Genomic DNA, 43,807 nt, shown 5'->3' on the forward strand with positions numbered 1-43,807 from the left:
GGAGGGTAGCTTCCTGCAAAAATAGCTCGATGCCAGGTAAAACTTTCATCCAAGACTATCAGCTCAAGTTGCCGATCATCCGTAAGGAGTGAGTAGCGCGAGTGAGATGGAGAGAAGGCCACCCGAAAGGGTGGCTTCCTTGTGTTTGGACTTTTACAGTCTGAACCATGGCCGAATGCAGCGCTGGAGGCTCTTCCACCGTTTGAGTCGAACCATCGTGGGTCCCATGGCCATGGATGGCCTGCTCGCCCATTTGCTCCAGGTTGTTGGACTGGTGACGATGGCCCTACTTTACCCATGGTGGAAGAGGCAAATTGGGCAGGCATCACGGCGAGTTGGAGCACAATCATCATCGGGGAATGTCTTGGTCAAGGGTCAGTTGCTCCAAGCGGGTGATCACTGGATACCCATTGCTCTGACGCCCGGGGTTGCCTGGTCGGTCGCTGAAGATCACCTTGAGCCCTGCGCCATGGGCGGCCTTGAGTTCAGCTACCGAATCACTGATGAAGGTGATTCTGCTGGGCTCGGTGCCCATCTCCTTGGCAATGGTGAGATAGCTTTTTGAAGCTTGCTTCGGTCCTGTTCGTGTGTCGAACCAATGTCTGAAAAGACTACTGAGATCTCCATCTGTGGTATGCCCATAGAGTAATTTCTGGGCTTTGACTGATCCTGATGAGTACACGGCAAGCGTGAGACCGGCTTTGGACCAAGTCGATAGAGCGTGGCACACGTCTTCAAACAAGGGCGCTTTCAGTTCGCCGCTGGCATAGCCGCTCTCCCAGATCAGTCCCTGCAGTTGCTTGAGTGGGGTGAGTTTGCGGTCTTGATCCATGAGCCACTCCAGATAGTTCACCAGCTGAGGGAAGGACTCTTGATCGGCTCCGATGGCTGAAGCCTCAGGATCGCTGGCCCTGGCCCTTTCGGCTTCCTCGAGCAAGGCGCCCACAGCTGCCTCCTGACGATGGCGTTCGAGATAACCCTTGAGATGGCGCCTGGCAAAGGGGAACAGGGTCTCTGCCACGAAGCTCACCGGACAGGTGGTTCCTTCGATGTCGAGCAGCAGATGGGTGATCTGGGACATGGAGGCTTGCACAGGCGCCATGGTCAAACGCTGCGAATGGGCAGGCGGCTGAGCCCATCGAGCAAGAGCTGGCGCCAGTGTTGCTCCAGCAGGAACTCCAGGATCTCGAGGTGGCGCCGTGCACTGAACAGCCCATCCCCCCAGGCGTAGAGCCCATGGCCAGCGATCAACAGCCCTTGGGGTGCCTTCGCCAGGAGCGGGCCGGCCCGCCCACTGAGTCGCCTGAGGTCTTGGTCGTTGGCTAGGACGGGCAGCTCCACGCGCGTGTCGTGGGTGTGGAGGCCCTCGAGGCCCTTGATCATCTCCAATTGCTCAACGACAACGAACCCATCGGCCCCGTTCGCAGCGCTTTGCGTATGACCCGCTGCCAAGGTGGAGCGCGACAGCAACGTCGCGGCCTGCGAGTGAGTGTGCAGCACCGCTCCTGCAGATGTACGACGCACGATTTCAAGATGCAGAAGGGTCTCGGCGCTGGCGCGACCGTCCCCTTGGAGCACCTGTCCTTCGCCATCCACCACGATCAGGTCCCCAGGGGCCACCGAACCTTTGTCGACACCGCTGGGAGCCATCAGCAGCTGCAACGGCTCCCGCTGGAGCACGCAGCTGAAATTGCCACCGGTGCCATCGCACCAGCCCCGGCGTTGGATGGCCGCCATGGTGGCGGTCAACTCCTTGGCGAGATGGGCCGTCACGGCAGAAAAGCGCAGGGCTCCCTTCTAGCCCACCACCCCTGGCTCAGCGCTGGCAGCTGGGACACCAATGGGTGCTTCGGCCCGCCAGGCGCTCCCGCTGGATGGGGGTGCTGCAGCGGCGGCAGGGCTCACCCGTGCGCCGGTAAACCCAGGCCTGGCCGCCATAATTGCCGTTGGTGCCTGAGAGGTCGCGGAAGTCGCTGAAGGTTGTGCCACCGGCTCCGATGCTGGTCTCCAGGATCTCCACCAGGGACCGTCGCAAACGCTCCAGTTGGAGGGTCGCGACCTCCCCGGCGGGCGTGGCCGGAGCGATGCCGGCGGCGAACAGGGACTCATCGGCGTAGATGTTGCCCACACCGGCCACCAGGCTCTGATCCAGCAACGCCGCCTTGATCGAGCGCTTGCTTCCCTCCAGGCGCTGTTTGAGGTACCGCGCGTTGAACTCCGCTCCAAAGGGTTCTGGGCCCAGCCTCTTCAGTCCGGTCATCACCGCTTCGGGGGGCAAGCCGGCGGGGACCCACCACATTTCGCCAAAGCTGCGCAGGTCGACGAAGCGCAACTCGTGGCCCTGGATGTTCCAGAGACGCACGCGGGTATGCCTGCAGGGCTCGCGCGGCGTCTCCAGCCAAAGGAACTGACCGGTCATGCGCAGGTGCACACCCCAGGTCCCGGCTTGGGCACCGTCTCGCCCTAAATCCGCCAGCAGGTACTTGCCCCTGCGGCTCCACGCCCCCACCTGGCAGCCCTCCAGGGCCAGGCGAAAGATCGTTGAGTCGTTGGGCGCGGCGATGGCCCGCGCCCTGAGCACCTCCACACGATCGACGCGGAACCCCTTGAGTTGACGCTCCAGGCCGCGTCGCACGGTTTCGACTTCAGGCAGTTCAGGCAAGGAGGCTCCCCATTGGCACAGCATGAAGAAATCCCTGATCCGGCGGGCGGATCAGGGATGGGAGCGTGGGCTGTAGTTCTTACCCCGTGGGCCCTTGGAGGGCTGGCCTCAGGCCTTCACCAGCTCGCTTTCAGCGAAGTTGTTGGTGTTGATGCCGCCCTCGGAGCCGCTGTAGCCGCTGTAGTTCACCTTCTCAAAGCGAACCACCACGGGGTAGCGGATACCGGAGGTGTCGACCGAAGCGACGGTGCCGACTTCGTTGAACCAATAGGACTCAGGACGCTGGATGCGCACCTTGTCGCCGCGGGAGATGGCCATCGCTGCGTTGAGGAGGGTGTTGCTGTCCAAGGGACCATACCCCTCCTTTTCGGCCTGTAGGGCGAGGCCGTCACGAAATGTCGCTGCCCCTGGATCGCGCACCGGGCCAGGGTCGGCCTGCCATCGGGCCGGGCCCCCGTGGCACGATCGCCTCCCCTGCCGATGGCCTGTGCTGGAAGCCCCTTCCTTGATTTTGGATCTACCCGATCCGGAGCAGGACGACATCAGCACCATGGAGTTCATGGCCCGGCTGGAGGAGGCCTGGGCCGTGTGCGATCGCTTCGACCTGCAGACCGAGATCTGGCGCGGTCGGATCCTGCGGGCCGTGCGCGATCGGGAGAAGCGGGGCGGCGAGGGCCGGGGCACGGGCTTTTTGCAGTGGCTCAGGGAGCAGGAGATCAGCAAGACCCGCGCCTACGGGCTGATTCAGCTGGCCGAGTCCGCCGACAGCCTGGTGGGGGACGGTCCCCTGGAGGCGGACTGCGTCAACAACTTCTCCAAGCGGGCCTTCCTCGAGACGGCCCAAGCCGATCCAGAGGTGCAGCTCATGATCAGTGAGGCGGCCAACGACGGCCAGCAGATCACCCGCAAGCAGGTACGCCGGCTCACCGATGAGTTCACCGCCGCCACCAGTCCGCTGCTGCCGGAGGAGATCCGCCAGCGCACCCAGGAGAACCTTCTGCCCCCCCGGGCGGTCGCGCCCCTGGTGCGGGAGCTCTCCAAGCTGCCGGAAGCCCAGCAGGAGGACCTGCGCCGGGTGCTGCGGGAGGAGCCGGAGCTGGAGCGGGTCAAGGACGTCACCAACACGGCCCGCTGGCTGACCAAGGCGGCCGAGGCGGGCCTGGCGGTTCGCGCCTTTCAGCAGGGGGAGCTGGACCTGGAGAAGGCGATGCAGGAGGCCCAGCGTCTCGATGCCCTCGGGCTCCTGGCGGATGCCGTGGGCCAGGCCCAGCAGCTGGAGAGTGCGGTGCTCAAGCTCCACACCAGCTGGCGGCGCCTCGGGGGCTTGCAGGAGCGCCTCTGGGTGGAGAGCGGCAGCAGCACACCTCACCTGCGCGAGCTTCTCCAGGTCTTGGGCAGCCTGAGTGGGGCCACCTTGCGCGTGTCCCTGGGGGAGTTGGCGGGTGGCAAGCGCGTGCGGCTGCAATTGGTGGAGGAGTCGCCCGACCAGCTGGAGGCGCCGCCCCTGCCCTGAGCCCCCACGCCCCCAGATCTGGGGGCGATTAAGGTCGAGCGTCGCCAGGGATGGGGTGGTGGTGCCATCGGCCGCAGCCAGCGAAGATCCGTCGCGGACGGAACCGCTGCTGATGGAACCGCAGCGGGCGGATCCGCTGGTGGGCGCGCTCCAGACCCATTTCGGTTGGGAGGACTTCAGGCCGGGCCAGCGGTCGGTGGTGGAGGCCCTGCTCCAGGGCCGCGATTGCCTGGCGGTGTTGCCCACCGGCGGCGGCAAGTCGCTTTGCTATCAGCTGCCGGCCCTGGTGCGCCAGGGGTTGGTGCTGGTGATCTCCCCTCTGGTGGCCCTGATGGATGACCAGGTGAACCACCTGCAGCGGCACGGCATTGCCGCCGCCTGCCTGCATGGAGGCCTCGATCTGCCCGCCCGCCGTCAGCTGATCCTGCGTTTGAGGGAGCGCAAGTTGCGTGTGCTTTATCTCGCGCCTGAGCGGCTCTGGGGGGAGGCCACCCGTCAGCTCGTGGAAGAGGTTCTGGAGCAGGGGCAGCTGGTGGCCCTGGCGGTGGACGAGGCCCACTGCATCAGCGCCTGGGGCCATGATTTCCGCCCCGATTACCGTCGGCTCGGCCAGCTCAGGCGCCTGTGCCCGGGGGTGCCCCTGGTGGCCCTCAGTGCCACGGCCGCCCCGCGCGTGCGCGCCGACATCATTCGCTTGCTGGAGTTGCGCCGCCCCCTGATCCAGGTGCGCTCCGCCCGACGCCCCAACCTGACCTACGCCATGGTCAGGCGGCCCAAGGAACCTCTGCAGATGGTGATTGAGGCGGTGAGCGCTGCTCGGGGGGCGGTACTGATCTATGCGCGGACGCGCCGCTCGGTGGAACGCTGGGCCGTGCAGCTGACCGCTGCTGGGATCGAGGCCAATCCGTATCACGCCGGCATGGACCCGGAAAGCCGGCGCCTGGCGCTCAGCCATTTCCAGGAGCACCCGTCGCCCGTGCTGGTGGCCACGGTGGCCTTCGGGATGGGAGTGGACCGAGCCGATGTGGGGTTGGTGCTGCACCTGGACCTGCCGGCGACTCCGGAGGGCTATCTGCAGGAGTCGGGGCGAGCAGGGCGCGATGGATCGCCGGCCCGTTGCCTGGTGCTGTTCGATCCGGAGGATCGCGCCAGCCTGGGTTGGGCCATGAGGGCGGCGGGCCATCAGCTCAGCCCCGAGGTGCGCGAGCAGGAGCAGGTGCGCTTGGAGCTGGCCCATCGGCAGCTGCGTCGGATGGAGGCCGTGGCCGAAGGGGAAGCGTGCCGCGAGCAGGCCCTTTTGCTGGCGGTGGGAGAGCTGGTGCCCCCCTGCGGCCGCTGTGACGCCTGCCGCTCACGGCCCATGCAGCGGGACTGGACCACGCAGGTGGGCCAGGTGCTGGAGCTGCTGGAGCAGCGGGATGGCGTGGATCAAAGGGCCCTCGGCGAAACCCTCTCTGGCGAGGGCAGCTCCCCCGAGGAACGCTGGCGTTGGTTGGCCCGGCGCCTGATCCAGGAGGACCTGATCACCGAGAGTGACGACGGCGGCCAGCGGTTGTGGTTGCGACCCGCGGGCCGCCGTTACCTGCGCCAACCCTGGCCCCTGCGCTGGGCCGCCTGAGGGGGCTCAGAGGCCCTTCGCCTTGCAGAGGTCGCTCACCAGTTGCGACTCGAAGTTGGTCTGGGGGGTATCCCAGGTTTTCCAGGCCCCCGACTGGCCGGTGGCGTTGAGCTTGCGGGCGGTGCAGTTGATGGCCAGGTAGAGGGGTTGACCGTCGCCGTTGAGGCTGGGGGCCACGAAGCTTCCGCCCATCGGTTGCCAATTGGCCCAATCCACCTGCAGGGGACCGTAGGTGCGCCAGTCGGGGGTGCTGGCTTTGGCCACGGCGGCTGGTTGGGTGCTCGCGGGCCTGGGCGTGGGTGCCACTGGAGCGGGGCGGCTGGTCACCACGGGCCGGCTGGTGGCTGGGGCCACGGTGGCTGGCGCGGTCGCCGCAGGGGCAGCCGTGGCCGCTGGGGTCGCCGCCGCGGGGGCTGGTTTTGGCTTGGGAGTGACGACAGGTGCTGGTTGGGGACCGGGAGCCGACTCGGAGCTGGCCACCGTCGGGGCCGGCTTGGGCCTGGGCTTCGCGACTGGACTTGGCTTTGTCGCTGGACTGGGCTTCGACGCCACGGGAGCTGGCTTGCTGGCGGGTGCGCTGCCGCTGGAGAGCTTCAACCGGCTGCCGGCTGGGATTGCATTGGGTTCCTTGATGTTGTTCAGCGCCGTCAGCCGATCAACCGATACGCCGTAGGTCTCGGCGATCTGGGAGAGGGTTTCGCCCGGCTGCACCACGTGCTCCTTGGCCCCCTTGGTCACCGGTTTGGTCTTGGCTGCAGTCGCCGTGGATGGTTTGGCTGCTCCAGGCACCACCAGCTTGCTGCCGGCCTGCAGGTCGCTGGCTGATTGGAGTCCGTTGAGTTGCTTGAGGCGCTCCACCGAGACGCCGAAGCGGTCGGCCAGCTCTGAGAGGGTGTCCCCGGGCTTCACGGTGTAGGTGCTGCTGCCCCCGGCGCTGGAGCGGCTGGGTCCGCTGGCGCTGGCTGCTCCGGGCACCACCAGCTTGCTGCCGGCCTGCAGGTCGCTGGCTGATTGGAGTCCGTTGAGTTGCTTGAGGCGCTCCACCGAGACGCCGAAGCGGTCGGCCAGCTCTGAGAGGGTGTCCCCGGGCTTCACCGTGTAGGTGCCATGGCCTCCAGGCCTGCTGCCACTGCCCCCGCCTGTGGAGCTGCCGCCAGGCACCACTAGCTTCCTGCCCGCCTGCAGGTTGTTGGCGTCCTTGAGGCCATTGAGCTTGAGCAGCCGTTCCACCGAGACGCCGTACCGCTCGGCGATCTCAGAGAGGGTTTCACCAGGCTTGACCGTGTAGCTCCCCGCCAGAGCAGGCAAGGGGAGAAGCAGGGCCAGGGCGAGGGCAGCAAGCGCTCGGCGCATCGAGGTCGATCAGCTGGACGAACCTTAAGGAGCCCCGCCCGGGGCGCCAGGGGGCAAGGGCCATGGATTGGTTCTGTCATTCATCCCAGCAGGCGCCTCACCAGGCCCAGGCGCTCGCCATAGGGGGCATAACGCAAGGGCAAATCCAGCCAGAACGGCCTCCTCAGCACGCTGCGCCGGTGGGAGAACGCCTCGAAGCCGGCCTGGCCGTGGTAGCTGCCCATGCCGCTTTCGCCCACGCCACCAAAGGGGAGCTGGGGCACGGCCGCCTGAACGACCACATCGTTGAAGACCACGCCCCCGGAGCTGGTGCGCGCCAGGAGCCGTTCCTGGGCCTGGGGGTTGCGGCTGAACAGATACAGCGCCAGCGGCTTGGGGCGTCCGTTGACCTCCTCGATCGCGTCATCCAGAGATCCCACGGTCTGAATCGGCAGCAGGGGGCCGAACAGCTCCTCCTGCATCAGCGGATCCTCGCCGTTCCTCACCGCCAGGAGCGTGGGGGCCATGCGCCTCCCGGCGGGGTCGAGGTGGCCGCCGGCCAGCACCTGCCCCCGTTGGCGGGCCCTCTCCAGCAGGACCCTGAGCCGCTCGAACTGGTCGGTGTTGACGATCTGGGGCAGGTCGGGGGATTGGAGCGGATCGTCGCCGTATTGGCGGGCGATCTCGGCCTTCAGGTGGGCGAGGAAGGGTTCCCGGACCTTGGCTTCCACCAGCAGGTGGTCGGGGGCGACGCAGGCCTGGCCGGCGTTGAGGCCCTTGCCCCAGATCAGCCGCCGGGCACTCACCTCCAGGTCGGCATCGGCCAGCACGATCGCCGGGCTCTTGCCCCCCAGCTCCAGGGTCAGAGGGGTGAGGTGGCGCGCCGCGGCCGCCATTACCAGCCGCGCCACCCTTGCGCCTCCGGTGAAGAAGATGTGATCGAAGCGCTCCTGCAGCAGGTCCTGGGCCACATCCCCATCCCCCAGCACAACGGCCACGGTGTCCGCAGGAAAGGCGTCCTCCAGGAGCTGAGCCAGCAGGGAACCCGTGTGGGGGGCGTGCTCGGAGGGTTTGAGCACAGCGGTGTTGCCGGCCGCCAGGATGCTCACCAGCGGCTGCAGGCAGAGCTGGAAGGGGAAGTTCCACGGGCCGATGATCAGCACACAGCCCAGGGGCTCGGCCACCACGAAGGCCCGGGCCGGTTGCTGGCTGAGGGGCACGGACACCGGCCGGGGCGCCATCCAGCGGCGCAGCCTGCGGCGGGTGAGCTTGAGCTCGAAGCGCACCGCGGCGAGCTCGAAGTAGGCCTCCAGCGGCGGTTTGCCCAGATCGGCTGCCAGGGCTTCGAGGATGACCCTCTCATGCTGATCGATCAGCCGTTCCAGTCGCCCGATCTGCGTGAACCGCCAGGTGAGGGGGCGCGTGTGGCCGCCCTGAACGAGACCTCGCAGATCCTCCAGGGGAAGGTGGAGCGGCGCGTTGGCGGACATGGCGAAGGGCCCTGGAGGAGCTCAGCCTGACAAGGTCAGCGCCGGGGCGTGCTCAGGTAAGGGGTTGCCCGCCTGCGTCGAGCTCCAGGAAGCACAAGCAGCGGAACCGCAGGGCGGCAACCTGGTCGTAGAGGGGATTGAGTTTGCACATGGCTGGGATGTGCAGCACGCGACGGCCAAGCACGGTCACATCCCGCTCAAAGGGGCAGCTTCCGGGGATCAGCCTCACCAGCAGCCTTGCCACCGGCTGGCTTCGCGGCTCGAACCGATCGATCCAGCGCCGCAGGGGCGTGAGGGGATCGTGGGCCGTTAGGGCCTGGAGATGAACCATGGGCGGTGTGAGGCGCGGGCCGGGTGGCCAGGGGCCGTTGGGACGGGGGATCGCCCAAACAACCTTTCTTCACACTGCCATCGAAACGCCTGGCAGCGTGTGTTCCTCATGAACGTTTCGTCAGGTTTTCCCCATCGGCCTGTGTTGAGGGGGGAGGCCTGGGCTGGATGAACGATTCAGGGACCCTGGATTTCGGGGGGACCGGGTGATCCGTAAAAAAGCCCTTGACGAGATTTGAACTCGTGACCTCTCCCTTACCAAGGGAGTGCTCTACCACTGAGCTACAAGGGCATGTGGAAAGGTGGGCCGGGTTGGATTTGAACCAACGTAGGCAGAGCCAGCGGATTTACAGTCCGCCCCCATTAACCACTCGGGCACCGACCCGAACCACACCGCAAGAACTTACCAGCCGACCTTCCCGATGCATCTGCTGCTGCTGCATGGCCCCAACCTCAACCTGCTCGGCACCCGGGAGCCCCATCTCTACGGTCACCAGAGCCTTGCCGAGCTCGATGGCGACCTGACCCGGCGGGCCCGGGACCTGGGGGCGGAACTGGAGACCTTCCAGAGCAACCACGAGGGCGCTCTGGTGGATCGGATCCACCTGGCCCGGGGGGTGAGTGACGGCATTGTGATCAACGCCGGTGCCTACACCCACACCTCGATCGCCCTGCGGGATGCTCTGTTGGGGGTGGCGATTCCCTTCGTGGAGGTGCACCTGAGCAACACCCACGCCCGGGAGCCCTTTCGGCACCATTCCACCCTGGCCGACAAGGCCATCGGTGTGATCGCCGGGTTCGGGCCCGACAGCTACCGGCTCGGGCTCGAAGGCCTGGTGGCACGGTTGCGCGCCCAGCCATGAGTGCCCTTGCCCCAGCGCCGGAAACGGCGCGCATCCGCTGGCTGGCCCAGGCCAGTTCAGCCGCCTGGCTGGAGCAGGCCCTGGCCCATCCCGATCTGGTGCTGATCGACCACGCCCACTGCGAGCGCAAGGCGGCTGGGGTGGCCCTGCAACTGATGTTCCGCTACCCCTCCGACACCGCCCTGGCGGAGGCCCTGAGCCCCCTGGCGCGGGAGGAGCTGGAGCATTTCGAGCACGTACTGGCCCTGCTGCAGCGCCGGGGCGTGGCCCTGCGGCCCCTGGCGGCGCCTCCCTACGGCGCCGCCCTTGCGGGAAAGGTGCGGCGTCAGGAACCGGAGCGCCTGCTGGACAGCCTGCTGGTGGCGGGCCTGATCGAGGCGCGCAGCCATGAACGAATGGCCCTGCTGGCGGCCCACAGCCTGGATCCCGAGCTGGCGGATCTCTACGGCGACCTGCTGGCCAGCGAGGCCCGTCACTTTGGGCTCTATTGGGTGCTCTGTGAGCGGCGCTGGCCGCGGCCTGAGCTGGTGCGCCGGTTGGGGGAACTGGCCACATTCGAAGCGGAACGGCTGGCGAACCTGCATCCCGAGCCCCGCATGCACAGCTGAGCGCCTTAATCCAGAAGGGGGTAGCGCTCGGCGATCGAATCGCCGGTGAAGGTGGCGACCCAGCCTTCGGGGTTGTCGAAGAAACGGAGGGCACTGAAACGGGGGGCGCTGCCCATGTCGAACCAGTGGCGCGTGCCGGCGGGCACCCGCAGGAAATCCCCCTGCTCGCAGAGCACCTGAAGCACTTCAGCGCCGATGTGCAGGCAAAACAGGCCTCTGCCTTCGACAAAGAAGCGCACTTCGTCTTCACCGTGGGTGTGCTCGTCCAGGAATTTCTGGCGCAGGGCGACCCGGTCGGGATGGTCTGGTCCCAGCCGGATCGCATCCACAGTCGGGAAGCTGCCCGTGGCCTGCACGCGCTCGATCTCCCCGGCGTAGGCCTCCAGCACCGCTTCGGGGCCCGCCCCTTCCGGCAGCTCCGGCCGCAGGGGCCAGCGCTCGAAACCGATGCCCCGGTCGCTGAGCAGGCCGGTGATCTCGGCGGGATCGTTGCTCTCCTGCAGGGGGATGGCGGCCGCCTCAGCGTTGCTGACGTCGGAGTAAATAGTCAGGCGGCTCATGGGATCGGGGCGTCGGTGCGGTGGGGCTGAGCCTAGAAAGAGAGCCCTCGTTGGCCGTGTGTGTTGGAGGACAAGGGGCCTGGGGCCCCGCCGAACCCGGGGCTGACCCTGGTGGGGGTCGGGCCTGGGGACCCGGAGCTGCTCACGGTGGCGGCGGTGCGGGCGATCCGCGGGGCCGAGGTGGTGGCCTATCCCGTGGCCCGACCGGAGGCCGAGGGCATGGCGGCCCGCATCGCCGCCCCCTGGATCGCCCCTGCCCAGCGCCGCCTGCCCCTGGTTTTTCCGATGGTGGAGGAGGCCGAACCCCGCCAACGGGCCTGGCGTGCCGCCGCTGAAGCCCTGGCCTCCGAGGTGGCGGCGGGCTCCGCAGTGGTGCTGCTCTGCGAAGGCGATGTGTCGCTCTATGCCAGCGCCTCCTACGTGCTGCTGGCCCTGCGCCAGAGTCATCCGGAGCTGCCGCTGAAGCTGATTCCCGGCATCACGGCCCTGGCGGCGGCCGGGGCGGCGGGGGCCTGGCCCCTGGCCCTGCAGCAGGAGCCGCTCTGGATCCGGCCGACCCCGGAAACCCCCGGCGAACTGGGCCGGCTGCTGGAGGAAGCGGCAGGGGCGGGGGCGGTGCTGGCGTTGCTCAAGCTGGGCCAGCGCTGGCCCTGGGTGCGTCCCTTGCTGGAGGAGCGGGGGCTGCTGGCCAGCAGTCTGTTCGCCCGGCGATTGGGTTGGCCCGATCAACAGGTGTGTTCCGCGGATCAGTGGCCGGCAGAGGCGCAGCCCTACTTTTCACTGGTGCTGGTGCGCCAGGGCTGGCCCCCGGTGCTTCCCTAACCCCTGCTGAAGCGCGAACGATGACGGCGATCGACTGGTTCAGCCTCCTGCACCCGGTGCTGATCATCCTGTTCGTCTATCCCGTGGTGGGGGCGACGATCCGCCTGGGGATCCTGGCGCGGGAGCGGCGGTTGAAGATCAATCCTCTGCCTCCCAGCGTGGGGGTGGAGCATGCCGACCACGGCCGCTGGGTCACCACCGGGGTGGTGGTGGCCGTATTGGTGGCGCTGCTGTACTCCTACGCGAGCCGGTTCCTCGCCCCCTCCCCCCCGTTCGCGGGCGGCGCGCCGCGTTTCGCCCTTCTTGTGTTGGTGATCGCGGGCACCCTGGCGAGTCTGCTGGCCCTCTGGCGGGTGAAGACACCCAACCTGCGTGCCAGCTTTGCCCTGCTCACCTGGGCAGGGATTCTTGGCTTGGGAGGTCAGGGTGAGATCTGGCGCCTCTCCGACAACCCCTTGAGCGGTGCTTTCTGGAGTTCCCATTACTGGGCCGGGGTGGCGCTGGTCGGTCTGCTGCTGTTTGCGACGGCGGCGAAGCAGGAGATCTTCCGTTCCCTGCGGATGCGGCGGCTGCATGTGACGGCCGGCGTGCTTTCGGCCGTGCTGCTGGCGGTGCTGGCCATCACCGGCACGCGGGATCTGCTCGAGATTCCGCTGAGCTGGCAGAAACCGGTGATCTTTGGCTGCAACTTTGAGGCGCGCATCTGTCCGCCCCCGGCTCAGCCTCCCACCTGAGGGCTGAGCTCCTGGGCGGCATGCTCCAAGAGCCCATCCGCCTGGGCTGGATCGGGCGCTCGCATCAGGGCGTGACGCAACTGGGCGGCTCCAGGGAAGCCCTGGCAGGTCCAACCCATGTGCTTTCGGGCGATCAGCAGGCCGTGGTCGCCCTTGGCTGTCACCAAGGCATGCAAGTGTTCTTGGGCCAGGCGGAGGCGTTCGAGGGCCCCGGGGGTGGGGGGCACCGGACGGCCGCGCAGGGCGGCATCGATCTGGCCCACCAGCCAGGGGGCGCCCATCGTGCCCCGGCCCACCATCACGCCATCGGCCCCGGTCTGCTCAAGGCAGCGCAGGGCGTCATCGGGGCCGTTGATGTCGCCGTTGGCGATCACCGGGATGGTCAGAGCCGCCTTCACCCGGGTGATCGCCCCCCAATCGGCCGCACCGGAAAACCCCTGGGCCCGCGTGCGGCCGTGGAGCGTGAGCGCCTGGGCGCCGGCCCGTTCCAGAGCGCGGGCGAAGCCCACTGGATCGGCGGAATCGCCGCACCAGCCCAGGCGCGTTTTCACCGTGACGGGGATCGCCACGGCGGCGCTGACCTGCTCGACGATGCGGCAGGCCAGCGCCGGATCACGGATCAGGCCGCTGCCGCCCCCCTTGCGGGCGATCTTGCGCACCGGACAGCCCATGTTGATGTCGATCAGGAAGGCACCGGCGGCCTCGGCCCGGCGGGCCGCCTCGGCCATGGCACCGGGCCGGTGATCGAACAGCTGCACCCCAATCGGCCCCTCTTCGTCGGCCAGCTCCTCCACCTTCTGGGTGCCGAAGCCCAGCTCCAGGCTCGTGGCGTTCACCATCTCGGTGAACAGCAGCGCTCCAGGGGCCCAGCGGCGCACCAGGCCGCGGAAGATGCGGTCGCTCACCCCAGCCAGGGGCGATTGCAGCACCCGGCAGGTCAGGACCCTTGGGGTGCCCCGGCCCGGCAGCACCAGATCAGCCGCTCCTGCCCCAGCTCGGCCAAGAACCGTGGGGTCAAAGCGGGGGGACGCCGTTGGGCTCACCGAACGCGGGGCGAAACAATGGAAGGCCATTCTCCCGCTCGCCCCTGCGGCCGCCCATGGCCCCTGATCCCTACCCCCTGAGCCGAGCCCTGCTGGAGGCCGTGCTGGCCGACCGGCTCAGCGATCGTTTTGTTTGCGAACTTGTCTGGAGCCGGCTTGGCTACGTACCGGAGGGTGCCGTTTCCGGGGGGTGGCGGGCCGGAGCGGCCACCCCCGCCGACTGGGCTGAGGCTTACCCCGTGGCGCCTGAGCTGATCGCCGAGCGCCCCCCGAGCGTGCGCCTGACCCGTTCGATTCCGGCGCCCCACAAGCAATTGCTCAAGGAGCAACTGGGCTTCACCGGGTACCGCATCGGCGAGCTCTATCCCCGCCGCACGCGTCGGGCCACGGCGGTGAACTGGCTGCTGGCCCACCTGGCTGGGCTTGGGGAGCGCCTGCCGGAGCAGGGTGAGCTGCCGCCGTTGCGGGACCCCCCCGCCAGCCCTGCGACAGAAACCAGCAGCGCCCCTCTGTAGGGTCAAAGGACGCAACTGTTGTACGGATAAGTTTTCTTGGCGCTCCCTGTCGTCGCCATCATCGGGCGTCCCAACGTGGGCAAATCCACGCTGGTCAATCGGCTCTGCCGCAGCCGTGAGGCGATCGTTCATGATCAGCCGGGTGTGACGCGCGACCGCACCTACCAGCAAGGGTTCTGGGGTGATCGCACCTTCCGGGTTGTGGACACCGGTGGGCTGGTGTTCGATGACGACAGCGAATTTCTGCCGGAGATCCGCGAGCAGGCCAACCTCGCCCTGACCGAGGCCACGGTGGCTGTGGTGATTGTCGATGGCCAGCAGGGCCTGACTGCCGCCGACCAGACGATCGCTGAATGGCTGCGGGGGAGGGAGTGCCCGGTGCTGCTGGCGGTGAACAAGTGCGAGTCACCGGATGCGGGCCTGGCCATGGCCGCTGACTTCTGGGCCCTGGGGCTCGGGGAACCCCATCCGATCTCTGCCATCCACGGCGCCGGCACCGGTGATCTACTCGATCAGGTGATCGCCTTCCTGCCCGCCACCGAGGAGGTGGAAACCGAAGAACCCGTGCAGCTGGCGATCATCGGTCGCCCCAACGTCGGCAAATCCAGCCTGCTCAATGCCATCTGCGGTGAGCAACGGGCGATCGTCAGCCCGATCCGCGGCACCACCCGCGACACGATCGACACCACCCTCGAGCGCGAGGGCAAGACCTGGAAGTTGCTGGACACCGCCGGCATCCGCCGCCGCCGCAGCGTCAGCTACGGGCCGGAATACTTCGGCATCAACCGCAGTTTCAAGGCGATCGAGCGCTCCGATGTCTGCGTGCTGGTGATCGATGCCCTCGATGGTGTCACCGAACAGGATCAGCGCCTGGCTGGCCGCATCGAAGAAGACGGCCGCGCCTGCGTGGTGGTGGTCAACAAGTGGGACGCGATCGAGAAAGACAGCCACACCATGGCCGCGATGGAGAAGGAACTCCGCGCCAAGCTCTACTTCCTCGATTGGGCACCGATGCTGTTCACCTCCGCCCTCACCGGCCAGCGGGTGGAAAGCATCTTCGCGCTCGCCTTTCTGGCGGTGGAGCAGCACCGCCGTCGGGTCACCACTTCCGTGGTGAACGAGGTGCTGCAGGAGGCGGTCAGCTGGCGCTCGCCCCCCACCAGCCGCGGCGGGCGCCAGGGTCGCATCTACTACGGCACCCAGGTGGCGATCCGGCCCCCGAGTTTCACATTGTTCGTCAATGACCCCAAACTGTTTGGTGAGACCTATCGCCGCTACGTGGAGCGCCAGATCCGCGAGGGTCTGGGCTTCGAGGGTTCACCCCTGAAGCTGTTCTGGCGCGGCAAGCAGCAGCGCGACGCCGAGCGCGATCTGGCCAAATCCCAGGGGAAATCGGGCGGCCGCTGATGGACTGGCTTCGGCAGCTTCCCATCGGCCAGTACGTCGATGGCACCAGCAGCTGGCTGCGCCGCCTTGATCCCCGCCTCAAACTCGCCTGGACCATTGCCTTCCTTGTCACCCCGATCCTGGCGGGCCCCGGCTGGCGTCTGGCCCTGGTGGGCCTGCTTCTGCTGGTCACCGCGCTCAGTGGCCTCAGCTGGCGCCTCTGGAGACGCAGCCTGCCGTTGTTGCTCGCCCTGACCCTGCTGGTGGGCCTTCTCTCCGCTCTGATTCCCGTCGGCGAAGGCGCGGCGGGCCAGCTCAACCGTCCGCCGGCGGAGCTGTTGCTGAAGCCCGTGCCTCCTGGAGCTCCGCCGGCGACGCGCAGCGGTGAATCCTGGGAGTTGCTGCGCTGGGGCCCTCTGACGCTGGGTCCCTTGCCCCTGGGTCCATTGGTGGTGAGCCGCCGATCGGCGGAGCTGGGCCTGAACGGGGCGACCCTCCTGTTCACCGTGATCCATAGCGCCAACCTGCTGCTGCTGAGCACCCCGCCGGAGGAACTGGTCTGGGCCTTGAGCTGGTCGATCGCCCCCCTCGGCCGCTTGGGGTTGCCCGTGGAACGGCTCGGCTTCACCCTCTTGCTGGCCCTGCGCTTCCTGCCCTTGGTGCAGGAGGAGTTTCAGAACCTGCTGCGCTCGGTTTCCACCCGGGCGGTGAGCCTGCGGCGCCTGGGCTGGAAGTCCTCCCTGGGTCTGGTGCTGGCCGTGGGGGAGCGGTTGCTGGCCAACGTGCTGCTGCGCGCCGAGCAGGGGGCCGAAGCCCTGCTGGCCAGGGGTGGCCTATGGATGGCCCCCCAGGACCTGCGCCAGGCGCCCCGGGGCACGCTGGCGCTGGATCTAAGCAGTGCCCTGGCCCTGATTCTGCTCTTCGGATTGCGGTGGAAGTACGGTGCGCTCTGATCGGTGGCATCCCCTACAGACGACGTGAGTGCAGAGCGTTATCTCAATCACCCCACGTTCGGCCTGCTGTACCGCGTGGCCCAGGCCGGCGAAGGCCGCGATCTTTATGCCACCCTCTATGCCCAGAGGATGTTTTTCCTGGTGACCCTGCAGGACCGGGGGGCCCAATTCGAGGTGCTGCCGCTGATGGATGCCCGCCACCTTGCTGAACAGAATCTGGCGCGCTCCCGCCGGGATGGCAGCGAGGCCCACGCCCGCTGGCGTCAACTGTTCGACCAGACCTTCATCTGAGCGGAGACCGTCTGTGGAGGGCCTTCCCGCCCGGCTCGAACAGCTCCGTGCGGCGTTGCCTGCAGGGGTCAAGCTGTTGGCGGTCAGCAAAGGACAGCCCGCCGAGGTCATCCGCGCTGCCGTGGCCCTGGGCCTGGCCAGCTTCGGGGAGAGTCGGCTGCAGGAGGCGGAGGCCAAGCAGCGGGCCCTGGCTGATCTCGGACCCCTCGATTGGCATTTCATCGGCCGCCTACAGGCCAACAAAGCTCGGGGGGTGTTGCGCCAGTTCGGCACGATCCAGTCCGTGGACAGCCTGGAGCTGGCCCAGCGTCTGGGGCGCATCGCCGCGGAAGAGGGCTTGAGCCCGGCGGTGTTTCTGCAGGTGAAGCTGCGGCCCGATCCGGCCAAGGGGGGCTTCGATCCTGAAACCCTGCGGCGGCAATGGCCGGAGTTGGCGCTGCTGGCGCCGTTGCGGCCCATGGGCCTGATGACCTTGGCTCCCCTGGGTCTGGAGCGTGGAGGGCGCCTGGCGCTGTTTCAAGACTGTGCTGCGCTGGCGATGGAGTTGGGGCTCAAGGAGCTTTCGATGGGCATGAGCGGCGACTGGCCCGAGGCGGTGGAGGCGGGCAGCACGTGGGTGCGGCTGGGGGGGGCGTTGTTCGGCTCCCGGCAGGTGTGACGAGGGTTTCAGCTCCCAGTCACACCTTGCAACCCATCTCGTGGGACGCTATTTAGGTTCTGTGACCACAGAGGAATCCAAGGTGTCGTTGTTCTCCCGCCTGCGTGCCGTCGTCTCCGGAGATGACTACCTGGATGGTGACTACGACGATGAACTCGATTATGACGCCGGAGAGGGCAACGAAGGCCCGGCTGCGGCTCGCCACGGCTCAGGCCACCACGGTTCGGGGGCCCTGGCGCTCAGCAGTGATTTCAGCAGCGATGACCCTTTCATTGGCAGCAACGTGATTGGCATGCCAGGTCTGTCCTCTTCTGCGGCGGAAGTCACCTTGATGGAGCCCCGCAGTTTTGATGAGATGCCCCGGGCGATCCAGGCCCTGCGCGAGCGCAAGACCGTGATTCTCAACCTGACGATGATGGAGCCGGACCAGGCCCAGCGGGCCGTGGATTTCGTGGCTGGAGGCACCTTCGCCATTGATGGGCATCAGGAGCGTGTGGGCGAGAGCATTTTTCTGTTTGCCCCCAGCTGTGTGACCGTGACCACCACCAGCAGCGACGAAGCCTCCTCCCCCACGATTGTCTCGCGGGAGGTCTCCCATGAGCAGGAGGCCGCCCCAAGCCCCGCCTGGGGCCGCACTTCTGATCTCAGTGCCGGCCTGGGTGGTTGATTGCTACACCGGCGCTCCCATTTACCCCTGAGACCCTCGGGGTGATTGGCCTGGGCCGCATGGCCCAGGCCTTGCTTCTGCCGGTGCTCAAGGGGGGCCAGATGGCCCCTGACTCCGTACGGGCTGTGGTGGCTACCGAGGCCTCGGCTCAGAGCCTCTCGGCGCTCCACGGCCTGGAGGTGAGCACCGATGCGCGCCGCGCCTGGATGGCCCCCGTGGTGCTGCTGGCAGTCAAGCCCCAGCAGCTCGCGGACCTGGCCGCCACGGCCCCCCTCCCCATGGCCGGCGCCGATGGCACCCCCGCGCTGCTGCTTTCGGTGCTGGCGGGCGTCAGCCTGGCCCGGCTTCAGGCCCTTTTCCCTGGCTGGGTGATTGTGCGCGCCGTGCCCAACACCCCCTGCCTGGTGCGCGCCGGCCTTACGGCTTTGGCCTGGGACGAACGCGTCAACCCGGCCCAGCGCCAGTGGGTTCTGGAGCTGTTTTCACGGGTGGGGGAGGTGTCGGAGCTGCCGGAGAGTCAACTGGATGCCTTTCTGGCTCTCACCTCCTCGGGCCCGGCCTTTGTGGCCCTCGTGGCGGAAGCCATGGCCGATGGGGCCGTGGCCGCCGGGTTGCCCCGGGCTCTGGCCCAGCACCTGGCCAGCCGAACCCTGGCGGGCACCGCGGCCCTGCTCAGCGAGCAGGAGCTGCACCCGGCTCAGCTCAAGGACATGGTCGCCAGCCCCGGGGGCACCACCATCGCCGGATTGCGGCAGCTGGAGCGGGCGGGGATGCGCTCGGCCCTGATTGAGGCGGTGCTGGCCGCCGCCGAGCGCAGTCGCTCCTTCGCCTAGCTCTGATCGCTTAGAGCCCCTGGTCGAGGCTCCCTTGCGTCACTGGGGGTGGCGCGCGGGGACCCCAGCTTCGGTTCCGTGCCCGCCAGCAGCCGCTTGATGTTGCTGCGGTGGCGCCAGAGCACCAGGGCGGTGGTGAGCAGGGCGAGCAGCAGGTAGGCGGGCCGCAGGCCACTGCCTTCGGCGGTGAAGGAGCCCAGCATCAGCAGCGGCAGACTGAGGGCCGCCACCACGCTGGAGAGCGACACGATTCGGCTGAGGCTCAGCACGGTCAGAAAGATCCCTAAGCAGGCCAGGCCCACCAGGGACACCAACCCCAGCAGCATTCCCAGCCCGGTGGCCACCGCCTTACCCCCCTTCCAGCCCAGCCAGATCGACCAGCTGTGGCCGGCCAGGGCGGCCAGGCCGCTGGCCACCACCCACCAGTCGCTGGCGGCTCCAAGATCCAGCGGTGGCAGCAAGGTTTTGGCCAGCAGTACCGCGGCCGCTCCTTTGAACACATCCACCAGGAACACCACCAGGGCTGGGCCCTTGCCGACTTCCCGCAGCACGTTCGTGGCGCCGGTGGAACCCGATCCCACCAGCCGCAGATCGAGGCCCTTGAGCCAGCGGCCCGCCAGCCAGCCGCTCGGGATCGAGCCCAGCAGGTAGCCCGCCAAGAGGGTGAGCAGCAGGGTGAGTGGTGCGGTCACAGCAGGTCGTCTTCCAGGGCCAGTTCGGCGGGATCGGGGGCAAAGGCCAGCCAGAGCGGGAACTGCAAGATCGGAATGTCCACCACCTGCTCGGCCGCATCGACCACGATCAGGGGCAGTTCACCGCGCTCCTCCAGTCGGTCGGCCCGCTCGATCAGAGCATCGGGTCGCTCGAACAGCACGATGCCGCTGTTGGGGCCGAAATCCTCCCGGGCAAGGCCGAGGCAATCCTGCAGCCCACGGCGCCATTCCCCCAGTCGCTCCGGTTGACCCGCCAGCACCAGGGTCTGCAGGCGTTCGCCATACAGTTCCCCGAGGATGGCGATGGCGGCAGCGGCCACCAGGGCGTTGCGGTTGCGGCTGCCGGTGCTGGGCTGGGCACCGCGGCCCCCCTGGCTCAAGAACCAGTCGTCGAGCAGCGTGGCGCCGGACGGCTCCAAGCTCCGGCGCAATTTCCAGGGGTCGGCGAAGAAATCAGGTTGGCCCTGGAAGCGCTCCAAGCGGTCCCGGATGAGCTCCTCGTCTTGGCTGAACAGTCCGGCCGCGGCGACAGAGGCGACCGGGTTGGAGGCTTCCGCCGCCGTCTGGGTCTGCTGATCGAGGGGGGAGGGCTGCACCCGCAGGGGCTGACTGACCAGCTCCATGGACTCCGCCTGGATCACCAGGTCTTGGAGGGCCCCCACCAGGTAGTCCTGGAAACCCTTGAGCCGGCGGGCGATCGCATCGGACTGGCCGGCGAAGCTGGCCCCCAGCTCCTGCTGCAGCACGGCGCGCCGGCCTTCGAGCTCCTTGATCTCGCTCTCCAGCTCAGCCCGCCTCTGGCGCAGGTCGGCCAGGGCCAGATCCAGCAGCTCGGTGGTGGCAGGGTTTTGGGCTTGCTCTGGGGCTTCAGGGTCCTGAGGCGGCGTGGTCACCAGGACGGCTTGGCGAGGGAGCCCAGGGTCTTGAAACTCGGAAGCGTCGCGGTCAGTCATGGCACATGGAGGTCGAGCTGGCGGCGCAGTTCTTTGGCATCGAACAGCATTGGCAGGAAATGAACGCTCTTCTGTTCACGGAAATAGAACAGCACCGGCAGCGGTGCCCAGAACAGAGTCCAACCCAGCCAGGCGTCGTAGGGGAAGCGCCGCAGTTCCTTGGACTGGCGCCAGACCACCAGGGCATCGGCACTGAACTGCAGCCGCAGAAGGGCGGTTTGCGCCATCAGGAACAGGCCGAACACGCCGATGACCGTGGCCACCCCCAGCGCAGGAGCCCAAAGCAGCGACAGGGGCACCAGAGCGACCCCCAGCAGCACCACCCCGAGGGCGACACCGAAGTGGGGAGCAAGGATCACCCCAGCACTGGGGTCCGGAGCGCTCAGCGCAGTGGAGGTCGCCTGGGGGGAAGCGTTTGAGGGAGGGGGAACAGCCATGGGATCCATTGTCTGTGCCCGAGGGCTCACTGGCCGAACAGCAATTGGGTGAGCACCACGTCCATCAAGGCCACGGTCACCAGGACCATCACCACAGCCCCGGTGGTGGTGGTGCCCACCTCCTTGGGCCCCCCCTTGGTGCTGAGACCCCAGCCACAGGAGATCACAGCGATCTGGAGTCCAAAAACCACCGCTTTGATGAGCATCGAGGGCAGATCGGAGGGCTCCATCCAGCTGCGCACTGAGTTCCAGAACACGGCCGGCGGGATGCCATAGAGCGCCGTGCTGCTGACCTGCCCGGACCAGACCGCCACGGCGAAGAAGAGCAGGCACTGCACCGGCGCCATGATCACCATCGCCATCACCCGCGGCACCACGAGGTACTCCACCGGATCGGTGCGCAGCATCGTGATGGCGTCGACCTGCTCGGTCACCTTCATGGTGCCCAGCTGGGCGGCGTAGGCCGTGGCCACCTTGCCGGTCATCAGCATGGCGCTCAGCAGCGGGGCGATTTCCCGGGAGAGTCCCAGGGCAAGGATGCCCCCCACGGTGGATCCAGCCCCCTGTTTGGTGAGTTCGGCGGCCACCTGGATGTTGAACACCGTGCCCGCGGCGAGTCCCGTGATCAGCACGATCAAGAAGCTGCCGGGGCCGGCCTCCATCATCTGCTCGAACAGATCATTCAAGCCAATGCGCCCCCGGGCGATGGCCGAGACCGCCTGACCGCCGATCAGGGCGCTGGCGCCCAGACGCCGTAGCCAACGGGGCGCTCTCATGGCTCCACGGCACGGGTGTGAAGGCCGTGTTCGGGCCAGCGACGCATCACCAGGAGACCCAGCACCACCATCACGGCGGGGATCAGGCCCATGCACAGCCGAATCGTGAACAGGGCGCTCTCGGGTTGGAGCTGGGCCAGCTTGGCCTGGTAGCCGCTCAGGCTGAGCACGTTGCCGAGCATGAACACCGCCAGGCCGATGCCCAGTTTCTGGGTGACCACCATCCAGGCCGTGTAGAGGCCGGCGGGTCGGTCAGGATCGGCGTCGATCGCATCCGGAAGCAGGGCCCAGGGGATCAGGTACGCGGTGGCGGCCCCCAGTCCCAGTACAAGGATCGTGGCCACCAGGGCCGTGAGTTTGAGGGCATTGGCCACCGAATCCAGTGGGCCGATGGCGCCATCAAGGGGAACCAGCACCATGGCGATCAGGCAGGCACCAATCCATAGACCGGCGCCCCAGCGCAGGGCGAACACCCGGCCGCGGCGGTTGGCGACCCGGCTCCAGAGTTGCAGGCCCGCCAGGGCACTGAGCTGGAAGGGCAGCAGGATCCAGGTGCTCCAGTTCTCAGGCAGGTGCATCACCACCCCGAGGTAGATCAGCGACACGGGTTGCATCAGCTGCAGCCCGCACCAGAGGAGCAAGTAGAGACCAAGCACCCGCAGGAAGCGGCCGTTGCGGGCCAGGCGGCGCAATTGCTGGGCCAGGGGTTCCGGGTGGCCCGTGGGCCGTTGGCAGTTGCGAGCAAAGGGAGCCAGCCCCCAGGCGCAGATCAAGCTGGTGACGCTGATGATCACCCCGGTGAGCAGTCCCATCTGCAGATAGCCGCTGGCGCCCCGCTGCACCAGAAGGGCACCGATCACGAGACCCGCCAGCCCGGCGAGGATCGAGCCGGTGAAGCGGGCCGCATTCAGGCGCGTGCGCAGGGGGGTGGAGCCGGTGAGTTCGGCGGCCAGGGCTGAGTAGGGCAGGTTGACGCAGGTGTACAGCCCCTGGGCCAGCATCTGGATCGCGATGATGATGGCGAACTTCTGCCACGGTCCCCCTGGGGGAACCCACCAGACCGCCGCCATCGCGGCGCCAAGGGGCAGGGCGCTCCAGGCGATCCAGGGCAGCCGCGGCCCCCAACGGCTGTGGGTGTGGTCGCTGAGCCAGCCCACAAACGGATCGTTGATGCCGTCCCAGACCTTGATCAGCATCAGCACCAACCCGGCCATCCAGGCGGGCAGGCCGGCGATGGCCGTGTAAAACACAAAGAGGTAGAAGCCCAGCAGGGTGGCCGCCAGGCCGGTGCCCCCATCGCCGAAGCCGTAGGCCCAGACCATGCGGTGCTGGGCGGAGACGGGCAGGTCAGCGGCGTCTTCGCCAGCGAAGGCAGGGGTACTCAAGCGTTCGAGGGGCGCATGCAGGCCATAATGCTGCAGCCGACCGGAGTGTTCCGCCCCGGCTACCCAGGGGTACCTCTGTACTGCTGCGGGCGTAGTTTAGTGGTAAAACCTCAGCCTTCCAAGCTGATGATGCGGGTTCGATTCCCGCCGCCCGCTTGTCTACAGCAACAGGGGCTTTTGGCTCTGAATCCCTGCTGGAACTTGCTTTTGGCGCACTTGCGCCCCCCCAGAGGCTGATCGCAACGGTGGTGTCTCACCCGCCGTCTCGGTGGGGCTGCCAGCGCTGTTGAACCGTTCTGCATCGCCGAGGTCCTCGGCGGCTGAAGACCGCTGCCTTCAGCGAGCCCAGGCTGTTCTGAGGCGCATTCATGCCATCGACCTGGCGTCGGATGTTCGCAGCATCATTTGCAGCAACTGCTCGGTGCCCTCACAGGGCCATCGCCGTCCCAGAGCGCCAGGCAGTGGCTCGATTCACTGGCGCGGATCGGGGCGGACAAGCCTGAGGGCGCAGTCTTCAGATTCAGATCCAGGCCAGGGTTGCTCTGCTGGGCTGGGGGGAGCGCCAAGCGGCGTCTGGGGGAGAGGTGAGGCACCGCAGAACTGGGCCGGGTTTGTGGGGTGATCCCGCGCCGGCAAGGCCATTCCAGATCCTTGCCGGCGGGCTGCCTGTCGGCTGGAGGCATGCTGACGCCTTCGCCCAGAAGTGCTCCAGCACTTGCAGATCCTTCCGGGGCCGGCTCCGGTGCTGGAGCTGCACCTACATGGTCGCCCCCCGTGGCGAGACCCGGCCGCGGCGGCTGCGGGCCTGCTCTCTGACGTCTGGGCGTACGGCTGGTGACTGGATGAGCGCTTTCCGATCAGGAGCTGCCGCCGATGCACCCGGCCTAGGTGGTGGTTGTGTGGGCCATGGCCTGATGATCGACCCCTCTGAAAGGAGTTGCGGCGCGAGTCCGAGACCAAGCAAGGGCGAAGAACGCTTTCAGGACCTGTGCGACGACGATTCGGTAGGCGAACCGGTCGCGTTGATTCACTGCTTTCGCGACCAAGGGTTCAGCGAAGACTCCCTGGTTATGGTCTTTGGTCGCTGGTGAACGGCGCCTCCAGTGCGAACGACGCTGGCAGCTGCTGTGGGCCGGGGGCTTCACCATGAAACGAAATCCGCCACAGTCCCGAAGCCAAGGGCTTCTCCGCAGGAGTACAGAGCATCCCCAAGCTCATAACCGCTGAGCAACTGTTCGCCCGGGGCACGACCGTGGCCCATCTCTGCCAGCCCATCGAGGTGAGCCAGTCGACCGATCCGAGCCACCACCGCTGGTGTCAGCCATCCGCAGGGGAAGCAGGCCGAGGAAGATGCTTGTCTCGATGTCAACCCCCATGGCAGAGCGCTTTGCCCACGCCCTCAGACGCTGCTGCACGGACAGCGGCATTAACTCCAGGGTCTCGATTCAGCCAGGATCCATGAAGGGGGTCGCGTCAGTGCTGATGCAGGTGGATCGTGGGCAACAGGCCTATGCTCTGCGCTCCGGGGAGGGTTGCTCAAGGGTTGCCTCTGTGAAGGTTTGTTGGGCCATGCTCGATGCTTGCTCCTACACCCTTAAGGGCTAATCGAGAAGAGCCTCAGGATAAAAGCGTTCTAATAGCGGCTGGTAGTGGATGCGGATGTAGGTAATAACCGCTTTCGGTAACTCTGAGCGCCAGGCATCGGGATGCCCCGAGCGATAAGGTGAATTCTCGTCAATCACGCCGGGGTCCCGGCCTCCTGACATGGCCTGAAAGGTGAAGTCATGGGGTTCGGGCCAGATGTAATTCGCTGCCTTTGCTCCGATTGCACCCGCAAAGACATGATTAATCTGGTTGCCAAAATCCTCCATGCGCACTGTCTTGAAGTGGTCGTCTTCGAAGTTCCATTGACGCAGGGCGCAGAGCGGCCCGGGGGTTGCTGGATAGAAATCGCTGCGCTCGCAGAACGCCACCGTGAGTGCCATTCCCTCATCGCCAGAACATTGCTCCAGGATTCTGCGTTGAGCCGCTAGTATTGATAAACCAACGGTGTGATGAAGCCGTAGATGAGAGTAATAAGCGGATTGGACTACATTCAGGGGATTGCGAATGATGTGGACCCCGCCGCCATTGATCCGCTCCGCCAGAAAGGGATAGGAGGCATTCCCCAGAAAGCTCACATCGTGACGGCCGGAAGGAACAGTGTTTCCCTTGCCGTTGCCGAAGAAGGACAAGTTATTAACTTCACAGAATTTTTTCACATATCTGGAGCTGAGCGACGAGGCGCACTTGTGATGCCCCACGAAGAGCATTGGTTCGTCCGGTCCTCCAAACGCCAATCGATTGGCTCCTTTGGGCCCTGCTCCGGAGCTCGGTTCGAGGGTAACTGAGGTCAGATTGGCTTTCTCTGCATTCTGAGTGAGGTCATTCGCCTTGAGTTTTGCCTGCTTCGCAGCGCGCCGTTCGCTGCGACGTTGCTCGAGGATCAGCTGCCTATCCCGCTCGTCCATTGTTCACTCAAAGCTCGTAGGCTCCGTCCATTCCAGCATGGGGGCACATCTAATCGATGGCCCGTTCTCATGCGCCTGCCATCAACGACAGAAAACTGCCTGGCAGAGGACGATCGATCTCTTGACCGCCACGATGACTTTCAGGTGGTTGCCAGCTTTGTCCTGTTGACGTTATGCCCGCCAGCGCTGATTTGGATTGACAGTGAAGATGATGCGGATGACTGCAGGACTGAACTCGTCATTCCCCGATCATACTGTTGTTCTAGTGGGCCTGATTCATGGTTTGAGTGGTTGTGTTGTGCTCACCAGGTCACTCATCAACCAGTTGCCGTTGAAGGCCGTGCTGAAACCTGCGGCCCCCGAGCGCGATGGGGCACCTGCTGCCGTTAGGGATCCCGCGGGTGCGGGGTAACCAGCGGTTGCCTTCGTCCGATGCCTGGACGGCGATCACCTGGGCCCATTCCGCCCCGGTGGTACCGATGCAGACGACGTCGGCCGGAGGGCCTTGCGCTGGGCCATGCCACTGGTCTGTGGCCTATGGGGCTTGGAGCGGATGGGTTTCGATCCAGCGCTCGGCAGGCTTGTCGCCACTCACCTGAGCGTGAGGTGGAGCCGCTGCCGGAGGGGATCCTGCGGAGGGTGTTCCTTCGCCCCGAGCACCATCCGCTGGCCCGAACCAGGGAGTCAATGGGTTGTTCTGCTGCTCGTCCGCGCGCACCTCGACGTCCTCCGCCAGGTTCAGTTCACGGTGCTCAGGACAGGTGGGCGGCCACGTCGATCACGATCACGACGGACTCGGTCCCGTTGGCGGTACCCCTGAGCCGTCTTGAAGGCAATCACCTCTGATTCGATGCCAGAGACGCACAAACCTGGCCAGCGGACACTCCTGCGGAGAGGCCTGCGCCTCACGCTTGCCATGGACCATGGTGCGCCCACAGGGAATGCCGAACAGGAACCTGTTGCGTCGCAGAAGCACAGGGGCCTGGATTCAAGGTTGCATTCCTCTGGGGAAGGTTTCGGCTTCATCGGCCCCTGCCCCAGGGCGCGCATCACCCGTCCGATGGCCCTGGGGGCGCCATGGGGGTGTTGACGATGCGGGAGGAGCGCGCTGCCTCGTTGGATGCGTTGCGCGGGCTGTAGTGCTTGCTTCCTGCGTTGCCCTGCGTCATCGATGAGAAGCTTTGCCCGGTTTGCGCCGCAAGGGGCTCTGGGGCGGCACGCCGTGATTGAGGTGGTGGCCGATCAGGGCGTACCCGACTGAGGGCTGTCCGTCGGGTCATTGGACGGCAAGGCAGGGTGCGCGTGGGCTGGGTCGGCGGAGCCAGTCCGACCCTGACGGCTTCTGATCCCTTGTCTGCTAGACGAAAAGGTGGTGGAACTTCACGTTTCACCCGGGGGGCAGCCATGGGAGGCTGTTGCGGAAGCGTTCTTCCCCATGGCGATGGGCCGGCCTGATTGCCCAACTGGTCCTTGAAGCGCAAGGAGGGGAGCTAACTATGGATAACGCCGCTTGTGCATTGCAGCAACCACCGTTAGTGCCACATGGGCCTCAGATGTGTGACGAGCCAGCGACACCAGCGTCCGGGCCATGGAGATCTGTCAATACAGTGGCCACGTTATCGACCGCCGCGCCAACGGCCTCTCTATCGCTGGAGCCGTGCCACGCCGCGCTGATCGTAGCCGTAGTGGTGTGGATTCATCCACACCCTCATGCGCGATTGCTCAAGCGGCTCCGTTGGTCATGGAGGAGTGAAAGAGCCGAGGGTGACTTTGGAGAAGGTTCAATCATCCAATCTGGTCTTGGATGCGGTATCGGCAGATGCGACAGCGGGTGTGTGCCACCAGGAGGCGCACCATTTCAAAGCGAAGGCTGGTGCAGCCAGCCAGCAGCAGCTCCCTCGGCTGGGCTTGACCTGGGCACAGGAGCGGAGTGTCATCATCAATGTGATGGCGTAGAGGCCGTAGATCAATGGGGAAGCCAGCCCTGCCGAACTCAGCAAGCGAATCTGTCCATGTAAACCACTTGGATGGCAGGTGATTTGCGACATGCGTTGAATCGCTTCACGACTCCAAAGCAATGGAATGGATGGCCCTGCAAGCGGTTGGCCAGGGTTTGTGCACAGTTGTTTGATGAGAAGCTGCCGTTCAGTTGGATGACCTGTGAAGGCTGTTGGATTTCAGCTCCGAGGGCTTGCCGTTATCGGTCGCAACTAGGGCTATGCTTTGATTAACTGAGGGTCTAGCAATGACCGCGCACATAGATCCGCCTTCTTCCACGGCCCCCTTGGAGGATAGCGAACTTCTGGATCGGCTTTCAGTGCCCGGTCGGCCGGCGCTATTCTCGTATGAGATCGCAGGCGAAAAGCGGGTAACATCAAATACGTTTTACCGTGGTTCTTCGGCAAATTATCATCCCAATAGGGCTGATATGTTGCATTCATCCTCTATTCCTGAGTATATTCTCGCGGGATGGATGCCTCAGGAGCCGTTTATTGAAGGCTCCTCAAAGCTTGTGGCATTCGGGTCCTGTTTTGCCAAGAACATTGGCCGCTATCTCGCTGGAATAGGCTATAACGTTACCACGAAAGGAAAAGGTTCTACCTACGTTCAAGCCATTGGCGATGGAATGGTGAATGTGCATGCGATCTGCCAGCAATTTGAATGGGCGTGGGAGAATCGAAAGCCGACCGTTGAGCTTTGGCATGGCTGGAAGGCCGAAGAATATGGCTACGATGAAGACATCAGGGTGGCCACCAAGAAGTTGTTTGATGAGGCTGATGTGTTCATTCTCACGTTCGGACTCTCTGAGGTTTGGTTTGATTCGCACACTGGAGAAGTTTTTTGGAGGGCCGTGCCGCTTGATAAGTACGACTCTGCTCGCCATGGTTTTAAGTGCGTTCGGTTTGCCGAGACGTATGAGCGCCTGCGCAGGATCTATGATTTGATCAGAAAGTACAACCCATCTTCTACTATTGTATTTACCCTATCGCCAATTCCGATCAACGCTACGTTTCGACCCGTGTCTTGCATAACCGCTAACGCAGCATCCAAAGCAACACTGAGGTCTGCCATCGATCAGCTCTATGATGAGGTTCATCAAGATGACTCATCATTTTATTATTTCCCTGCCTATGAAATTGTTAACAATGGATTTGTCAATGGTCTGGGCTCTGACATGCGCCATCCCAGTCTTCATGCCGTCAACTACTCTATGTCTGCATTTGAGCGGTATTTTTGTAGAACTGGTATGACTGATGAGAGGCTGGGAGCGATTCTCGACGAGGCGATTAGAATGGACTCTGGCCTAGATCCCGCTCAGTTCGATGAGATTCGTCGCCGACTGGAGGAACAGAAGCCATTATCGATTGATCGAGAGGTGGCAGTGCTCAAAAGTGAGCGAAGCCGCGAAGAGCGTCGTCAGGCCGTTGAGATGGCTCGTGAGGCCAAGCGTAAGGAGAGGCTGGCGAGTCAGGATGAGCGACGCCGGCCTAGTTCCCACGGGCAGGATACTTCTGTCTCGGAGTGATTGAGCTTTGGATCAGTTTTTTCTTTCTGGTGACTCGTCAGGCACCAATGCGATAGAGCATGGAGTATTGCCGAGTTTTCTCTATTAATCGCTCTTTCTTTGAGACGTCTCTGACGAATGAGATTGATGAGCGCAGGATGAAAGTGCCGATTCTCGGGCTGTATCCATCTGTTGCAGTGCATTAATTCGCCACGGCTGATCTGGCTGATGTCAGTTATTATGGCGATATGGTTTTACTTTTTTCAAGCGATTAACAAGGAAGTGGCCAGCATTCTTGAACAGTAAAGGTGAAGTCGAATGTCAGCATTTACTGCGCAGTGCTCACCCTGCTTCTGCCTCTCCGATCGAATGTGGCTTGTGGCTTTTTCACGTATGCAGTTCATGATGCAGCTGAAGATGAGATCAACTCCTGCCAGGCAGATGGATCGGACACCGATCCGCACCCTGCCATCTTCGGCGAGTAGGGGTCTACGTATCCCCTTCTCCTGAATTCTGCTTTCTAGCTGGCCATCTTCGGTAGACCTTGATCATCCACGCCAGCTTAAGCTGAATCAGTCTAGATAGTGTCATTCCAGGTTCTTGATGTTGCTCTTTTTGGAGCGTCAGTGAAGATCGGTTTAGTATCATTTTTGGCAGTATGTTTCTCCTTCTACTGGCTGATTGAACTTCATCAATTGGCTCTCAAGGTGTGAGATCCGCTGCTTCTCTTACGCAACCATCTGATGGCTGAGTCACAGGCACGCGCGTGGCATCCATGATCTGACCGCCGCAGTCCTCAAGCTCTTGAGCGCGGTGAGGCTTCCCAAACTGTTCGTTTCACTCACCGACGACGCTGGCGTTACTGAGATGCTCTCAAGAACGCAACCCTGGTGGCAGTGGCCACGGGGCTCATCACGGCCAGTTCGTCAATTTCCTTGATGGAGCACCTCTCGGTGATCTGGAGTTCCCGCTCTTCATTGTTGATGGTGAAGAGATGGTGCAATACCAGCCTTGCGAAGAGAGTGAGCGGCTCGCACTGTTTCCAGCTGACATTCCTCTTGTATCATTCGCTATATTCTTGATTAAGTGCGGCATGAAGGTGCCCCAAGCATGCGCCTTCTGATAGGGGCTGCTAACATGAGTGTTCTTTTGAAGGCTTTTGAATATACCCATTCTCCAATCAAGGCTTTTGCATTCGGTTTTGCTAAGGTGAGCTTACTGCATTGCAAAGTTCAAGGTCTGCCGATGGGCAAAATGGGATGTTGGAGATGTATTTGTGATGGTCATGTTGACTGCGGGAGGTCAAGTTAATGAATGTAGATAGAAGGCGAAAACTTCAAACCATTTTTTTTCTTTCCCGTTTGTTGCCAAAGGGGCCACAAGTCATTGTCATCGGTCAGCACGGAGAGCTATTGGCTGAAGGGTTGGGCAAGAGATCGTTACATGTTGATTCAGGCCAAATCGTAGACTCAGCTTCGCTCGGCGCATTAGGGCCAGTGACTCAGCAGATTGCCCTGCTTGCTGAAGATATTGAACTATGCCTAGAGTATCCATCATTGGTCAGAATCTTTGCTGATAGCTGTATTCCTTTTGTCTATGCAACTCAGAGATCTGAGGCCGAGTGCGAAGGCTCTTTGGGTAGAGTTATCGAGGAACGTTTCGAGATTTTGCGCTTTAGAAATGACAATGGGATGTATCTCTGTTTTGCGATGCCGCTGATTGGCTTGAGGCCATTGTGGCTTCAGTCCCATGCAGTGCAGCTGCGATTGCGACTCGAGGCTCAGATTACTGCGGAAAGGGCTTCCTCTGAAGGGATCGTTCCGTTCCTAAACTCTTGGGGCAAGCGGGATGAGATTGTTGCTGGGTGGGTTCCACGGGGATTGGCGATCGCAGATGTGGGCTGTGGAGCTATGAATGCTGAGGCATTGCTTCATCCGTGCTCATACTTTCCCATTGACCACGTGAAGCGTGATGATCGAACAATTGTCCTTGACTTGAATTCTGAGAGGCTTCCCGATGACTGCTTGGTTGAAGTCGAGTTGGTTCTCTTCCTCGGTGTGCTCGAGTATCTCGATGATCCTTTGCAGCATCTTGCTCAGGTTGCTTCGCATGCAAAGCGAATGGTGATTACTTACAATATTTTTGAAAAAAGAACTCGACTCGCACAATTGACTGGAGGGAATTGGAGGAGCACCTTGCACGATGAGGATTTGCGAACCGCATTTCTGGACTACGGCTACGAGATTGAGGCGTCTGCAGAGATGGGTCGTCAAACGCTGTATCTAGTTAAACCGAAAGGCATGCCGCCTCTGCGCCTCTGAGAGAATCATTGTCATCTGCCGGTTCGATAGGGGTTTAGGAGTGGGCTCCTAAAGAGAACCGTGGACATCGCTGCTCTTGGAGTGGAAGTCGATGCGCGGTTGCGGTGCCCTTAAACTTGGTCATGCAGTGATCCACGCATCAATCCTTCCGTGGACTGTAGTGAGGTTGATGTTTTCATGGACACGTTCGGCCTTAGGCTTCGATAGGGCTTAGACTTGTAAAGTCAGTGAGCCTCAGCTACTTGACGTCTATCACCTCAGTTAACGACTCAGATCACGCACTTGATGCCACGCACGTCACCCCAACGTTCAGTGCCCCTCGGGTCTAGGGATTCAGCCGCTGGGTGCGAGGAGCCTAGATGAAGGCATAGGTTGAACAACTCAGTCCATCCGTAGCTTTCGAGACATGTCCTTGAAGACGATCATGTCGCTTTTCCACTTCGGCAAAGTGACACCATATCTGAAGGAACAGTCGTGGGTGATCGGTCCGTTCGTTCGCCCCTGCGATCGGCCGATCATCACGCCCACGCCAACGGTGCTCTTTGACTGCCCCATGAAGAACGAGATGGTTCGCTGGGCGGAGAACCACACGTTCAACCCTGCAGCGACCGTCTATCAGGACACGATCTATCTCCTATTCCGTGCGGAAGATGGAAATGGTGATGAAGTTGGTGGATATACATCGCGCATCGGTGCTGCTGTGAGCAAGGATGGGATTTCTTTCGGGCTTCTACCGAAACCGTTGATCTACCCCGCAGTGGACGAATGGGCCGATGATGAATGGTGCGGAGGTTGTGAGGACCCTAGGGCTGTTGAAAGCGAGAATGGATTTTTTGCTGTCTACTACACCATGTGGAATCGTGATAATCCAAAAGGCCTGGAGAGGAGTGCAAAAATAGGTGTTGCGACGTCAAAGGATCTCAAGGAATGGACAAAGCACGGGCCAATTTTTGCAGGGACTGATGGCCTCATGCAGCCTGGAATTCCGAAATGGCACAAGGCATGTGGTGTCGTTCAACAGGAAAAGGATGGCCGGCTTGTCGCTGCAAAAATCAACGGTAAGTACTGGCTTTATTGGGGAGAGGATGCTGTTCACTTGGCAACGTCCAGCGACCTTTTGCATTGGCAACCTGTTCTTGATGCCAAGGGCAGGATCCTGGAGTTGATTTCCCCCCGCAGGGGTTACTTCGATTCGCTTCTCACTGAAGTGGGACCATCGCCCGTGCTGACCAATGATGGAATTGTTCTGCTTTACAACGGTAAGAATGATTGCCAAGGCCGTGGTGATCCTTCCATTGGACCGGGAGCTTATACAGCCGGTCAGGCTCTGTTCAGCAAAGACAATCCTGCGATTCTTGTCGATCGCATGGACAAGCCTTTCCTGGAGCCGAAACTTGCTTTTGAGACAACTGGGCAGTACACGGCTGGTACGGTCTTCGTTGAGGGTCTCGTTCTTTATCATGACCTGTGGTACCTTTATTATGGCACGGCCGATTCTTATGTTGGTGTGGCAATGGCTTCGCGCAAGTAGTTCGTGTGCCACCATTCAGTCGGGCTGGCGATACGAGCTCCCTTGCTGGCCAACCTTGCACCCGCTTTTGATCCGTCTGCTAGGGCGTCATTTCTCTTCTTAGTAATAACAGCCGGAGCCAGGCTTTCTTCCACCTAGTTGCCGTTGTTGGTTCTTTTTTGGTTCTCAATCAAGTGGGTAGATTCAGGGCTTCCTGGATGGCTTGTAGTTATTGCAAATGCCCGTGGTTGTTGCATGGGCTGACGCAGCTTTACTTCAAGAGTATGTGTAAGCCCAGCGATTTCTTGTCATTCGCATGGCAATTATTCAATATTTCATGGTGCCCATTAAAGGGGTCTCCTTCGTTGGGTTGTTCGATGGAGCACGGAGTACCTTGATGGATCTGCACACTGGCGGCCATTCCAGGCTGAGCGTCGGTGCCCGAGGTTCAGATCACAAGGAAGCTGCTATTGGTGAGTCCCAGCCCAGTTGTGAGCATTCCAAACGCAATTGCCGTTGTCGCTCCAGCACCGTCACTGTCGTAGGAGAGCACACCTGTGGCGCCGTCGTAGAGGACCCTTTGGCTGGCGGTCGTGGCAGAAGAGCCGATCAGGAATTGATTGGCGGCAAGGGCGCCGGCAGATCCGAGCGCTGAGAAGACAGCGTTTGAGAGTTCAATGCGATCCCCCTGAGCGACGGAGAAGTCGGTGATTTTGTCACGGTTCGTCAACCCATGGGGGGCGGTGTCGAACCGGAAGCGATCGGCACCGGCTCCACCCGTCAAGGTGTCAAGGCCAAGCCCTCCCAGCAAGAGGTCGTTCCTGGTGCCGCCCTCGAGGATGTCGTCACCGGCTCCGGCGTTGATGACCACTGGTCCGCGGGTGAAGGCGCTGGCATCGAAGCGGTGAGCTCCGGAGTACCCGATCAGTTTGGCCTGGTCGATGCCTGTGAGTGTGTCGGTGCCTAGACCGATCAATGTGGTGTCGGTGAGAATGAAGTCGACATCGCCGACGGCACGGACGCGGTCTTTGCCGTTGGCGCGGCCGAGAAGCGTATCGTCGCCGCCTTTGCCCTCGTAGATGACGAGTTTCCCGGTGAAGCCGGAGCCGTCCAGGGTGTTGGCTCCGGCGCCGCCAACCAATAGGGCCACTTCGATGGCGGAGAAGGTGTCGGTGCCCATTCCGCTCAACTGGGTGGCGGTGAGAGTGAAGTTGGTGTCGCCGCTGCCGAGGACCCAGTCGCGCCCAGCTCCACCGCTCAGGAGGTCGTCGCCGCGGCCACCCGCGAGGCGGTCGTGACCACGGCCGCCTCGGAGGGTGTCGTCTCCGGTCCCGCCGCTCAGGAAGTCGTCGCCGAGGCCGCCTTCGAGCCAGTCGTTTCCGCGGCCGCCACGGAGCGTGTCGTGACCGGCCAGGCCGTCGAGATGGTCAGGACCACTCGTGCCGTTTAGGTGGTCGTCGCCGGCGCTGCCGTCCGGTTCGTTGGCGTCCGCCAGATCAACGGTGACCACGGCGGAGTCGGCGAGTCCCGTGCTGCTGGTGGCCGTGACCTTGAGGTCGAAGCTCGGGGTGGTCTCGTAGTCGAGGTCGCCGGTGTCGTTGACGGAGAGGGCCCCGGTGGTGGGATCGATGGAGAAGGCGGCCTGGCCGTTGTGGTTGGGGTCTGTGTTGCCGGCCGTGATGGCGTAAGAGTGGTTGGCGAGGGGTGTCGTTCCGATGGTGCCAATGGGAGTTCCCGCGGCGCTATTTTCGGCCAGGTTGTAGTGATCCTGATAGCTTTTGGTCGAAAATGAGAAGTTATCAATCCTCGAGTTGGCGCCGAGACTTCCATCCCGCGCAAAGCCGACATGCTTTACCTTGGACGAATCAATTCCCGTGCCATTCAGGCTAACGTCTTTAAAGGCGACGACCCCATTGATGGTGCCTGTGACGAGGTTGGCAATGGTATCCCAGGTCAGTGTCACCCGAACGGGCTCCTGATTCCAAGTGCCCGATGGCGGTAAGTTGGCCACTTGTGCACTGGCGCCATTTACAGCGCCATCCAGTTCCCAGGAACCACGACTATTAAACATGAAAAACAAGCTTGTCGTCCCAGACGCCCACCAGTATTGACCGCCGCTTTTCATGAAAAAGCCGATACCTAAAAACCCAAATTCATCAAACCCAGCATCTCCTGGAGTAAATTCGGGAAACAGATCTGCGCTGATCTGATAAACACCTGACTCAATGTTGTATGGCAGAGTGGCGATTGAGGATGAGTGTGATCGATTGGGAGCGATGAAGCCATTTCCGGCCGACTCAGCGAAACTGTTAGAACCATTTCGGTAAACACTGAGCGAGGACCAGGATGTTCTTCCGATGGAAGACTCTTCCACAGCCTGCCCATTCAAGTTGGCACCAACGATCTCTTCTGGGGTATCGAGGTTGAATGAGTCGGCAAAAATGGCCTTGTAGAATGGACTTTTTATGATCGGATCAGCCGAGCTGTCGGATAGAGTGGTCTGATAAGGTGCTAGTTGCTTGCTGCTCAGGTTCGCATCACTGAATGGAGCGGCTTCATCAGTCGGCTGCCCAACGGTGTTGAAGTTCAAAAGTCTGTCAATGGTGGCCATGGAAGGAACCTTTCATGGTAAGCACAAACACCTGTAAGTGGTTTTGCTTTTTTGCTGACTTCAGCGTTATCATCATTGCTCTGGTTGAGGGCAATTCGCTGAGTTGCGGCAATGAATCTACACGTTTCACGCCAGGCCGCCTTGCCAAGGTCAGTGATTGACTGGGCCATTCCCTCTGACCGTCTCGGCCTCTCGCGCTACGGCTGGTTTGGGCCTCCTCCAGGACCGTGCCACCTTCCCCTTGGGGCGACATGATTGTTGGAAAGGATGATGAATGGGCTCAGAGGTGTTGGTTGTGCTCCCATCAGATTCGCCGCCAGTCCACCCGGGTCTCCCATGCCGCAGCTGACGTTGTGAGGTTTTGTCCGCTCAGAGTCGGCTACCCTGGATTGGCCTTCATCTCAGAACACTGCTTTCGTCCATCACTCAGGGTCTTTCCCCTTAGCGATGGGCGTCTCGAATGATTGTGTGGACCCTCCTAAGGACTTTTGACCAGGATCTTGGCAACTGAATTCAATGGATGTCTTCAACACCTACGGCCAGGTTGAGGGATTCATGCTGGGGGCGTAGGTGGTGGATTCCTTCTACGCTCCTGAGCTGGTGCGGGGAGGACGGCATCAGTGCGGAGGCCGTCGGAGATGGTCATGTTCAGCCGTTTCAGCGACTTTCTCGACACCCCTGTCGGGTGGTCACGGCCAACGGCGACCACTAGGTGTTTCCAGGCGGTGGGTCGGGGCCTAGATGCTGCTCGGCACGTGGGACCGACGCCACAAGGAACAGGCACAGCAGTCAATCTGTGCCATTCATTCACCACTAGGGTCAGGCCAGGGAAAGTCACGGCTCCATGGCAACGTCATCAGCCCCCCTTGCTCTGCTTCTCCATCATGGAGCGGGGCCGACCATTGATCACTTTCTCCGTTACCCCCTGGAGCAAAAGGGTTTTCGGCTGCATTGCCTGGATACTGGCTCACCACCCACTGGTGAGGCGGACCACTGGCTGGATCAGGCGTGCACCACGATTGTGGTTCGCTATTTGCCCAGGTCCTGGCTGTCATTGCTGCGCCGTCACCGACTGAGCGGCAGGTCTCTTGCCTACCTCATGGACGACGATCTCCTGGACCCTCTGGTCTTGCGCGAGTTGCCCCGCCCATACCGTCGGCGTCTTGAGGCTCGCATTACCAATCAAAGGCGTCAGATTCCTCTCCTGTTCGATCAGGTGCTGGTAACGAGCGACCAACTGGCCGTCCGCTACCCAAGTCTGAATCCTGTGTTGCTTCCATTGCAACCTCACCCTTCGCTGCTGTTGCAGAAGCCCCGGTTGCAGTTGGCCTACCTAGGCACAAGTGTCCATACAGATGAACTAGAATGGTTGATACCGTTGTTGGAGGAAGTTCAGAAACGTTTTGAGCAGACGTATGTGGACCTCTTCGGTGACCACACAATTCATCGACGATCCAGGCACGTTCCGCGCCTGCGAACACTCCATCCCCTAAAATGGGAGTCGTATTTGGCTGAAACCAGCTCAGTTCAGCGGGTTGACATCCTTCTCTCGCCCCTGCTTGCCACTCCCTTTAACGCTGCCAGAGCAGCTGTAAAATGTGTGGATGCTGCCCGTTGTGGCGCCGCAGGTCTTTACTCCGATCGACCACCTTACAGAGGTTTTGTACGGCCTGATGTTGACGGCTTACTTCTTAGCGATGACCAGCAGCAGTGGCTGGAAGCAATTAGCGATTTAGTGACCAAACCCCATCTTAGGATAGCCTTGGCTCATGCAGGTCGGGAAAGACTCTTGAACCTCACCAAGAAGGAATGCTTTTGGCCATCACGACCTGTTGTTGAATCCTGCACATTTACATCTTAGGCTAATCATGATGACACCAACGAAAATCTCTGCCATTGGACTTGCGCTTGGCCTGTTGATGATGCAGCCTGCATGGGCCAATAGTTTGCCTAATGCGCCAAACGCTTTTCGTTATAGGCTTGGTCCGGGAGATAGGTTGCGCATGGAAGTATTCAAGACAGAGGGCTATCAGGCGAGCGTAGAAGTCTTGAGCGATGGAACAGTCAATCTGCCACGACTAGGAAGTGTCTCGGTTTGGGGGTTAAGCCTTGACGAGGCAAGAAAGCGGATTTCGAAAGGATATTCATTGATCCTGCGCCGTCCAATTGTCTACCTTGATCTTGTTGGCTCAAGGCCCTTGAGGGTCTCGATCAGCGGCGAGGTGCAACGGCCTGGCCTTTACAGTATCGCCCAAGGGGGCAGCAACCAACTAGGGAGTGCTGGTCCCACCGGTGGTGCTACGACAATCTCCACCAGTGGATGGCCAACATTGGTTGATGCAATTCAGAAAGCCGGCGGTCTTACTGCACAAGGAGATTTGGGTAATGTCATGATTGTGCGGGCTGATGCTGGTCCAGGGTCGAAACTTAGAACATTTCATTATGACTTCTGGCAGGTGCTTAGGGGGTCAGATCCAGTCGCTAATCCATTGATTTACGATGGTGATGCAATTTCAATTGCCAGGGCGGATAAGCTCTCTGAAGCCGATTTGTTGTCCGTTGCTTCGTCAACATTTGCGCCCGATACGATTAGTGTGAATGTCATTGGTGAGGTCATGAGCCCCGGAAACCAGAGCATTAAAGCAAACAGTCCCCTTTCTCAGGCGTTGCTCTCGGCTGGTGGCTTGAATCGACGCGCAAGTAAGACGACAATCAAGTTACTCAGGCTCCAGTCCACAGGGGCAATCAAGCAATCGATTATCTCCTACAATCCAGCAGCTTCGCTTGGATCTCCGGAGAATCCTCCAATGCAACAAGGCGATACATTGATTGTTGATCGCCATGGATGGGCGAAGCTAAACGATAGCCTTAAGTCAGCAGTTGAGCCCATTGGCCCCCTGCTCAACGCCACATCCATTTTCAGGCTTCTTGGCGGATTCTGATCAGCTTCTCGTGGCGGGGCCTCGCCCCTCCCCGCCCTCATTGTTTGCGAGGTTGATCTATATTACTTCAGGGTTTCACATTCTTATTGCCTTCAGATGTCGCTTCTATGGCTTAATTGATTGAGTCAGCAATGTTGATGAGGATGCCTCGCTGCCAGCCTCAATCCTTTGCGGCTGCCATCACGCCGAGATGTGACTCATCTCGGCGTGATTTTTTTACATCATAGCAGTTGTGGGCGAAGGTCATGTCAAATGTGAGAGGATGGCGATAGTATCGCGTGCTTCATGACTTCAAGTAGAAGCCTTGCTCGTCGCTCCAAGCATTCGCAAGTAGAAATCAAAGCAACTCCTGAAAAAAATTTGCAATCTGAGCTGTGTGAATATATTCTTTGCACAGAAAATCCGCTGAGATGTCTGCTCGCAAAAAGCAGGATTCAGAAGCTGCGCGAAGGATGTTATCGGTATGAATCGACTGGGATCTCAATTGGAGGTAGAGAGTTTGGTTCGCGAATCTGGATTATAAAAAGAAGCGTCCGAGGCCCCTCGCTGATTATCAATGCCGTGACTAGATTTGCCCGCGACCAGAATGAGCAAAGCCAACCGGCGAGTGCCAGGGTTTTGATCAGAGTCAAGGCGAATCAAGGCGGTCTTGACGCTGTGGCCACGATTCAGATTGCAAGCAAGACGATGCGGGGGCCGCTCTACAGAGCAGTTGCGACATTGGTTGCCGAAGCTCTTGTGTTACGTCTTGAAGAGAGATTTAAGAAGAAGTTGTATAAGGACGTCGTTCAGTGGTTGGCACAATCAAAGGGATTGGTTGTTCAATAGGAGCGTGAAGGGGTGGCTTTCACGTGGGGTACACTTCTTGACTGCCATTATGCCGCTTGAATGTCTGGTCATGCCAGTATCGCTTAGGTTTCATCTGATGGCAGGTTGATCCACACTTGATTGGATTGGCTGTGTTCGCTGATGTCCCGAGTCAACGAGATCGACGTCACCTGTCAATCTGAATGACACGGTAAACCTGGCCACCGTCGATGTGCTCGTTGGCGAGCACATCGGCGGCCGTTGGCTTCCTGGCCTGTGCTGGCGCATGCTTCTCTGGGCAGGGGATCACCTGCCGCCGGGTTCTCTTCGGCAACGGCTCCACCTGCCGCTCAGGGTCTGGCGCAACGCCGCCGCCCCCTGGAATCCGTACCGGGCCCCACAGCCCGCAGACCAGCAGGAAAGTGGAACGTTATGGCTTCCAGACGACTTCGCCTACATCAAAATCATTCTGGCGGAATGGGTCTGCGTGCACAGACTCCGTGCCTCCAGCTGCTGCTGATCGGCCCGGATCTCCGATACCGCGCCACCGATGTCCGTTTGCAACCGGAGCGTTATCGCGGCGTTCGGTGAATCCGATTGTTGGACGAGTTTTGTTCATGCCAACTGCATCAATGTGTGCTACTGGATCTCGGTGGTTCTATCAGGGAGAGGCTTCCTGAGGGTCTGATCAAGGATGTCTTGGACAACTGGTGCGGCCTAGTGATGTGAATCCGGCTCTAGGCTCATCGCATACTCCAGCCAGTCCAGCTGGTCATACGACATCGTGTAGAGCTTGCTGGCACAAACCAAGCACGTGAGTCGTGGTATCAGCAAATCTCGAAGATCGTTCGAGAACTTCTGCAAAGCCTGCCGCTGCCCCTTAAGGAGAATCTCTTTGTCGTTGTGGAGAGCGTTCCGGTAAAAGTTATAGTGTGTATGGTCATTTCGGCGAATTCTGAGGAGCTTGTATTGGTTGCCTGCAACCAAGAGGCCCGCCATCGCGGTAATTCTTGAAGATGCGCATATGTATTGGGACATGACCCTGAGCTCGTGTAGTCGTTCTGTCTCTTGCTGCCAGCTGCAGAGTTGTACCAAATTGAAATCCTCAATGCTGCACTGATGCTCAAGGTAAAGGAGTGTGTCGATGTTGATGCTTGTCGAGTCGTAGGACTTCTGCGGTAAAATGTCGGTTTTAATGGGCTTTTCGTCTCGAAGGTTGGCGTGAATCGACCGACGTAAGCGTTCCCTGTATCGATGAAACCACGCATGAATCAATGGAGCATATGGGCTGCATACCAACCAAAACGAACCCGAATAAAGACAGGATCATGTTCTTTTAGAACGCAGCATAGTGGTTCAAGTCTGCGGCGATCCGATGCGTTTTTTCTTCTTCGTCAATGACTTTCATCGCTTTCCCCTATGGTGACGGAGCATACGAGCCATACGCCCAGAGCCCCATGACCCAGTGAGAGATCACATCCGGGGCCTCGAGCAGCCTTGATGACCACCGATCAGAATGGCAGGTCCAACGTTGGAGTCATCACCCCTGCCATCGCCAGAGCAAGTCACGCCCAGCTCAAACAGGATTCAGCATGGGCGTTAGCTTGCGGCGTAGTTTTACAAAGGCATGACGTTCGATGCGTTGCACTTGATCTTTAGTTCGTCCCGTGAGCTGAGCCACCGAGGCATAGGACAATTGTCTTTCCTGGCAGTGTCTTAGTTTCAGGACATGGAATTCCTTCTCATCAAGCTGCTGCAGGTGTTGCTCCATCCAGTGGTAGTCCTCCTGCGGTCGCAGCTCACTGGGATCGGCCACCAGATCCAGGAGGGTCATCTCATTTTCACCGCCGGCCTTTTGATCGAGGGAAACCATATGGCTACGGCGAGCGGCTTGAATCGCAAACTGGAGTCTGGCTTCGGTTTCCCCGAGTTGCTGGGCCAGCTCGCGGGAACTGACTGTGCGGTCGGAGCTCGCCAGGATCGACGCAGCCCGTGTGGCCAGGTCAATCACGTTCACCGGCAGTCGGATCGAACCTGTTTGCTCCTGGACATAGCGGTTCACGGCCTGGCGGATCCACCAGTAGGCATAGGTTGAAAATTTGTAGCCGCGCCTGGGGTCAAACTTTTCCACGGCCCTCAGGAGACCGATGTTGCCGGCCTGCACCAGGTCCATGGAATCCAGCCTCAGCTGGATGATCCGTCGTTGACGCATTTTGACCGCGGTGACCACCAGTCTCAGGTTGGCGCTCACCATTCGCTTCATGGCCCGACGTCCTCGCCGTTCGAGATCGCAGCACTCTCCGCTGTCCTGCTGCCAACGCTGAACAATGGTCCCAAGATGAAGCTCTTCTGCAGGGGTGAGTAAAGGAATGCGGCCGATTGTGTGGAGATAATCGCTGAACGCATCTGATGGCATGAAGTATTCTCTTTTCTTCCGTGGCAATTCTTGTATAGAAAGCGAGGGATCATGGGGTGTTTACCCGCTACCCCCCGCGTATGCGCCGCATACAAGCCGCAACACACCCTTAATCGCCACACACAGGTCTCGGAATGGCGTCGTTGCTACTGACTTCAGGGCCAGATCGGGCCCTCAACACATTCGCTGACTTACACATATTTGGTCACAACTTCAAGTGGTGAGCGGTGCAACGATTTTCCTTAGAGTGGTGCTGTGCATGGAACCCAGGGAGCCGCTCTGTCAGCTGAACCGCTGTTTTCGCAAGCCCGAACCTCCACCTCTTCCATTCCCACCAAGCCTGGAATGACTCGAGGTCTGGGCTGACGAGAGGCCTGGGACGTGTCCATGAGAACACGCGCCATTCGGCGGGGAGCCGCCTTCCTGGTCTTTCTGAGCGTTAGCCGCGTCTCTTTCACGGTAAGACCTTGAACGAGGCGTAAAAACCGAGGTCTCCAGACTGAGGTTTTGGGGTTGCCCCGGTTCCGTGGGCAGGTCTCTAGGGGGTCACGCCATGACCATCAGTCTCTTCGTCGATGACCAACCCCACCTAGACCCTGCGCCGATTCACGGCGCCGCAGAATCAGGAGGCTGTCGCGTTCTGCCTCCAGGAAGGCCTCTCCTGCTCTGCCGTTACCTGGTGACGGCTCAGCCTTCCCTCCAGCAGCCTGGCCCGCTGGGTTCGCCAGGCCCGGATTGACCGTGGTGACGGCGGCCCCAGGGACCAGGGCGTGCTCAGCAGCGAGGAGCGCGCTGAACTCAGCCGTCTCCGTCAAGCGGTGCGAGAGCTCAGGGGGGAGAACGATTTCTGTTCAGGCTGGCGGCAGCGCACGTTGCGTAGCCCGTAGGAGTTCCGCTTGCGATGAGAGAAGCTGCCGCCGAGAGGTCGTGCCTGATCGATGCACTTGGCGAACGACACTCGGTGGCCTGGCTCTGCCGCCAGATAGGAGTGGCCCGCAGTGGCTCCTACGCCTGTAGGTAGCGGCAGGAGGCGCCGGGAAAGCGGGCGGCCGCGAATACTCAGCTCACTGTTGAGATCGAGGCGGTGTCCCCGGGAGCACCGCGGTGTCTACGGATCCCCGCGGATTCACCAGGAGCTGCGCGCTGCAGGACATCCGGCAGGACGCCACCGTGTCGCCCGGCTCATGCGTTGTGCCGAGCTGCGGGCCAGGACCCGTCAACCGATCCGGCCCTGCCACAATGGCAGGAGCGGGGCCTCCGGGGTGGTAGAGGAGCTGCAGCAGCAGGACTTCCAGCCCCCGGCCCCGTAGCCGCAGGCTTCTCGCGCAGCGAGTCTCGCTGCAGGGCGGGTGACATCACCTGCATCCGCATCAGCGCCGGCTGGCGGTATCTGGCCGTCTGGATCGATCTGTTCAGCCGCCGTGTGGTCGGCTGGAAGCTGGATCACCGCATGGATGCCGCTCGGGTGATCGAGGCTCTCAACCGAACCCTCGGCCACCGGCATGTGGAGCGGGAGACGCTGCTGATTCACTCGGATCAGGGCCGCCAGTACCGGGCTGCTGACTACCGCGATCTGCTCAAGGAGCAGAAGATCGTCTGCAGCATGTCCGCCAAGGGCTGCTGCTGGGACAACGCCGTGGTGGAGAGCTGTTTTTCCACCCTCTAGCCGAAGGCTTCTGCGAAGCAGTAGCTGGAGTTGGACCTGGATGACAATCGAGAGGAGCTGATCTCACCCCAGCAGCTGCAGCTTGATCTGGCCTTCTGGATCGAGGGTTCCTACAACCGCGAACGGCGCCATTCAACGATTGGCTGCATCAGGCCGATCGACTGTGATCAGAGGTTCATCGCGACCTTTACACTCACCCCTGTGAATCCCTGATCAATGTCCACGAAGTCGTGGGAACCCCAGGTCAGGCAAACTCTGGGCAAGGCCGTCCGTTCAGGTGCCAACGCGGCACCATGACCGTAATGAGCGCATCTATGGACCTCAAGGCTTCAATCAGGTAATGACTGCTGATTCCGGAGTAAATCTGCCCTGTCTTT

At 62.0% G+C, this 43,807-nt stretch carries 39 protein-coding genes and 3 tRNA genes; 22 read left to right on the forward strand and 20 right to left on the reverse strand.

Going from position 1 to position 43,807, the window contains the following annotated elements; all coding sequences use genetic code 11:
- Positions 1 to 349 precede the first annotated feature (349 nt).
- From mtnC to KBY88_RS15125, 4 genes are all read right to left on the reverse strand, one after another.
- Positions 350 to 1,102 carry an acireductone synthase gene (gene mtnC, locus KBY88_RS15110; RefSeq protein WP_315858148.1) on the reverse strand — a complete coding sequence of 251 codons (753 nt, stop codon included), beginning with the start codon at positions 1,100 to 1,102 and terminating at the stop codon, positions 350 to 352.
- 2 nt (positions 1,103 to 1,104) lie between these two features.
- Entirely contained in the window at positions 1,105 to 1,773 is a 669-nt protein-coding gene (gene mtnB / locus KBY88_RS15115; RefSeq protein WP_396103301.1) for a methylthioribulose 1-phosphate dehydratase, read from the reverse strand.
- Between the two features lie 43 nt (positions 1,774 to 1,816).
- Positions 1,817 to 2,662, reverse strand: a complete 846-nt coding sequence (locus tag KBY88_RS15120; RefSeq protein WP_254940776.1) for a DNA-formamidopyrimidine glycosylase — start codon at positions 2,660 to 2,662, stop codon at positions 1,817 to 1,819.
- Between the two features lie 108 nt (positions 2,663 to 2,770).
- Positions 2,771 to 2,980 (reverse strand): photosystem I reaction center subunit IV, encoded by a 210-nt coding sequence (locus KBY88_RS15125; protein ID WP_254940806.1) that lies wholly within the window; start codon positions 2,978 to 2,980, stop codon positions 2,771 to 2,773.
- Between the two features lie 169 nt (positions 2,981 to 3,149).
- Between KBY88_RS15125 and KBY88_RS15130 the strand changes: the two genes are divergently transcribed.
- Together KBY88_RS15130 and KBY88_RS15135 are read left to right on the forward strand one after the other, a co-directional pair.
- The gene (locus tag KBY88_RS15130; protein WP_396103303.1) at positions 3,150 to 4,175 is read left to right on the forward strand and encodes a hypothetical protein; all 1,026 of its coding nucleotides are present in this window, start codon (positions 3,150 to 3,152) and stop codon (positions 4,173 to 4,175) included.
- 112 nt (positions 4,176 to 4,287) lie between these two features.
- A complete protein-coding gene (locus KBY88_RS15135; RefSeq protein ID WP_254940777.1) occupies positions 4,288 to 5,793 on the forward strand; it encodes a RecQ family ATP-dependent DNA helicase in 1,506 nt (501 codons plus the stop codon).
- 6 nt (positions 5,794 to 5,799) lie between these two features.
- Here KBY88_RS15135 and KBY88_RS15140 read toward each other — a convergent pair whose 3' ends face one another.
- From KBY88_RS15140 to KBY88_RS15160, 5 genes are all read right to left on the reverse strand, one after another.
- Positions 5,800 to 7,146, reverse strand: a complete 1,347-nt coding sequence (locus tag KBY88_RS15140; protein WP_254940778.1) for a LysM peptidoglycan-binding domain-containing protein — start codon at positions 7,144 to 7,146, stop codon at positions 5,800 to 5,802.
- Between the two features lie 80 nt (positions 7,147 to 7,226).
- Positions 7,227 to 8,615 carry an aldehyde dehydrogenase family protein gene (locus tag KBY88_RS15145; RefSeq protein WP_254940779.1) on the reverse strand — a complete coding sequence of 463 codons (1,389 nt, stop codon included), beginning with the start codon at positions 8,613 to 8,615 and terminating at the stop codon, positions 7,227 to 7,229.
- Positions 8,616 to 8,667: 52 nt separating this feature from the next.
- Positions 8,668 to 8,946 carry a Mo-dependent nitrogenase C-terminal domain-containing protein gene (locus tag KBY88_RS15150; protein WP_254940780.1) on the reverse strand — a complete coding sequence of 93 codons (279 nt, stop codon included), beginning with the start codon at positions 8,944 to 8,946 and terminating at the stop codon, positions 8,668 to 8,670.
- Positions 8,947 to 9,165: 219 nt separating this feature from the next.
- A tRNA-Thr gene (locus KBY88_RS15155) sits at positions 9,166 to 9,237 on the reverse strand.
- An 11-nt stretch (positions 9,238 to 9,248) separates the two neighbouring features.
- Positions 9,249 to 9,330: transfer RNA gene (locus KBY88_RS15160), tRNA-Tyr, on the reverse strand.
- 37 nt (positions 9,331 to 9,367) lie between these two features.
- Here KBY88_RS15160 and aroQ point away from each other — a divergent pair.
- Both aroQ and KBY88_RS15170 read left to right on the forward strand, forming a co-directional pair.
- Complete coding sequence (gene aroQ, locus KBY88_RS15165; RefSeq protein ID WP_254940781.1) at positions 9,368 to 9,808, forward strand: type II 3-dehydroquinate dehydratase; 441 nt, start codon at positions 9,368 to 9,370, stop codon at positions 9,806 to 9,808.
- Entirely contained in the window at positions 9,805 to 10,416 is a 612-nt protein-coding gene (locus KBY88_RS15170; RefSeq protein WP_254940782.1) for a MiaE family protein, read from the forward strand. The genes aroQ and KBY88_RS15170 overlap by 4 nt, the downstream gene beginning before the upstream one ends.
- Before the next feature lie 5 nt (positions 10,417 to 10,421).
- Here the strand turns inward: KBY88_RS15170 and KBY88_RS15175 are convergent, their stop codons facing one another.
- The gene (locus KBY88_RS15175) at positions 10,422 to 10,976 is read right to left on the reverse strand and encodes a 1,2-dihydroxy-3-keto-5-methylthiopentene dioxygenase (RefSeq protein WP_254940783.1); all 555 of its coding nucleotides are present in this window, start codon (positions 10,974 to 10,976) and stop codon (positions 10,422 to 10,424) included.
- A 111-nt stretch (positions 10,977 to 11,087) separates the two neighbouring features.
- Between KBY88_RS15175 and cobI the strand changes: the two genes are divergently transcribed.
- Both cobI and KBY88_RS15185 read left to right on the forward strand, forming a co-directional pair.
- Positions 11,088 to 11,798 (forward strand): precorrin-2 C(20)-methyltransferase, encoded by a 711-nt coding sequence (cobI, locus tag KBY88_RS15180; RefSeq protein WP_254940808.1) that lies wholly within the window; start codon positions 11,088 to 11,090, stop codon positions 11,796 to 11,798.
- Between the two features lie 20 nt (positions 11,799 to 11,818).
- On the forward strand, positions 11,819 to 12,532 hold the full coding sequence (locus KBY88_RS15185) for a DUF4079 domain-containing protein (RefSeq protein ID WP_254940784.1): 714 nt from the start codon (positions 11,819 to 11,821) through the stop codon (positions 12,530 to 12,532).
- Here the strand turns inward: KBY88_RS15185 and dusB are convergent.
- On the reverse strand, positions 12,517 to 13,506 hold the full coding sequence (dusB, locus tag KBY88_RS15190; RefSeq protein ID WP_254940809.1) for a tRNA dihydrouridine synthase DusB: 990 nt from the start codon (positions 13,504 to 13,506) through the stop codon (positions 12,517 to 12,519). The two genes, KBY88_RS15185 and dusB, sit on opposite strands and share 16 nt — an antisense overlap.
- Before the next feature lie 125 nt (positions 13,507 to 13,631).
- Between dusB and KBY88_RS15195 the strand changes: the two genes are divergently transcribed.
- From KBY88_RS15195 to proC, 7 genes are all read left to right on the forward strand, one after another.
- Positions 13,632 to 14,090: a DUF1823 family protein gene (locus KBY88_RS15195; protein ID WP_254940785.1), complete on the forward strand. Its 459-nt coding sequence runs from the start codon at positions 13,632 to 13,634 to the stop codon at positions 14,088 to 14,090.
- A 36-nt stretch (positions 14,091 to 14,126) separates the two neighbouring features.
- Positions 14,127 to 15,497, forward strand: coding sequence for a ribosome biogenesis GTPase Der (gene der / locus KBY88_RS15200; RefSeq protein ID WP_254940786.1), 1,371 nt, complete (start codon positions 14,127 to 14,129; stop codon positions 15,495 to 15,497).
- Positions 15,497 to 16,429, forward strand: coding sequence for a CbiQ family ECF transporter T component (locus KBY88_RS15205; protein WP_254940787.1), 933 nt, complete (start codon positions 15,497 to 15,499; stop codon positions 16,427 to 16,429). Before der ends, KBY88_RS15205 begins: the two co-directional genes overlap by 1 nt.
- Before the next feature lie 24 nt (positions 16,430 to 16,453).
- Positions 16,454 to 16,720: a PipX family protein gene (locus tag KBY88_RS15210; RefSeq protein WP_254940788.1), complete on the forward strand. Its 267-nt coding sequence runs from the start codon at positions 16,454 to 16,456 to the stop codon at positions 16,718 to 16,720.
- 13 nt (positions 16,721 to 16,733) lie between these two features.
- Positions 16,734 to 17,378, forward strand: coding sequence for a YggS family pyridoxal phosphate-dependent enzyme (locus KBY88_RS15215; RefSeq protein ID WP_254940789.1), 645 nt, complete (start codon positions 16,734 to 16,736; stop codon positions 17,376 to 17,378).
- A gap of 82 nt (positions 17,379 to 17,460) precedes the next feature.
- Positions 17,461 to 18,045, forward strand: coding sequence for a cell division protein SepF (locus KBY88_RS15220; protein WP_254940810.1), 585 nt, complete (start codon positions 17,461 to 17,463; stop codon positions 18,043 to 18,045).
- The gene (proC, locus tag KBY88_RS15225; protein WP_254940790.1) at positions 18,042 to 18,878 is read left to right on the forward strand and encodes a pyrroline-5-carboxylate reductase; all 837 of its coding nucleotides are present in this window, start codon (positions 18,042 to 18,044) and stop codon (positions 18,876 to 18,878) included. Before KBY88_RS15220 ends, proC begins: the two co-directional genes overlap by 4 nt.
- Here proC and plsY read toward each other — a convergent pair.
- Genes plsY through KBY88_RS15250 form a run of 5 tightly spaced genes read right to left on the reverse strand, consistent with a single transcriptional unit; the run spans position 18,875 to position 23,079 of the window.
- Positions 18,875 to 19,570 (reverse strand): glycerol-3-phosphate 1-O-acyltransferase PlsY, encoded by a 696-nt coding sequence (gene plsY / locus KBY88_RS15230; RefSeq protein WP_254940791.1) that lies wholly within the window; start codon positions 19,568 to 19,570, stop codon positions 18,875 to 18,877. The two genes, proC and plsY, sit on opposite strands and share 4 nt — an antisense overlap.
- Positions 19,567 to 20,484: a DUF3086 domain-containing protein gene (locus KBY88_RS15235; RefSeq protein WP_396103310.1), complete on the reverse strand. Its 918-nt coding sequence runs from the start codon at positions 20,482 to 20,484 to the stop codon at positions 19,567 to 19,569. The genes plsY and KBY88_RS15235 overlap by 4 nt, the downstream gene beginning before the upstream one ends.
- A gap of 56 nt (positions 20,485 to 20,540) precedes the next feature.
- Positions 20,541 to 20,981, reverse strand: coding sequence for a DUF3119 family protein (locus KBY88_RS15240; RefSeq protein ID WP_254940792.1), 441 nt, complete (start codon positions 20,979 to 20,981; stop codon positions 20,541 to 20,543).
- A gap of 26 nt (positions 20,982 to 21,007) precedes the next feature.
- A complete protein-coding gene (locus KBY88_RS15245) occupies positions 21,008 to 21,757 on the reverse strand; it encodes an MlaE family ABC transporter permease (RefSeq protein ID WP_254940793.1) in 750 nt (249 codons plus the stop codon).
- The gene (locus KBY88_RS15250) at positions 21,754 to 23,079 is read right to left on the reverse strand and encodes an MFS transporter (protein WP_254940812.1); all 1,326 of its coding nucleotides are present in this window, start codon (positions 23,077 to 23,079) and stop codon (positions 21,754 to 21,756) included. Before KBY88_RS15250 ends, KBY88_RS15245 begins: the two co-directional genes overlap by 4 nt.
- Positions 23,080 to 23,227: 148 nt before the next feature.
- On the opposite strand from KBY88_RS15250, the gene KBY88_RS15255 reads away from it, so the two are divergent.
- A tRNA-Gly gene (locus tag KBY88_RS15255) sits at positions 23,228 to 23,298 on the forward strand.
- Between the two features lie 1,445 nt (positions 23,299 to 24,743).
- On the opposite strand, the gene KBY88_RS15260 is transcribed toward KBY88_RS15255, so the two are convergent.
- Positions 24,744 to 25,652 carry a hypothetical protein gene (locus KBY88_RS15260; RefSeq protein WP_254940794.1) on the reverse strand — a complete coding sequence of 303 codons (909 nt, stop codon included), beginning with the start codon at positions 25,650 to 25,652 and terminating at the stop codon, positions 24,744 to 24,746.
- Between the two features lie 2,245 nt (positions 25,653 to 27,897).
- Between KBY88_RS15260 and KBY88_RS15265 the strand changes: the two genes are divergently transcribed.
- The 3 genes from KBY88_RS15265 (at position 27,898) to KBY88_RS15275 (ending at position 33,009) form a co-directional block, all read left to right on the forward strand.
- Positions 27,898 to 29,178, forward strand: a complete 1,281-nt coding sequence (locus KBY88_RS15265) for a GSCFA domain-containing protein (protein ID WP_254940795.1) — start codon at positions 27,898 to 27,900, stop codon at positions 29,176 to 29,178.
- 1,289 nt (positions 29,179 to 30,467) lie between these two features.
- A complete protein-coding gene (locus KBY88_RS15270; protein ID WP_254940796.1) occupies positions 30,468 to 31,478 on the forward strand; it encodes a class I SAM-dependent methyltransferase in 1,011 nt (336 codons plus the stop codon).
- Between the two features lie 406 nt (positions 31,479 to 31,884).
- Positions 31,885 to 33,009 (forward strand): glycoside hydrolase family 130 protein, encoded by a 1,125-nt coding sequence (locus KBY88_RS15275; protein ID WP_254940797.1) that lies wholly within the window; start codon positions 31,885 to 31,887, stop codon positions 33,007 to 33,009.
- A 427-nt stretch (positions 33,010 to 33,436) separates the two neighbouring features.
- Here the strand turns inward: KBY88_RS15275 and KBY88_RS15280 are convergent, their stop codons facing one another.
- Positions 33,437 to 35,599: a calcium-binding protein gene (locus tag KBY88_RS15280; RefSeq protein WP_254940798.1), complete on the reverse strand. Its 2,163-nt coding sequence runs from the start codon at positions 35,597 to 35,599 to the stop codon at positions 33,437 to 33,439.
- 1,051 nt (positions 35,600 to 36,650) lie between these two features.
- Positions 36,651 to 36,836 carry a hypothetical protein gene (locus KBY88_RS15285; RefSeq protein WP_254940799.1) on the reverse strand — a complete coding sequence of 62 codons (186 nt, stop codon included), beginning with the start codon at positions 36,834 to 36,836 and terminating at the stop codon, positions 36,651 to 36,653.
- 634 nt (positions 36,837 to 37,470) lie between these two features.
- On the opposite strand from KBY88_RS15285, the gene KBY88_RS15290 reads away from it, so the two are divergent.
- Positions 37,471 to 38,541, forward strand: a complete 1,071-nt coding sequence (locus KBY88_RS15290) for a polysaccharide biosynthesis/export family protein (RefSeq protein ID WP_254940800.1) — start codon at positions 37,471 to 37,473, stop codon at positions 38,539 to 38,541.
- A gap of 285 nt (positions 38,542 to 38,826) precedes the next feature.
- The gene (locus tag KBY88_RS15295; RefSeq protein WP_254940801.1) at positions 38,827 to 39,369 is read left to right on the forward strand and encodes a hypothetical protein; all 543 of its coding nucleotides are present in this window, start codon (positions 38,827 to 38,829) and stop codon (positions 39,367 to 39,369) included.
- 1,555 nt (positions 39,370 to 40,924) lie between these two features.
- Here the strand turns inward: KBY88_RS15295 and KBY88_RS15300 are convergent.
- Entirely contained in the window at positions 40,925 to 41,764 is an 840-nt protein-coding gene (locus KBY88_RS15300) for a sigma-70 family RNA polymerase sigma factor (RefSeq protein ID WP_254940802.1), read from the reverse strand.
- 998 nt (positions 41,765 to 42,762) lie between these two features.
- On the opposite strand from KBY88_RS15300, the gene KBY88_RS16345 reads away from it, so the two are divergent.
- The 3 genes from KBY88_RS16345 to KBY88_RS15310 all read left to right on the forward strand — a co-directional run bounded on the left by KBY88_RS16345 (position 42,763) and on the right by KBY88_RS15310 (position 43,643).
- Positions 42,763 to 43,074, forward strand: a complete 312-nt coding sequence (locus tag KBY88_RS16345; RefSeq protein WP_396103314.1) for an IS3 family transposase — start codon at positions 42,763 to 42,765, stop codon at positions 43,072 to 43,074.
- A gap of 98 nt (positions 43,075 to 43,172) precedes the next feature.
- The gene (locus tag KBY88_RS16350; protein ID WP_396103320.1) at positions 43,173 to 43,430 is read left to right on the forward strand and encodes a DDE-type integrase/transposase/recombinase; all 258 of its coding nucleotides are present in this window, start codon (positions 43,173 to 43,175) and stop codon (positions 43,428 to 43,430) included.
- 30 nt (positions 43,431 to 43,460) lie between these two features.
- Entirely contained in the window at positions 43,461 to 43,643 is a 183-nt protein-coding gene (locus KBY88_RS15310) for a hypothetical protein (RefSeq protein WP_254940804.1), read from the forward strand.
- Positions 43,644 to 43,807: the final 164 nt, after the last annotated feature.

The organism is Cyanobium sp. Morenito 9A2 (assembly GCF_024345575.1).
Taxonomy (GTDB): domain Bacteria; phylum Cyanobacteriota; class Cyanobacteriia; order PCC-6307; family Cyanobiaceae; genus ATX-6F1.

What these genes read in the sequence shown, in the direction of transcription:
- KBY88_RS15150 (WP_254940780.1), bottom strand. Translation starts at nt 8,946, where the DNA reads ATGGTTCATCTCCAGGCCCTAACGGCCCACGATCCCCTCACGCCCCTG.
- KBY88_RS15280 (WP_254940798.1), bottom strand. Translation starts at nt 35,599, where the DNA reads ATGGCCACCATTGACAGACTTTTGAACTTCAACACCGTTGGGCAGCCG.
- KBY88_RS15290 (WP_254940800.1), top strand. Translation starts at nt 37,471, where the DNA reads ATGACACCAACGAAAATCTCTGCCATTGGACTTGCGCTTGGCCTGTTG.
- KBY88_RS15140 (WP_254940778.1), bottom strand. Translation starts at nt 7,146, where the DNA reads ATGCGCCGAGCGCTTGCTGCCCTCGCCCTGGCCCTGCTTCTCCCCTTG.
- KBY88_RS15175 (WP_254940783.1), bottom strand. Translation starts at nt 10,976, where the DNA reads ATGAGCCGCCTGACTATTTACTCCGACGTCAGCAACGCTGAGGCGGCC.
- mtnC (WP_315858148.1), bottom strand. Translation starts at nt 1,102, where the DNA reads ATGGCGCCTGTGCAAGCCTCCATGTCCCAGATCACCCATCTGCTGCTC.
- KBY88_RS15240 (WP_254940792.1), bottom strand. Translation starts at nt 20,981, where the DNA reads ATGGCTGTTCCCCCTCCCTCAAACGCTTCCCCCCAGGCGACCTCCACT.
- KBY88_RS15245 (WP_254940793.1), bottom strand. Translation starts at nt 21,757, where the DNA reads ATGAGAGCGCCCCGTTGGCTACGGCGTCTGGGCGCCAGCGCCCTGATC.
- KBY88_RS15145 (WP_254940779.1), bottom strand. Translation starts at nt 8,615, where the DNA reads ATGTCCGCCAACGCGCCGCTCCACCTTCCCCTGGAGGATCTGCGAGGT.
- KBY88_RS15135 (WP_254940777.1), top strand. Translation starts at nt 4,288, where the DNA reads ATGGAACCGCAGCGGGCGGATCCGCTGGTGGGCGCGCTCCAGACCCAT.
- KBY88_RS15295 (WP_254940801.1), top strand. Translation starts at nt 38,827, where the DNA reads ATGACTTCAAGTAGAAGCCTTGCTCGTCGCTCCAAGCATTCGCAAGTA.
- KBY88_RS15170 (WP_254940782.1), top strand. Translation starts at nt 9,805, where the DNA reads ATGAGTGCCCTTGCCCCAGCGCCGGAAACGGCGCGCATCCGCTGGCTG.
- KBY88_RS15275 (WP_254940797.1), top strand. Translation starts at nt 31,885, where the DNA reads ATGTCCTTGAAGACGATCATGTCGCTTTTCCACTTCGGCAAAGTGACA.
- KBY88_RS15300 (WP_254940802.1), bottom strand. Translation starts at nt 41,764, where the DNA reads ATGCCATCAGATGCGTTCAGCGATTATCTCCACACAATCGGCCGCATT.
- KBY88_RS15195 (WP_254940785.1), top strand. Translation starts at nt 13,632, where the DNA reads ATGGCCCCTGATCCCTACCCCCTGAGCCGAGCCCTGCTGGAGGCCGTG.
- KBY88_RS15250 (WP_254940812.1), bottom strand. Translation starts at nt 23,079, where the DNA reads ATGGTCTGGGCCTACGGCTTCGGCGATGGGGGCACCGGCCTGGCGGCC.
- KBY88_RS15270 (WP_254940796.1), top strand. Translation starts at nt 30,468, where the DNA reads ATGAATGTAGATAGAAGGCGAAAACTTCAAACCATTTTTTTTCTTTCC.
- KBY88_RS15185 (WP_254940784.1), top strand. Translation starts at nt 11,819, where the DNA reads ATGACGGCGATCGACTGGTTCAGCCTCCTGCACCCGGTGCTGATCATC.
- KBY88_RS15260 (WP_254940794.1), bottom strand. Translation starts at nt 25,652, where the DNA reads ATGGACGAGCGGGATAGGCAGCTGATCCTCGAGCAACGTCGCAGCGAA.
- KBY88_RS15265 (WP_254940795.1), top strand. Translation starts at nt 27,898, where the DNA reads ATGACCGCGCACATAGATCCGCCTTCTTCCACGGCCCCCTTGGAGGAT.
- KBY88_RS15205 (WP_254940787.1), top strand. Translation starts at nt 15,497, where the DNA reads ATGGACTGGCTTCGGCAGCTTCCCATCGGCCAGTACGTCGATGGCACC.
- aroQ (WP_254940781.1), top strand. Translation starts at nt 9,368, where the DNA reads ATGCATCTGCTGCTGCTGCATGGCCCCAACCTCAACCTGCTCGGCACC.
- KBY88_RS15125 (WP_254940806.1), bottom strand. Translation starts at nt 2,980, where the DNA reads ATGGCCATCTCCCGCGGCGACAAGGTGCGCATCCAGCGTCCTGAGTCC.